This window comes from Nocardioides eburneus (assembly GCF_040838215.1).
Classification (GTDB): Bacteria; Actinomycetota; Actinomycetes; order Propionibacteriales; family Nocardioidaceae; genus Nocardioides; species Nocardioides eburneus.
This window is the reverse complement of the sequence record NZ_JBFPJR010000013.1, coordinates 1-55,892: the sequence shown is the minus strand read 5'-3', so window position 1 is coordinate 55,892 and position 55,892 is coordinate 1. Positions and strand designations below refer to the sequence as shown.

The following is a 55,892-nucleotide window of genomic DNA, read 5'->3' as shown; positions in this document are numbered from 1 at the left end:
CGACGTCCGGGTCGGGCTCCGCGCCCGGTTCGGCGGCGGGATCGGTGCCTAGGCTGGAGCGGTGACCCCGAAGCTGGTCGCGACCGACCTCGACGGCACCCTCGTCCGGGCCGACGGCTCGGTCTCCGACTACACCCGCTCCGTCCTCGCCGCCCTCGAGGCCCGCGGCGTGCCGGTCATCTTCGTGACCGGCCGCCCGCTGCGCTGGACGGAGGTCGTCTTCGAGCACGTCGGCAGCCTCGGGCTCGCGATCGTCTCCAACGGCGCGCTCGTGTGGGACGTCGCGGCCGAGACGCCGCGGCTCGAGCGGGCGATCTCGGCCGACCTCGCGCTCCGGGTCTGCGAGGTGATCCGGGAGGCGGTCCCGGGCTCGGCGTTCGCGGTCGAGACGATCCACGGGTTCGCGATGGAGCCGCACTACGTGCGCCACCAGCTCGACGGCGAGGCGCGCCGTGCGCCCATCGAGGAGCTGGTCGACGAGCCGCTGCTCAAGCTGCTCGCGCGTCACGAGGAGCTGCCTGCGGAGGACTACTGGGCGCAGGTCGAGAAGGCCACCGGTGATCTCGTCACCGTGACGTGGTCCTCGACGACCGCCCTGCTCGAGATCAGCGCACCCGGGGTCACGAAGGCCTCGACCCTCGCGCTGGTCTGCGACGAGCTCGGCGTCGCGGCCCAGGACGTCATCGCCTTCGGCGACATGCCCAACGACCTCCCGATGCTCACCTGGGCCGGCACCTCCTACGCCATGGCCGACGCGCACCCGAGCGTCGTCGCCTGCGCCACCCACCTCGCCCCCAGCCACGAGGACGACGGCGTGGCGCGGGTGCTGGCTGGAGTGTTCGCGCTGTGACTGGTTCCATGGGCGCCATGCGTCGCCACCTCACCGCCCTGCCCGCGGCCGGGCTCGCCGGGCTCGCCGGTCTCGTGGGAGTCGCCCTGCCCGTCGCGGTCAGCAGCCCGTCGTACGCCGCCGGCTGCCCGGCCTTCCGCCTGGCCGACGCGCAGGACGCCGCCGCCGTCTTCGACGGCCGCGTCACCGGCCCGGCGACGCCGGTGCGCCCCGGCGGCGCGATCACCTACCCGGTGACGGTGCAGAGCTCCTACTCCGGCAGCGCGCGCGGCGCCATCACCCTCCGACTGCCGGCCGGCCCCTGCCAGACGCGGGCGCTCAAGACCGGCGAGGACTACATCTTCTTCGCCTCCCGGACCGGCGGTCGCTGGACCACGGCGGCGGCCACCCGCTCCGTGCTGCCCTACAAGGAGACGCTCAACCAGCGGCTCCACGCGCTGCTCGACAAGCCCGCGCCGCCGGAGGTCACCTTCGGCGAGCCGCTCGCCGGTCCGCCCAGCTCGTTCACGCGCGTGGCCGCCCCCGGTGGCGCGATGATCATCGTCGGGCTGCTCGGCTACGTCGTCGTACGACGCCTGGGCCGCCGCGCCGCCTGAGCCCTGCCCGCGCCCCTACGGGCCGGCCGGTTCCGCCACGGGTCGAGGACCTCGTGCATCATCCTCACCTCCGTAATTGACTCAAAAGTAAGTTACTTCAGGGTCAGATCACATCGCTAGACTCCGGAGCATGCCAAGCGCCACCTCCGCGATCCAGAGTCGAGCCGGCACCAAGGGGGTGCCCCGCGCCGACCGTGAGGCCCAGATCGTCCGCGCCGCCTGCGAGGTCTTCGGGACCGAGGGGTACGCCGGCACCTCGGTCGCCGTGGTCGCCGCGCGCGCCGGGATCTCGAAGCCGTTGGTCTATCAGTACTTCGGCTCCAAGGAGGGCCTCTTCTCCGCCTGCCTCCACCACGGCGGCCAGCTCCTCGCCGACGAGATGGAGCGGATCGCGGCGGGGGACGTCGTCGGCCTGGAGCGCGCGCTGCGGACGCTCGACGCGATGTTCCGGCTGCTCGAGCCGCAGCCCTGGCTGTGGCGGCTGTTCTTCGACCGCAGCGCCCCGCGCGAGGGCGCGATCGCGGGCGAGATCGCCGGCTACTCCGCGCGCATCACCATGCTCGCGAGCGAGGGGGTCGGCGAGCTGCTCCACCTGCAGGGTGACGACGACCCACTCGACGTCGACGCGATGACCCGGGCGTGGATGAGCATCTTCGACGCGCTGGTGACCTGGTGGCTCGACCATCCGGAGGTGACGCCGACGCAGATGACCGAGCGCTGCGTCCGGCTCTTCACCGCCGTCATGAGCGCCGACGCCCCGGAGCTCTCCGCATGACCGCCCGTTCGTCGTCCGGAAGCATCGGCCGGGAGATCCAGGGCGCGATCTACCGCGCCGGGCTCCTCGGGCGTCGGCCGGTCGTGCCGACGAACCCCGACGCGCTCGCCGAGGCGGCGCGTCGCCGGATGACGAAGGAGACCTGGGCGTACGTCGCCGGCGGAGCCGGCCAGCAGCGGACCGTTGCCGCCAACACCGCGGCGTTCGGGCGCCACCGGCTGGTCCCGCGGATGCTGGTCGACGTCGAGCAGCGCGACCTGACGGTCGGGCTGATGGGCCGTCGGCTGCCCTCGCCCGTGCTGCTCGCCCCGATCGGCGTGCTCGAGATGGCCCACCCCGACGCTGATCGGGCGGTCGCCGCCGCTGCCCGCGCCACCGGAACGCCGATGGTCATCTCGACGCAGGGCTCGGTGCCCATGGAGGAGACGGCGCGGGCGCTCGGCGACACCCCGCGGCTGCACCAGCTCTACTGGAGCCGCGACGACGACGTCGTACGCTCCTTCGTCGCGCGCGCCGAGAAGCTCGGCGCCGACGCGATCGTGGTCACCCTCGACACCCACCTGCTCGGTTGGCGGACCGCCGACCTCGACCTCGGCTACCTCCCGTTCGCGCGGGCCGAGGGCATCGCGCAGTACACCTCCGACCCCGCCTTCCGTGCCCTCGCCGAGGGGCGTACGCCGGGCGGCGAGTCGCTCCGCCCGCGTCTGCGGGAGCTGCCGGCCGCGCTGCGCACGCTCGCCGCGATCGCGCGGCACCATCCCGGTCGGTTCCTCGACAACCTGCGCTCACCGCAGCCGCGTGCCGCGGTCGAGACGTTCCTCGACGTCTTCTCGCGCTCCGACCTGACCTGGGACGACCTGGCCCGGCTGCGCGAGATGACCACACTGCCGATCCTGCTCAAGGGGATCTTGGACCCGCGGGACGCCGCGCTCGCGCTCGACCACGGCGTCGACGGGCTCGTCGTCTCCAACCACGGCGGGCGTCAGGTCGACGGCGCGATCGCCTCCCTCGACGCGCTCCCCGGTGTCGTCGAGACGGTGGCCGGTCGCGTCCCGGTCCTCTTCGACTCCGGCATCCGCAGCGGTGCCGACGTCGCCATCGCGCTCGCCCTCGGTGCCGACGCGGTCCTGCTCGGGCGGCCCTACGTCTATGGGCTCGCGCTGGCGGGTGCCGACGGCGTCCGGGCCGTCCTCGAGCACGTCGTCGCCGAGCTCGACCTCACCCTCGGGCTGCTCGGCGTGCGGTCCGTCGGCGACCTCGGGCCCGATCACCTCGCGGGGTGAGCCATGTGACCCTGAGAGTGCGCTCCTGCGCACCCTCAGCATCACACGGCACAATCACCGACCGTGGCGGGCTACCAGGGACGACGACGGGCCGTGCGACCGAGCCGGGCGCACGGGCACACGCACGGGCACGCTCATGACCACGACGCCCCCGAGCTCGACATCGCGCGGGGGCCGCGGCTGACCGTGATCGGCCTCCTCGCGGTGGTCGCCGTGGCCGTGGTCGTGGGCCTCGTCGTGCTCTGGCCGGACCAGGGCAGGGTCGACAAGGTCGCCCACTCGCTCGACTTCGCCGCGCCGGGGTCGACCTTCCCGCACGCCACCGTGATCCGGACGAACGACTGTCCGTCCGGTCAGCACACCGACGGCTGCGGCACGTTGACCGTCAAGGTCGACGGTGGCGGGCGGGCGCGGGTGCCGGTCGGCCCCGACGTCCTCGGCTCCGGACTCGGACCGGGGGACCGCGTGCAGCTGCAGCAGACGCCGGCGAGCGACGGTCGGCCGGCGTCGTACTCCTACTTCAAGACCGACCGCGGGTCGGCGCTCTGGCTCATCGCCGGCCTGTTCGCCGTCGTGGTGCTGGCCGTGGCCCGCCTCCGCGGGCTCCTCGCCATGGTCGGCCTCGGGGTCGGGCTGGTGGTGATCGGCGGCTGGATGCTGCCCGGCCTGCTGAGCGGCCACTCGCCGGTGCTCGTCGGGCTGGTGGGCTCCGCCGCCATCCTGTACGTCGTCCTCTACCTCGCCCACGGGGTCTCGCTGCGGACGAGCGCGGCGCTGCTCGGCACGCTCGGCGGCCTGCTCGTCACCGCGCTCCTGGGCGTCGTCTCGGTGACGATGACCCACCTGACCGGCGTCGCCGACGAGGGCGCGGGCGTCCTGACCTCGGTCGCCGGCGAGCTGAGCTTCCAGGGCCTGATGACCTGCACGATCGTCATCGCGGGCCTGGGCATCCTCAACGACGTGACGATCACGCAGGCGAGCGCGGTCTGGGAGCTGCGGGCCGCCGGGCCGGAGCAGACCCGCTGGCAGTTGTGGGCGAGCGCGATGCGGATCGGCCGCGACCACATCGCCTCGACGATCTACACGATCGTCTTCGCCTACGCCGGCACCGCGCTGATGACCCTGCTCGTCATCGAGCTCTACGACCGGCCGCTCGTGGACCTGCTCGGCACCGAGCAGATCGCCGAGGAGGTCGTCCGCTCCCTGGTGAGCGCGATCGGCCTCGTCCTCGCCGTCCCGCTCACCACCGTCGTCGCCGCGCTCACCGTCCCCGGTCCGCGCTGAGTCAGGTGGTCGCGTCGGTCCCGAGCACCAGGGTCGCCGCCGACATGAACATCCCGCCGTTCCCGAGGACCACGGAGATCTGGGGATCGGGCACCTGGGCGGCCGCCTCGCCGCGGAGCTGTCGCACCGATTCGCAGATCGCGAACATGCCGTACATCCCCGTATGGGTGTAGGAGAGCCCGCCGCCGTTGGTGTTGAGCGGCAGGCTTCCCCCGGGCGAGGTGTGGCCGTCGGCGATGAACGCGCCTGCCTCGCCGCGCTTCACGAACCCGAGATCCTCCAGGCCGTAGAGCGGAAGGTGGGCGAAGGCGTCGTAGATCATCAGGTGGTCGACGTCGTCGACGTTGATCCCGGCCTCCTCGAAGGCCGCCTGCCCGGAGAGCCGGAAGCCTTGGGAGCTGGTGAGGTCGGCCATCTGGGACACGATCGGGGCATCGCTCGCCTCGCCGGCACCGAGGAGGTGGACGGGTCGGTGCCGCTGCGGCAGGTCGCGCGCCCGGTCAGCGGAGGTGACGATCAGCGCGCCGCCGCCGTCGGTGACGAGGCAGCATTCCAGGAGGTGGAACGGATAGGCGATCATCGGCGACGCGAACACGTCGTCCACCGTGATCTCCTCCCGGAACATCGCCCGCGGGTTGCGCGCCGCCCAGCGGCGTTGCGCGACCGGCACCTCGGCCAGCTGCTCCTGCGTCGTACCGGTCTCGTGGAGGTAACGCAGCGCGGGGACCGTGAGCGTCGTGGGCGGACCCATGACGCCGTACGGCGCCTCGAACTGGCCCATGAGGGAGGCCGGGTCGCGGGCGTACGCCGGCGCTCCGACGCGCGAACGGCCCGACTCGCCGTGGGTGATGAGAACGGTGGTGCAGAGCCCGGCCGCGATGGCCGCCGCGGCGTGCCGCACATGGAAGAGGAACGAGGTGCCGCCGACGCTGGTCGTGTCGAGCCAGCGCGGCGTGATGCCGAGCGCATGCGCGACGGTCAGCGGACCGGGGGCCGAGACGCCGGCGACGCCGTCGATGTCATGGATGGTGAGGCCCGCGTCGGCGAGCGCGTTGCGTGCCGCCTCGAGATGGAGCATGAGCGTCGAATGGGTGGGCAGCTTTCCGACGGCGTCGGTCTCGGCGGCGCCGACGATGACCGCGCCCGGCCTGCGCCTCGCGCTCATGCGGCCCCCTCCGTCAGAAGAACGACAGAGTACGGACGCGGCCGCATGAGATTTTCGATGGTCGCTCGCTGACGCTCGCTCATGCGGCCCCCTCCGTCAGAAGAACGACAGAGTACGGACGCGGCCGCACGAGATTTTCGATGGTCGCTCGCTGACGCTCGCTCATGCCGGCTCCTGCGCGGGGGCGAACACCGGTACGCAGACCTCGCCCCGGTCCTCGAAGCGCACCTGCAGCGGCAGGTCCAGCGGAAGACGCTCGGGCGTCGGCTCGACGTCGACGATGTTCGTCATCATGCGCGGGCCCTCGGCCAGCTCGACGATGGCGATGACGTAGGGCGCGGTGAACCCGGGGGCGGCGCGCTCACTGATGACGTACGACGCGAGTCTCGCTCGCCCGGAGGCGGTGAACCACTCCACGGCGCCCGAGCCGCAGTGCGGGCACGCCGGTCGCGGGTAGAAGTAGGGCCGCGTGCAGGCGAGGCAGCGCTGGAGGCGGAGCACGCCGGCGCGGGCGCCGTCCCAGAACGGCTGGGTGTCGGGGGTCGGGACGGGGACGGCCTTGGCGGGTGCGTTCATGGGCGCTCCTGGCTAGTGCTGGTGGACGGGCGCGACCGGTGCGCCGATGAGATGGTCGAGCGCGGCGCGTACGGCGTGCTCGGCCGCGGGCCGGCGCAGGTCGTCCACGCCGGGGTAGATCGTGTCGGTGAGTGGCCCGATCTCGGTCACTCCGGCCTCGACGAGTCGTGCGACCTCGTCGAGACGCCGGTGGCGCACCTCGACAACGCGGTCGATCACCGCGGTGGCGTCGGGCAGTGGCGGGCCGTGACCGGGCAGGAGCGTCACCGGCTCCTCACGGGACAGCGCGCGAAGCCGGTCGGCGGAGGTGAGGAAGTCGGCGAGGCTGCCGAAGAGCGCGGACGCGCGACGACCGAGGATCGTGTCACCGGTGAGGACGCTCCGTTCGCGAGGCAGCCAGAACGAGACCGAGTCCGCACTGTGCCCCGGGGTGTGGAGGACCTCGACGTCGAGTCCCTCGACCCGGATGCGGTCGCCGTCGGCGAGGACCACGTCGGCGATCGCGGCGTCGTACGCGTAGACCGGTGCACCGGTCGCCCGACGGAGCTCGGGCGCGCCCGGTGCGTGGTCGTCGTGGTTGTGGGTCACGAGGATGCCGGCGACCGTCCAGCCCCGGGAGCGGGCGGTCGTCAGGATGGCGTCGAGGTGGCGGGGCTCCTGAGTGCCCGGGTCGACGACGAGGCAGCCGCTCCGGCCCGGGATCCCGAGCAACCAGCTGTTGGTGCCCTCATAGGTCCATGCGGTCGCGTTGGGTGCAAGCAGGTGCACCGCGCTGCGGGTGACGACGGCCGGCAGGCTCGGCGCCCGGGGCGGCCAGGGCACATCGATCGGCACAGGATCCTCCTCTGGGTTCTAGAATGTGGTTCTAACATGGAAGGCCGCTGACTGCCAACGGTTTCGCCTGGCCCGCCGCGTGGACGTGGAGGCGTAGGCTGAGCGACCGGTCTTCGCGAGACGGCGACCACAGGCACGGGAAGGGGGACGGTGTGGACGGCAACGAGCTGGCCGCCGGCGTCACGGTGGACGCTGCCGACCTGCCCGCCCGCGCCCCGCGCCGCTGGTCGCGGACGGTGAAGACCCGCGCCTCCATCCTCGCCGCGGCGCGCGAGGTCTTCCTCGAGCACGGCTTCGCCGAGGCCAATGTCAGCGATGTGGTCGACCGGTCGGGCTTGAGCGTCGGCAGCATCTACCACCATTTCGGCGGCAAGGCCGAGCTCTACGTCGCGCTGTGGGAGGACCACGAGGAGGCGCTCCACGACGCGTCCAGTCGGGCGATCCAGGCGGAGCGCGCCGCAGGCGAGCAGGATCCGCTGCAGCTCTTCATCGCCGGCGCGCGGGCCTATCTCGAGCGAGCATGGTTCGACCATGCGATGGCCCGGGTCTTCCTCAGCGGCGACAGTCCGCCCGGCTTCGAGGCGCTGCGCCGTGCCCGCGGCCAGGACTGGATCCGGGAGAACGCCCAGCTACTGCGCGCGGCCGACGAGCCGGTGGCCCGGGTTCTCGTGCTCGTCCTGACCTCGATCGTCGGCGACGGGGCGCGCGAGGTCTGCGGCCTGGACTCGCGCAGCGAGGCCGAGCAGATCATCGAGGCGACCCTGGGGTTCATCCACAAGGTCGCCAGCTGACCCACCCCTCCGGGTCGCCACGCTGAGCCGGCGCGGTGCGGGGCATCGGCATGCCCGATGTGATCCTTGACACACATCGAGTCGGCTCCTACTTTGTAGAACGTTCTAGAACGCCCTCGGTCGAATCCCACTGCCGGACCACCCGGAGGAGCTATGGCACTCGACGTGCTCTGGAAGCGCGACCTGGCGCGGTATCCCGCGCCTGCGCACCGCTGGCTGCTGCTCATCGTGACGACGCTCATCACCGTCGCCCTCTACTACGACTTCTACGTCCTCGGCTCGGCGAGCACGCTCGTCATCACGGAGTTCCACTGGAGCCTGGACAAGTACATCTACCTCGGCGCCATCGCCTCGCTCATCGGCGCCGTGAGCGCGTTCGCCGGAGGTCTCGGGGACCGCCTCGGCCGGGCCAACCTGCTGATCCTGAGCAGCGCGTTGAGCGTCGTGTGCGCCTTCTTGATGGCGCACGCGCACGACGGCAACTACTTCATCGCGCTCTACTGCCTGCTCGGGCTCTTCGAGGGTTTCGCCCTGGTGATGAGCGCGACGCTGATGCGTGACTTCTCGCCTCGCGTCGGCCGCGGCGTGGCGATGGCGATGTGGACGATCGGTCCGGTCGGCGGCAGCTACATCGCCTCCAAGGTGGCCGGTCACATGCTGGCCGGCGGCCATGGCTGGCGCGACCTCTACACCGTCGCGGCGGTCAGTGCGCTGGTGGTGTGGGCCGTCTCCGCCGTACTCCTGCGGGACCTGGCGCCCCAGCTGCGCAACGAGATCGTCGTCGAGGCGGACAGGAACGAGCTCGAGGTGTCCACGGGGTCGGGTACGCCGTCAGGCCGGCTCACGCTGGCCGACCGCTTCCCCGTGCGGCTCGTCATCCCCTGCCTGGGCGTCTCGCTCTACCTGCTCATCTACTACGCCGCGGTGTCGCTCTTCCCGCTCTACCTGGAGTCGATGTTCGGGTTCACGCTGTCGACGGCCAACGACATGATGTCGCTGTTCTGGCTGGTCAACGTGCTCGCGGCGCTGATGTGGGGCGGTCTCTCCGACTGGCTGCGCGTCCGGAAGCCCTTCATCGCCGCCGGTGCCGTGATGATGTTCGCAGCCACCCTGGTGTTCACGCTGGTTCTCGGGCACCACGTCAGCCAGGCCGCGATGACCGTCATCCTCGTCGTGATGGGAGCCGTCGTCGCGTGTGGCTTCTCGCCGTGGCTGGCGGCCATCAGCGAGACGGCGGAGGACATCGACCCGAGCCGGGTGGCCGCCGGGATGGCGATCTTCGGCACCGTCCAGCGGCTCGTCCTCATGGTCGTCTCCGCGGTGATGCCGCATGTGGTCGGCACCGAGAGCGGGTGGCGGACGTGGTGGGTCGTCAGCCTGATCGGCATCGTCGTCTATCTGCCGACCATCCCGCTCCTCTCGGGTCGTTGGAAGGCCCGGCAGGTCGCCACGTCCACCGTCGAGGCCGACCTGGGCGGCCTCGTCCCCGGGCCACGCACGGGCGAGGCCGCGACCGAGACCGCGCCGACCGGGGAGTTGGCATGACGGACCTGCGCGGCAGGGTCGCGGTGGTCACCGGCTCGGCGCGCGGGATCGGGGCGGCGACGGCCCGACGGCTCGCGGCCGACGGCGCGGTCGTCGCCGTCGTCGACCTCGACGAGGCGCAGACCAAGGAGACCGTCGACGCGATCGTCGAGGGCGGAGGGAACGCGCTCGGGGTCGGGTGCGACGTCTCGGACGAGGCCGCGGTGCAGGCGGCGGCGGAGCGCATCGTCACCGAGGCGGGCTCGCTCGACATCCTGGTCAACAACGCCGGCCTGATCCGCGACAACCTGCTCTTCAAGATGTCGCTCGCGGACTGGGAGGCGGTCATGGGCGTCCACCTGCGGGGGAGCTTCCTGTGGGCCCGCGAGGCGCAGAAGACGATGGTGGCCAACCGCTGGGGCAAGATCGTCAACCTCTCCAGCACCTCGGCGCTCGGCAACCGGGGCCAGGCCAACTACTCCTCGGCGAAGGCCGGTCTGCAGGGTTTCACCAAGGCCCTCGCCATCGAGCTCGGACCGTTCAACATCAACGTCAACGCGGTCGCGCCGGGCTTCATCGAGACCGACATGACGAAGGCGACCGCTGCTCGCGTCGGCGTCGACTTCGAGGCCATGAAGCACAACGCGGAGCAGCAGATCCCGCTGCGTCGTACCGGACGGCCCGAGGACATCGCCGGCGTCGTCTCGGTGCTCTGCAGCGAGGACACGTCGTACGTCACCGGTCAGGTCGTCTACGTCGCCGGTGGCCCGCGCGCCTGACCCCACCCGAAAGGACCTCACCGTGATCGACTTCTCCCTCTCCGACGAGGAGCGCGACATCCGCGACACCGTCCGGGCCTTCATCCGGCGGGAGGTGATGCCGCTCGAGGACCAGGTCCTCCGCAACGAGCGGGCCGGTCTGCCGGGGCTCGAGGATGGCCAGCTCAAGGAGCTTCAGCAGAAGGCCAAGGCCTCCGGCCTGTGGGGGATCAACACCCCTGAGGAGTACGGCGGGGCGGACCTCGGCCCGGTGATGTCGGCGATCACCGCCATGGAGACCGGCAGGACGTTCGTGCCGTTCCGCTTCGGCGGCACGGCCGACAACATCCTCTACGCCGGGACCGACGCGCAGAAGCAGGAGTACCTCATCCCGACGATCAACGGCGAGCGGCGCAGCTGCTTCGCCATCACCGAGCCCGGTGCCGGCTCGGACGCGCGCAACATCCGCACTCGCGCCGTACGCGACGGCGACGACTGGCTCATCACCGGCGAGAAGATCTTCATCACGAACGGCAACGAGGCCGACTTCGTCATGGTCTTCGCGGTGACCGATCCCGAGAAGGGTGCGGACGGCGGGGTCACCTGTTTCCTCGTCGACCGCGACATGGGCTGGAAGTCCGAGCCGATCCCGACGATGGGGGAGTGGGGACCGGCCTCGCTGGTCTTCGAGAACGTCCGCGTGCCCTCGCGCAACATCCTCGGCGAGGAGGGCAACGGATTCGGTCTGGCCATGCAGTGGATCGGCAACGGCCGGTTCATGATCCCGGCGGGCGCGATCGGCGCGGCGGAGCGACTCCTGGAGATGGCCGTCGAGCACGCCAAGAACCGGGTCTCGATGGGGCATCCCATCGCCGACTACCAGGCCATCCAGTGGCAGATCGCCGACTCTCACGTCGAGATCGAGGCGGTCAAGCTCCTCACCCTGCGTGCTGCGTGGCAGCTGCAGCAGGGTCAGGACAACCGGCATGCCTCCTCGATCGCCAAGCTGTCGGGAGGACTGATGGCCAACCAGGTCGTCGACCGGGTCCTGCAGATCCACGGCGGCATGGGCTACACCAAGGAGCTGCCCGTCGAGCGCTGGTACCGCGAGCTCCGGCTCCTGAGGATCTTCGAGGGGACCGACGAGATCCAGCGGCGCACCATCGCGCGCAACCTGCTCAAGGGCCACGCGAGGCTCGGGGAGATCGGGTGACCGCGCAACAGGTCGAGGCGCTCTTCAACCCGCGCGCCATCGCGCTCATCGGAGCGACCGAGAAGTCGAAGTGGTCCTCGAGCACCTATCTCAACCTGCTCACCCACGGCTTCACGGGGCCGGTCCACCTCGTCAACCCGAGGGGCGGCGTGGTCCACGGTCAACAGGCGTACGCCGCGATCGCGGACCTCCCCGACGGCGTCGACCTCGCCTTCGTGATGGTGCCGACCGACGCGGTCCTCGACGTGCTGGAGAAGGTCGCGGACCGGGGCATCGGCTCCGCCGTCGTCCTGACGTCGGGATTCGGCGAGGTCGGCCCCGACGGCGCCCGGCTCGAGGCGGAGGTCGTGGCCTTGGCACGCCGGCGCGGCCTCATGATCCTCGGCCCGAACGGCAACGGCTTCATCAACGCGGCGCGCCGCATCACGCCGTACGGGCTCGCGATCCCGAGCCCGCTGCTCGGCGGACCGGTCGGTGTCGTGCTCCAGAGCGGGGCCTTGGCCAGCGCGGTCCTGGGCTTCGCCCAGGCGCGCAACATCGGCATCAGTCTCCTGGTGTCGATGGGCAACGAGGCGATGATGTCGATGACGGACGTGATGCGCTATCTCATCCGTGATCCCGACACGTTGGTCATCACGCTCTTCGTCGAGTCGATCCGGCATCCCGAGGAGTTCCTCGCCGCGGCGCGGGAGGCCCTGCTCGCCGGGAAACCCGTCGTCGCCCTGAAGGTGGGCCGCAGCCAGAAGGGGGAGACGGTCGCCAAGGCCCACACCGGCTCGCTCGTCGGCGACGACCGTGTGGTCGACGCCGTCTTCAAGCAGTACGGCGTGATCCGGGTCGACTGCCTCGAGGACCTCATCATGACCGCGGGCCTGTTGGCCGAGACCGGTCCTCTGCCTGGCAACCGGCTCGGCTTCGTGACGCCGTCGGGAGGGGCGTGCGAGATCGCGGCCGACCGCGCGGAGGACGAGGGGCTGGAGATCCCGGACTTCGCGCCGACGACCGTGGAGCGGCTGCGCCAGGTGGTACCCGCCTTCGCGACCGTGCAGAATCCGCTCGACGTCACCGGCTACATCCTCGTCAACACCGGTCTGCTGCGCGATGCGCTCACGGTCGTCGACGACGACCCCGGGGTCGACGTGATCGTGCTCGCCACCGAGCTTCCCCGCGACGAGCCGCCGGACCCCGCACTCGTGCTGGAGATGGCCCGCGGGACCGCCGAGGCGATCCGGGCATGCCGCAAGCCGGTCGTGGTCATGGGCAACACGCTGGTCGACGTCACCCCGTTCGGGCGGAGGGTCGCGTCGGAGGTCGGCTTCCCGGGGGTGCTCGGCGGCATCCACCACGCCATGTCGGCCCTCGGTCGCGCGGTGACCTGGTCGGCGTACGCACGTGCCGCCGAGGAGGTCGTCACGCCGCCCCCGGCCGTGCTGCCGCTCGAGGTCGAGGGCGGCCGTGGCACGTGGGCCGAGCACGAGGCGGCCGGCTTCCTCGCCGCGCACGGCGTGCCCGTCGTACCCCAGGAGCTGGTGACCTCGCCCGACGAGGCCGTCGAGGTGGCGGCTCGGCTCGGCTTCCCGGTCGTGCTCAAGCTTGCCGCGGACGTCGCGCACAAGAGCGACATCGGCGGCGTACGCCTCGGACTCGCCACCGAGGACGCCGTCCGGGAGGCGTACGCCGCCGTGGTGGCCGCGGGGGAGGGTGCCGGCGCGATGGTGCAGGGTGCGACCGTGCAGCCGATGCGGGAGAGCGGCGTCGAGCTCCTGGTCGGGATCGTCCGCGACCCGGTCTGGGGACCGGTGCTGGCCGTCGGGCTGGGTGGTGTCTGGGTCGAGGTGCTGCGCGACACCGCGCTGCGCGTCCTGCCGGTGGGCCGCACGGAGGTGCTCGCCGCGCTACGGGAGCTGCGGGGCGCGCAGCTGTTCGCAGGTGCCCGCGGCACCGAGAAGGTCGATCTCGACGCCGTCGCCGACGCGATCGTGGCGGTGGCCGACCTGGCGGGCCGACTCGGCGACCGACTGGAGTCCCTCGAGATCAACCCGCTCCTCGTCCGCGGCTCCCAGGTCGAGGCGCTCGACGCCCTCATCAGCTGGAGGTAGCCATGCCGATGAATCTCGACGCGGTCGGCTCGTCGATCGGTCCGACGACGGTCGCGTGGTCCGCCGACGACGCACTGCTCTACGCCCTCGGCGTCGGTGCAGGGCAGGACGACCCGCTCGCAGAGCTTGCCTACACGACCGAGAACACCGCGGGCGTGGAGCAGCGCGTGCTGCCGACGTTCGGCGCGATCCTCACGCAGTTCCGGCCGCCCGCCGATGGCTCGGCGCGGCCACGGATCTCGTTCGGCTCCTTCGACCCGGCCTTCCTGGTCCATGCCGAGCAGTCGGTCGCGCTCGCCCGGCCGCTTCCGGCGGCGGGGACCATGGACGTGACGACCCGGCTCGCCGGCATCTATGACAAGGGGTCGGGGGCGCTGGTGGTGACAGAGGCGTTCGGCCGGCTGCCGGACGACCCGGAGGACGCACCGACGGTGGTCAGCCGCTCGGCCGTGTTCATCCGCGGGGAGGGTGGCTTCGGGGTCAAGGGCCCGAGCGATCCCTGGCGCCTGCCGGAACGCGAGCCCGACCTCGTCCTCCACGCCAGCACCCGTCCGGACCAGGCGCTGCTCTATCGGCTCTCGGGGGACCACAACCCGCTGCACACCGACCCGGCGTTCGCCGGCCGGGCGGGGTTCGACCGGCCGATCCTGCACGGCATGTGCACGTACGGCGTCGTCGCCCGCCGGCTACTGACGGAGCTGGCCGGCGGCGACCCGGCGCGGTTCGGCTCGCTCCGCGGTCGGTTCAGTGCGCCGGTCCTGCCGGGGGACGCGCTGCTCATCGAGGTGTGGGGTGACGGACCCGAGCACCGCTTCCGGGTGGTGAGGACCGACGGCCGGCTGGTCCTCGACCGGGGCGCTTTCGTCACGCGCTGAACGCCAGGGACATGGGCATGACACCGCCGGCCAGGCCGGCGGGGTCGCGCGGGTGGTGCACCTGTACTGCCACCTGTCTCCCGGGGAGGGCACCGGGCTGGTCGCGGTGGACAACCTGCAGACCGTGGTACCGCTGGAGCGGGTCGAGCCCAGCCCCCACGGAGCCCTCTACCTCCGACACCACGGCGGCACCACCACCACCACCACCATCACCACCGCCGACACCGGCTGAGAGACCAGGTGACGCGCTGCGCGCTGAGCGCTGCGCGCTGAGCGCTGCGCGACGCTCGCCCGGCTACGCAGGCGCGGCCGCTCGCAGCTTCGCGAGCAGCGGCCCGGCGGCCTCGTCGAGGAACCGCTGCTGACCCTCGTCGCCGATCTGGACGAGCGCGACGTCGGTGAAGCCCGCGTGCCAGTAGGCCGACACCGCCTCGACGATCTTGTCGAGGTCGGGACCGCACGGGATCGCGGCGGCAACGTCGTCGGGACGGACGAACTGGGTCGCCGCCGAGAAGCCCGCGGTCGTCGGCAGGTCGGCGTTGACGTCCCAGCCGCCACCGAACCAGCGGAACTGCGCATGGGCCCGCGCGACGGCGGCCTCCTCGTCGGGGTCCCAGCAGATCGGGATCTGGCCGATGGCCCGGCCGCCGTCCGCCTCGGTCGGACCGATCTTGGTCGTGCCGGCGGAGGCGTTCCACAGGTCGACGAGGTCCGGGTCCGGCTCGACCGCGATGAGGTCGTCGGCCAGGGGTGCGAGGTCCCCGACCGCGCGCTCGCCGGCCACGGCGACACCGATCCGGACGGGCTCCTCGGGCAGGTCCCAGACCCGCGCGGAGTCGACCGCGAAGTGCTCCCCGCGGAAGGTGACCAGGTCGCCCTCGTGAAGCGCACGGATGATCTCGATCGCCTCCATGAGCATCTCGTGGCGACTCTGGAGGGCGGGCCAGCCCTCGCCGATGGTGTGCTCGTTGAGGTTCTCGCCGCTGCCGAGCCCGAGCGTGAACCTGTTGTCGGAGAGCAGTCCGAGCGTGGCAGCCTTCTGCGCGACGACGGCCGGGTGGTAACGCATCGTCGGGCAGGTCACGTAGGTCATCAGCCCGACCCGCTCCGTCGCCTGCGCGACCGCGCCCAGCGTGGCCCAGGCGTACGGCGAGTGCCCCTGCTCGGTCAGCCACGGCGAGTAGTGGTCGCTCGACACCTCGAAGTCGAAGCCGGCGCGCTCGGCGGCCACCGCGTAGGAGACGAGCTCGCGCGGACCGCTCTGCTCGGTCATCAGGGTGTAGCCGAAGTTCGTCATGACGCGCCGGTACCCGTTGGCGTGCGGCGTAACGTGACACGCATGACCCCTGCAGAGCTGCTGAAGGACGCCTTCGGGCGCATTCTCGAGAGCGGTACGGCGGTCGTCGACGGCCTCACCGAGGAACAGCTGACCTACCGGGTCGGCCCCGACGCCAACACCATCGCGTGGCTGGTGTGGCACCTCGCCCGCGTGCAGGACGACCATGTCGCGGACGTGGCCGAGACGGAGCAGGTGTGGACCGCCCAAGGCTTCGAGGAAAGGTTCGGCCTGCCGTTCGACAGGCGCGCGACCGGCTACGGCATGACCACCGACGAGGTGGGCCGGGTCGTCGCGAGCGCCGAGCTGCTGACGGCGTACCTCACCGCGACCCACGAGGCGACCGTCGCCTACCTCGACACCCTGACCGAGGCGGACCTGGACAAGGTCGTCGACACTCGCTGGGATCCGCCGGTCACGCTCGGTGTCCGGCTCGTGAGCGTCGTCAACGACGACACCCAACACGTCGGCCAGGCGGCCTACGTGCGCGGCCTGGTGTAGGCCGCCGGGCGGCGTCAGGCGCTCGTGGTGGCGCCCTCGGTCTCGACGCTCAGCCGCGAGACCCGGTAGCGCACGAACGACGGCACCGCGATGGCGCACACGACCATGCCTGCGACGACGAGGACACCGCCGCCGGTCGTCGTGGCCGCGGTGCCGGCCAGCGCGGCGGCACCACCGTGCAGGACGTCGGCGATGCGGGGGCCGCCCGCCACGACGACGGTGAAGACGCCCTGCAGGCGTCCACGGACGCTGTCGTCGGCGGCCGTCTGGAGGATCGCGCTGCGGATCGCGGCCGAGGCCACGTCGCCGGCACCGGCGATCACCATGAAGAGCAGGCCGAGGGCGAGCATGAACCCGGTGAGGTGGCCGGCGAGGAAGACGGTCAGGCCGAAGCCCGTGATGCCGAGCCCCCAGACGGTGATGCACCACAGCACGACCCGGCCCTGCGCCTCGACGCGTGAGATCCAGCCGCTGAAGACGCCGCCGATCACCGAGCCGGCGGGGATCGCCGCGAAGAGCAGGGCGAAGGCGATGCCGCCGTCCTCGGGCCCGTGGAAGCTGACGTGCGCGATCTCGGGGAAGAGCGCGCGCGGCATGCCGAAGATCATCGCGATGAGGTCGACGACGAACGACATCAGCAGCACCGGCTGGTGGCGCAGGTAGGCGAACCCCTCGAAGACCGACTTCAGGCCCGGGGTGCCGACCTGCGCCCCCTCGACGGGCAGCCTGGGGAGGAGGACGACGGCGTACAACGTCGCGAACAGCGTCACGGTGTCGATCGCGTAGAGCCAGGTGTAGCCCGTGACCGGGATCAGCACGCCGGCGACGAGCGGGCCCGCGATGGCGCCGGCCTGGAAGACGGTCATCGACAGCGAGTTGGCCGCCGGCAGGAGGTGGGCGGGGAGCAGCTTCGGCAGGATCGCGGAGCGGGTCGGCTGGTTGATCGCGAAGAACGCCTGCTGCACGGCGAAGAGGCACAGCAGTACCCAGACGTTGGAGCCGAGCAGGGACTGCGCGAAGAAGAGGCCGCTCGAGACGATGAGGCCGACGGTGCTGATCACCATGAGGAGCCGTCGGTCGAGGTGGTCGGCCAGCGCGCCGCCGTACAGACCGAAGACGACGAGCGGGACGAGCCCGAAGACTCCGGTGAGTCCGACGTACGCCGACGAGCCGGTGTCGGCGTAGATCTGGGCGGGAACCGCCACGACCGTCAGCTGGGCGCCGATCATGGTGATGATCTGGGCGATCCACAGGCGACGGAAGTGGGAGTTCTGCAGCGGCCGGGTATCGGCGACGATGCTGCGGAGGGCTCCGGACACACTCACGACTGCTGTTGCTCCTCTAGGGCACTCGGCGGTGGGGCCCTGATCTTGGTTACCCAGCCTAACGAATTGTCCCGCCCATGGCGGGCGGAAGAAAAATTCGTGAGGCTGTCGTATCGACGCGACCGCGTTCGTGGAGTCATCGAGAGGCGGCCGCAGGGGCTGCCGCAGCGACACGGAGGAGCCATGGCTGAATACCTCATCGCCTTCAACGACGAGTGGGTGCCCGAACACACGCTGGACCAGCTGCGCGAGAAGAGCAGACGTAGCCGGGCCGTGATCGAGGAGATGGTCGCCGCCGGCGTCTTCGTCTACACGAACGGCGGCATCGATGCCTCGACCGCCCTGTTCAGCGTCGAGTCCGTGGACGGGCAGCCGGTCTTCACCGACGGGCCCTACGTCGAGACCAAGGAGCACCTCGGTGGCTTCTGTGTCGTGGACGTGCCCGATGAGGCCGCGGCGCGCTACTGGGCGGGCCGGCTGGCGGTCGCGCTGGAGTGGCCGCAGGAGGTGCACCCGTTCTCCGCCCGCTTCGAGATCCCGGAGCGGTTCCTCCAGGCCGGGCCCGAGGCCTGAGCCCTGACGAGGCCAAGACTGACGAAACCGAAGGAGACAGACATGCCCAGATACATGTTGTCCGTGTGGGAGCCGGCCGAGCGTGCGCGCTTCGGCGGCTACGCCGGCAAGGAGGAGATGCTCCAGGCGTTCGCCGACACCGGAGCGTTCAACGAGAAGCTCGAGCGCGAGGGCTACTTCGTCTTCGCCGACGGGCTCGAGCAGGCGACCACGGCCACCGTCGTCGACGGCCTGGGTGACGAGGTGGTGATCAGCGACGGGCCGTACGCCGAGTCGAAGGAGTTCATCGGTGGCTTCTGGGTCATCGAGGCTCCCGACCTCGACGTCGCGCTCCGCCTCGCGGCCGAGGGGTCGAAGGCCTGTCGGGGCAAGGTCGAGGTGCGGCCCTTCCAGACCGAGGAGTCCTTCAAGGCCCTGCTCGAGTCGTGACCGACGCCGTCGTCGAGGAGGCGATCACCCGGGCCCACCGGGAGGCGTGGGCCCGGTTGGTCGGCGCGTTGGCCCGCCGCTTCGGCGACCTCGACATCGCCGAGGAGAGCGCGGCCGAGGCCTTCGCCGTCGCCGTCGAGCGCTGGCCGGCGGACGGCGTCCCGGCCAACCCGCCGGCCTGGCTCACCATGACCGCCAACCGCAAGGCGATCGACCGGATCCGGCGCGAGAGCAAGCGCGATGACAAGCAGCGGGAGGCCCAGATGCTGTCGGACCACCCCGCGGACCCCCTCGGCGTCGTCGACGACGACCGGCTGCGGCTGATCTTCACCTGCTGCCACCCGGCGCTCGCGCCGCAGGCGCGGGTCGCTCTCACGCTCCGCCTGGTCGCCGGGCTGACCGTCCCGGAGATCGCGCACGCGTTCCTCGTCCGGGAGACGACGATGGCGCAGCGCATCACCCGCGCGAAGGGGAAGATCAAGGCCGCCCGCATCCCGTTCCGGGTGCCGACGCAGGCGGACCTGCGCGACCGGCTCGGCGCCGTGCTCGCGGTCGTCTACCTGGTGTTCAACGAGGGCTACCTCGCCTCGGGCCGTGACCAGGACCCGGTGCGCGTCGAGCTCACCGACGAGGCGATCCGTCTGGGTCGCCTGCTCCGCACGCTGCTTCCCGACGAGGGTGAGGTGACGGGGCTGCTCGCCCTCATGCTGCTCACCGACGCCCGGCGTCGCGCCCGGGTCTCGGTCACCGGTGAGCTGGTCACGCTCGCCGCGCAGGACCGCGGTGCTTGGGACCGCGCTCTCATCGCCGAGGGTCACGCCCTCGTGCGGGAGCGGCTGGCCGCGGTGGCACGCGGGGGCGAGCGGCCGGGTCGCTACCAGATCCTGGCCGCGATCAACGCCGTCCACACCGACGCGTTCGACGCCCGCGACACCGACTGGTCCCAGGTCGTCGCGCTCTATGACCAGCTCGTCGTGGTCGACCCGTCGCCGGTCGTCCGGCTCAACCGGGCCATCGCGGTCGCCGAGCTGGACGGGCCCGAGGTGGGCCTGGTCCTCGTCGACCGGCTCGGCGACGCCTTGGCGGACTACCACGCCTTCCACGCCACCCGCGCGGACCTGCTGCGGCGGCTGGGCCGCTCGGCACAGTCGCGGGCGGCGTACGACCGGGCGATCGAGCTCGCCGGCAATGCGGCCGAGCGGGCCTACCTCGCCCGCCGGCGCGATCAACTCGCGCGCTGAGCCTGGGCCACCCGTGGCAGTCTGTGCCCATGCCCCAGCCTGCCCCGCTGACCCTGCCCGATGCCGCCTCCGCCGAGGCCTGGATCCAGGAGCGCACGCGCGCGACGCTGGCCGACGTCCGGGCGGCGGCCGAGTCGCTCACGAGCACGGCGCAGGACCCCGCCGGCGTGGACGCGCTCGGAGTGCTGCGGGCCTGGGACGACGCGATGCTCGCGCTCGGCAGTCTCGCCGGGATGGCGTCGCTGCTGGCCAACGTCCACCCGCTCGAGGCGGTGCGCACGACCTGCGAGGACACCGAGGCCGCGGTCGACCGGCTGCGCACCGAGCTGAGCCAGGACGCCGAGCTGTACGCCGTCTTCGCCGGTCTTCCCACCGCGGAGACCGAGCGCCTCGACCCGCTGGCCGCCCGCTTCCTCGCCAAGACGCTCCAGGACTTCCGGCGGGCCGGCGTCGACCGCGACGAGGCGACCCGTGCGCGGCTGGCGCAGATCAACGAGCGCCTCACCGAGCTCGACCAGGAGTTCGCCCGGGTCATCCGCGACGACGTGCGCACCGTCCGGGTCGAGCCCGAGCGGCTGGCCGGGATGCCGGCCGACTGGCTCGAGGCCCACCCCGCCGGTGACGACGGGCTGGTCACGGTCACGACCGACTACCCCGACGCGCTCCCGGCCCGGATGTTCGTCCACGACGCCGACGTACGCCACCGGGTCACCGTCGCCTCGCTCGAGCGCGGGTGGCCCCACAACGAGCCGGTGCTGCGCGAGATGTTCGCGCTCCGCCACGAGCTGGCGACGCTGGTGGGCTACCCCGACTGGGCCTCCTACGACGCCGAGGTGAAGATGATCGGCTCGGGGGAGGCGATCCCGGCGTTCATCGACAAGATCGCGGCCGCGGCCGAGGCGCCGATGAAGCGCGACCTCGACGTGCTGCTCACCCGCTACCGCCAGGACGTGCCGGGCGCCGCCGCGATCACGGCCGCCGACTCGCTCTACTACGAGGAGCTGGTCCGCAAGGAGCAGCTCGACGTCGACTCCCAGCTGGTGCGCACCTACTTCGACTTCCCGAAGGTGCGCCAGGGGCTCCTCGACGTCACCGGCCGCCTCTTCGGCGTCGACTATGAGCCGGTCACCGACGCGCAGACCTGGCACGAGGACGTCGCGGTGTACGACGTCGTGCGCGGCGAGGGCGAGGCACGGCGGCGGCTTGGTCGGATCTACCTCGACCTCCACCCCCGCGAGGGCAAATACAAGCACGCCGCGCAGTTCGACCTCGCGACCGGCGTCAAGGACAAGCAGCTCGCCGAGGGTGTCCTGGTGTGCAACTTCTCGCGTGGCCTCATGGAGCACGACCATGTCGTGACGCTCTTCCACGAGTTCGGCCACCTGGTCCACCACGTGCTCGGCGGCCAGGGCGAGTGGGCGCGCTTCTCCGGGGTCGCGACCGAGTGGGACTTCGTCGAGGCGCCGTCGCAGATGCTCGAGGAGTGGGCCTGGGACGCCGACGTCCTGCGGACCTTCGCCACGAACGCCGAAGGCGAGCCGATCCCGGTCGAGCTGGTCGAGCGGATGCGCGCGGCCGACGACTTCGGCAAGGGCTACCTGGCGCGCACGCAGATGTTCTACGCCGCGGTGTCCTACTGGTTCCACACCGAGCGGCCCGAGGACCTCACCGCGCGGATGGTCGAGTTGCAGGCTGCGTACTCGCCGTGGCCCTACCTCGAGGACACCCACTTCTTCGCCGCCTTCAACCATCTGGGCGGCTACACCTCGGCCTACTACACCTACATGTGGTCCCTCGTGATTGCGAAGGACCTCTTCAGCGCGTTCAACGCCGACGACCTCTTCGACCCGGAGATCGCCGGGCGATACCGCGACACGATCCTCGCCCGCGGAGGCGAGAAGGACGCCGCGGATCTGGTCGCGGACTTCCTCGGCCGGCCGTTCACGTTCGAGGCGTACGCCGCCTGGCTGGCCTCGTGACACCGGCCTGACCTGGCTCCTGGCGTCGCGGGCTTGTGCCAAGACTGCGCTTCACGTACGATCACGATATATCGCGAACGGTCGCGATAGAGTGATCAAAAGGAGAGATCGTGCGACAGCAACGATTCGACAGGTTCGACAACGACGACAAGGGCGGCCGTGCGGGCCGTCGACAGGGATGGCGCCACCACCCGGGTGGACCGTGGGGCGGCGGCCCGGGCGGGCCGTGGGCCGAGTGGGGCCGCGAGTTCGGGGGCCGAGGAGGCCGGCGCGGCGGTCCGCGCGTCCGCCGCGGCGACGTGCGCCACGCGATCCTCGACGTCCTCGCCCGGGCGGCCGAGGGCGGCGAGCCGATCAACGGCTACCAGGTGATCCAGCAGATCGCGGAGCGCAGCGACAACGCGTGGCGCCCCAGCCCCGGGTCGGTCTACCCGACCATCCAGCAGCTCGAGGACGAGGGCCTCGTCGAGTCCGACGAGGAGCACGGCCGCCGGGCGATCCGGCTCACCGAGCGCGGCCGGCGCTACGTCGCCGACCACGCCGACGAGCTGGCCGCGGTCTGGCAGCCGTTCGACCGTCCGGCCGAGGGTGGTCGCGGTGACGACCCGCTGAAGGCGGAGATCGCCCAGGCGCTGCCCGCGATCTGGCAGGTCGCGACGAGCGGCACTCCGGCTCAGCGGCAGGCCGCCGCCGGCGTACTCGCCCAGACGCGGAAGCGGCTCTACGGGATCCTGGCCGGCTCGGACGCGGACGAGGACGGCGACGGGGGCGGCGCGTCGGAGGGCTGAATCCGACCCCCGGTCGCGACAATTCAAGGATCCGTGACTATTGTCACGCCGCTTGTCCGGATTCGTCGTCTCGACTCGGAGGTTCGTCCATGCCAGCCCGAAGTACCGGCCTATGGGCCGTCGTCGGGGTGCTCCTCGTCCTGGCAGCAGTGCCCCCACTGCTGGTGCCGGTGTACGCCAAGGAGACCCCGACCCTGTGGGGGTTCCCGTTCTTCTTCTGGTTCCAGTTCGTCCTGGTCCTGTGGGCCGCGCTCATGACGAGCGGCGCCTACTTCATCGCCAAGGAGGCGTTCCGGCGTGACCGGGCCGCCCGTGGCCAGCGTGGGGAGGGGCCCCGATGAACGGCGTGGCGTTCGGCGTCTTCCTCTTCCTCTTCCTCATCGTCACGGTGATGGGCTTCGCGGCCGCCCGGTGGCGGCGCGCGAAGTCCATGGGCAGTCTCGACGAGTGGGGCCTGGGCGGCCGCGGGTTCGGGACGTTCATCGCCTGGTTCCTCATCGGTGGCGACATCTACACGGCCTACACCTTCATCGCCGTGCCGGCGACCCTCTTCGCGGGCTCGGCCACCGGCTTCTTCGCGGTTCCCTACACGATCGTCATCTACCCGATGGTCTTCGCCTTCCTGCCGCGGCTGTGGTCGGTGAGCCACCGGCACGGCTTCGTGACGCCGGCGGACTTCGTCGAGGGCCGGTACGGCAGCAAGGGGCTCGGCCTCGCGATCGCCGTGACCGGCATCGTCGCGACGATGCCCTACATCGCGCTGCAGCTCGTCGGCATGCAGGTGGTCCTCGACGTCATGGGCCTGAAGTCCAGCAGTGACAACTGGTTCATGAAGGACCTGCCGCTCTTCGTCGCGTTCGTCATCCTCGCCGCCTACACCTACTCCTCGGGTCTGCGGGCGCCGGCGCTGATCGCGTTCGTCAAGGACACGCTGATCTACATCGTGATCATCGTGGCGGTCATCTACATCCCCCACCAGCTCGGCGGCTGGGGCCACATCTTCGACGTCGTCAAGAGCGGCTTCAACGACTTCAACACCCAGAACGCCGACGCGATCGCGTCCAAGGCCGCGTCGCCGAAGGCGACCTACCCGGCGACCGGCGTCGGCCAGTGGGCCTACGGCTCGCTCGCGCTCGGCTCCGCGATGGCGCTCTTCATGTATCCGCACTCGGTCACCGGTGTGCTCTCCACGAAGAACCGCAACGTCATCCGGCGCAACGCCAGCCTCCTGCCGGCGTACTCCTTCCTGCTCGGTCTGCTCGCCCTCCTCGGCTTCGTCGCGGTGGCGGCGGCCGTGAAGGTCGGCAACCCGCCGAACGCGCAGCTCGCGATCCCGCAGCTGATGGAGGACCAGTTCCCGTCGTGGTTCGCCGGCGTGGCGTACGCCGCGATCGTCATCGGCGCGCTCGTCCCGGCGGCGATCATGTCCATCGCGGCGGCCAACCTCTTCACCCGCAACATCTACAAGGCGTTCTTCCGCCCGGCGGCGGAGCCGGCCGAAGAGGCGAAGGTCGCCAAGCTGGTGTCGCTGGTGGTGAAGGTCGGCGCGCTGGTCTTCGTGCTCGCGATGAGCAAGACCTTCGCGATCAACCTGCAGCTGCTCGGTGGCGTCTGGATCCTGCAGACATTCCCGGCGATCGTCGCGGGTCTCTACACCCGCTGGTTCCACCGGTGGGCGTTGCTGGCCGGCTGGGCGGCGGCGATGGTCTACGGCACGTGGGTCGCCTATGACACGCCGTCGCCGACGCAGGCGCACTTCGGCGGCTCGGTGCACAACTTCCCGGGCACGCAGACGGGGATCTACATCGCCGTCACGGCGTTCATCCTCAACGTGCTCGTCGCCGTCGTGCTGACGCTGGTCTTCAAGGCGCTCAAGGTCCCGGACGGCGTCGACCGCACCAAGCGCGCGGACTACGTCGCCGACCTCGGTGACGAGGACGTCGAGGCTCAGCTCACGCCGGACACGGCCATCCACTGACCCCAGTGCAGCGAACAGCCCCGCGCTCGATGAGCGCGGGGCTGTGTCGTTGCCGGGGGGTCAAGCCTCGTTGAGGACCCGGTTGGCGACGCCGAAGGCCGTGTTGGCCGCGGGGACGCCGACGTAGACCGCCGTCTGGAGGAGGACCTCGACGATCTCCTCCTTGGTGAGCCCGTTGCGCAGCGCGGCGCGCAGGTGGAACTCGAGCTCCTCGAAGTGACGGCCGGCGACGAGCGCGGTGAGCACGCCCACCGACCGGCTGCGCCGGTCGAGTCCGGGGCGCGTCCAGATGCCGCCCCAGGCGTAGCGGGTGATGAAGTCCTGGAAGTCCGCGGTGACGTCGGTGATCTTCGCGCCCGCCCGGTCGACGTGCTCGGCGCCGAGCACCTCGCGGCGCACCGTCATGCCGGCGTCATAGGCCGATCCGGTGACGGCCGCGGTGCCAGACGTGGCGGTGCCGCGGGTGACGGAGGCCGCTGCCCCGACGTGCGCCGCGACCAGGCTCGCGACGGCCCGCGGGGCCTCCGCCGGGGCAAGGTGGCCGACGCCGTCGAGCTCGACGAACCGGCCGTTCGCGACACCGTCGGCGATCGCGCGCAGTGACGCGGGCGGGGTGGCGACGTCGTGGACGCCGGCGATCGTGAGCACCGGGGCGGTCACCTCGGCGAGCCGGTCGCGGACGTCGTACGACGCCAGCGCCTCGGACACGAGCGCATAGCTCTCCATGTCGGTGTCGCGGAGCGCGTTGAGCAGCGCACCGCCCTCCTCGGGCGACCGCTCGAGGAAGCCGGGGCCGAACCAGCGCTGGGCCGAGCTGGCCACCATGACCGGGGTCCCCGACGCGCGGACCGTGGCCGCGCGGTCGTGCCAGCTCTCGGCCTCGCCGATCTTCGCGCCGGTGCAGCAGAGCACCGCGGCGCTGACCCGGCCGGGCGCATCGAGCAGGAGGTGGAGACCGGTCGCCCCGCCGACGGAGTCGCCGGCGTAGGCGAACGTGGCTCCCTCCTCACCGCGCTCGGCGAGGATCTTGTCGACGGTCACGAGGACCCCGGCGGCGAGCTCGGCGACCGTGAACGGCTCAGTCGTCGGGAGGCCGCGGCCGTGGCCGGGCAGCTCCCAGCCGACGACGTGGAACCGGTCGCCGAGCAGCGCGGCGGTCTCGCCCCACAGCGTCGTCACGGAGGTGCCGAGCGACGGCCCGACGACCAGCAGCGGCCGGGTCGCGTCACCGGCGAGCTGGACCGCGGTGATGGTGGGGATGGTCACGAGAGCTCCTTCTGGGCATGGGCCGCGCGCTCGAGAGCGGCGTCCACCAGGGTGTCGGACAGCCCGAGGTAGTCGGGCGCGGGAGGCTGGCCGATCAGGCCGGCCATGGTCTGCTGCTCGGCGCGCAGGGACTCCTCGTCGGCGCCGACGCGCATCCGCTCGACGTCGACGCGCAGGCCCGCGAGCAGCTCGGCGGCCTGGGACGCCGCGACGACGCTGCGCCGGGCGAGCAGGCGCAGCGGGTCCCACTCGGCGTGCCAGGAACCGACCGGCCGCTCGTCGGTATAGGAACCCGCCGCGACGTGCAGCGTGGCGGCCTCCGCGGGCGCCCAGCGGGCGTGCCGGACAAGCAGGACGGAGAGGACGGGGTTGCTCTTGTGAGGCATCGTCGAGGAGCCGCCGCGCCCCGCGACCGCCGGCTCGGCGAGTTCGCCGATCTCGGGCCGCGCGAGCAGGGCGACGTCGCCCGCGATGCGGCCCCAGACGTCCGCGAGCCCGACGAGGGCGTCGGCGGTCTGGGTCAGGGCGCCGCGGTTGGGGTGCCAGGGGTTGGCGCCACCGTCGAGGCCGAGCGCCTGCGTCAGGTGGCGTACGACGGCCAGGGCGGTCGCCTGCGGGTCGGGCGTCACCCGGGCAAGCTCGACGACCGCGGAGAGGGTGCCCGCCGCCCCGCCGGCGTACGACGGCAGCGACTCGCGGCAACGGCGCAGCTGCGCGTCGGCGAGGAGCAGCCCGTCGAGCCAGCCGGCGGCCTTGAGGCCGAAGGTGATCGGGACGGCGTGCTGGGTGAGGGTGCGCCCGGCCATCGCGGTGGCGCGGTGGTCGTCGGCGAGGCGCGCCAGCGCGCGCGCCTGGGCGGCGACGTCATCGGTGACGCGGTCGAGGCAGTCGCGCAGGCAGAGCACGAGCGCGGTGTCGACGGTGTCCTGGCTGGTGAGGCCGCGGTGGAGCCAGGTCGCCGGCTCCCCCTCGCCGAGCCGCGACCGGAGCAGCCGAAGGAGGCCGATGACGGGGTTCCCCCCGCCCTCGGCCCCCTCGGCGAGCTGCGTGACGTCGGCCGGGCCGACGAGCCCGGCCAGTGCGGCGCGGGCGCCGGCGGGAGCGATCCCGCCGGCGACCAGGGCGTCGAGCCACGCTTCCTCGACCCGCACCATGGCGGCGAGGACGGCGGCATCGGAGAAGAGATCGCCGGCGCGCTCGTCGCCCGGCCACAAGAGGTTCATCGAGGCAGGTCTATCACCGGTGGTGGAGGAAGACGGTCTCCTGCTCGCCCTGCAGGTGGACGTCGAACCGCAGCCCGGTCGGCTCGGCCGTCGCCAGGAGCGTCGCGCGCTCCTCGTCGGAGAGCGAGGTGAGCAGCGGGTCACCGGCGTTGGCCGGGTGGTCCGGCAGGTAGATCCGGGTGAAGAGCTTGTCGAGCAGCCCGCGGGCGAAGACGGCGACCGCGAAGAACGGCGCCTTGCCCTCGGCCGTCGGCCCGGGAACCACGGTGGAGAACGTGTAGTGGCCGGTGAGGTCGGTCGCGGCCCGGCCCCAGCCCGTGAACGTCCAGCCGTCGCGGTGGAGGGAGCCCTCCTGCTGCACGATCGTGCCCTCGGCGTCGGCCTGCCAGATCTCGATCATGGCGTCCGGCACCGGCTGGCCCTGGCCGTCGCGCACCCACCCGTGGAGGCGGATCGCGTCGGCGCGGCCGGCGGGCACGAGGGTGGAGTCGCCGTCGTACGGCAGTGCCTGGCCGAAGAACGGCCCGACGGTCTGGCCGGGGGTCGGGAGCAGCGTCGTCATCGGTTGTCCTCCTGCTCGGTCCAGGTCCGCGCGGGACCGGTCAGGACGATGTCCCAGTTGTAGCCCATGCTGTACTCCGGCGCGGTCAGGTCGTGGTCGTACGTCGCGACCAGCGCGTCCCGGGCCTTCTGGTCCGTGATCGACTGGTAGATCGGGTCGAGTGCGAAGAGCGGGTCGCCCGGGAAGTACATCTGCGTCACGAGGCGCTGGGTGAACGCGCGCCCGAAGACGGAGAAGTGGATGTGCGCCGGGCGCCAGGCGTTCACGTGGTTGCCCCACGGGTAGGGGCCCGGCTTGATCGTCTGGAAGTGGTAGGAGCCGTCGGCGCCGGTGATGCAGCGGCCGACACCGACGAAGTTCGGGTCGAGCGGCGCCGGGTGCTGCTCGTGCTTGTGGACGTAGCGGCCCGCGGCGTTCGCCTGCCAGATCTCGACGAGCTGGCCGACGACGGGACGACCGTCGCCGTCGACGATGCGGCCGGAGACGGTGATGCGCTCCCCGAGCGGCTCACCGGCGTAGGTCGAGTTCGTCCCGGCATGGGCGCCGATGGTGAGGTTCGCCTCGAGCGGGTCGACCTCGGAGTGGCCGAAGCACGGCGTCCAGAGCTCGATCTCCTCCGGGTCGGCGTGGCGCGGGTCCTTGGTGGGGTGGCGCAGAATGCTGGAGCGGTAGGGGGCGTAGCCCAGCAGCGGCTGGTTGACGGGCTCGCCGGCCTGCTCCACGGACTGGCTGATCTCCGCGATCTCGGCGGAGATCTCCGCCTGGGTCGTGGCGGCCGCGTCCGAGGAGGGGACGGCGCCCTGCTCGGCCTCGAGGGCCTGGTCTGTGGTCGTGGTCACAGCTCGACGGTAGGTGCGCCCCCAAGGTCGTGCCACACTGGGATTCCGCTCAGCGGAAGCGCCCCGCAAACCTCTCGTACGACGGAAGGATCCAGGCTCGCATGGCCGGAAACACCGCCGACCCCGGCCGCTCGGTGACCTCGCGGATCCTGGCCATCATCGGCGCCTTCGACGGCGCCCACCGTCGGCTCACGCTCACCGAGCTCGCCGAGCGGGCGGGGCTCGCCCGCCCGACCGCCCACCGGCTCGTCGGCGAGCTCACCGAGTGGGGGGCCCTGCACCGCAACGAGGACGGGACGTACGTCGTCGGGCGCCGCCTCTGGGACGTCGGTCTGCTCGCGCCGGTCGCCAGCGACCTGCGCTCGGTGGCGGTGCCGTTCCTGCACGACATCTATGGCGCGACCCTCGCGACCGTCCACCTCGCGGTCCGCGAGGACGACCACGTGCTCTACCTCGAGACGCTGCGCGGCAGCCGCTCCGTCCCGATCGTCTCCTCGGTCGGCTCGCGCTTGCCCTTCCACTCGACCGGCGTCGGCAAGGTGCTGCTGGCGCATGCGCCCGACGACGTCCGCCACCGGGTGCTGTCGGCGCCGCTCCAGCGCTTCACGCGCTACACGATCACCTCGCCGCAGCGCCTGGCGCGCCAGCTCACCCGGGTGCTCGAGGACGGGTACGCGACCACGGGGGAGGAGATGACCCCCGGGGCCTGCTCCGTCGGCGTGCCCATCACGACGTCGGGCGGCGTGGTCGGCGCGCTCGGCATCGTCGTCGCCGACCTCCGGCGCTCGCGTGGCCGGCTGGTCGCCGCCCTCGAGGTGGCGGCTCAGGGGGTCGCCCGCGGGCTGGGGTGAGCCACGGCGCGGTGGGGGCTGCGGAAATGACCGACGGGGCCACCGGACGTGCGGTGACCCCGTCGGGGTGTGCTCGCTCGGTCGAGCGTCGCGGCTCAGACGTTCTTGATCGCCGAGACGTCGAACTCGAGCTTGATCTTCTCGGAGATGAGGACGCCACCGGTCTCGAGGGCGGCGTTGAAGGTCAGGCCCCAGTCGGACCGGTTGATGCTGGTCGCACCCTCGAAGCCGACGCGGGTGTTGCCGAACGGGTCCTGCGCCGAACCGGTGACCTCGAAGGGAACCGTGACCGGCTTGGTGACGCCCTTGATGCTCAGGTCGCCGGTGATGTTCCAGGTCTCGCCGTCGAATTCGACCGCGGTCGACTCGAAGGTGATGTAGGGGTGGGCGGCGTTCTCGAAGAAGTCGCCGGAGAGCAGGTGGCCGTCACGGTCGGCGTTGCCGGTGTCGATCGAGGCGGAGTCGATCTTGAGCGAGACCTTCGAGTTGGCCGGCGTGGCGGTGTCGATGTGGGCGGTGCCCTCGAACTGCTTGAACGCGCCGCGGACGGTCGTCACCATCGCGTGCCGGGCGCTGAAGCCGAGCCGGGTGTGGCTGGTGTCGAGGGTGTAGTCGCCCGAGATGTCATCCACGACCTGGGTCGGGGCGTCGAAGGTCTCGGCGGCGGTCTCGGTCTTGCGGCTGAAGATGCCCATGACTGTGTGCTCCTGGTGTGCCTGGGAGATTGTGGTTGAAACTGCAACTATCCTAACAGACCACCCCGAGTGTTCATTCCCGGCGACGGGGGGTCTTTCTTCCGAACGTACGACGAAGCCGCCGCTCCCGGAAGGGGCGGCGGCTTCGGGGCCTGGGTCGATCTGGGGTTCAGGCAGCGTGGTGAGCGGTCACGGGCGCGGTGCCGGCAGGCACCCAGCGGGCCTCCAGGCGCTCACGGCCACGAGCGTCGACGACCGGAACCCAGCGAAGCTCGAGCGGCTTCGGCTCGGTGGACACCTTCATCGGACACCTCCTGTTCACTTTCTGTTCACCAAACTTAGCGCGCCTCCACCTGGATGTCCAACATCGGCCTGACTCGAGGCAGTTTGCCCCACCTGGACGGACGTTTTGGGCGCCCAGTGCCGGTCGATGCCCCACTCGTCGCGTGCGGGGTCACCGTGCACGGGTGTTCGGGCCGCCGCCAGCCTCCTGCCGCGCATCCAGCCGACGGCGTACGCGAAATCTGCCCGATTTCGGGCAAGAAGTTGGCGTTCGGCGGTCGCGGCATGCACTCTCGTTCACCATGGAGCCCGAACGCGCCCTCGTCGACCACCTGGTCGCCACGACGGGGCTGACCCCGAGCGAGGCCGCCCGGGTGATCGAGGACGTCGTGGCGTTCCATGCCGAGCCGGTGGAGGAGTTCGTGCTCCGGCGGCACGCCCAACTGAAGACGTACGGCGCGAAGAACCCCGAGATCTTCGCGCGCATCGCCGCCGAGCTGGAGACCCGCGTGGTCGCCGCCCCGCGGCTCAGCGAGCGGCAGCTGCGCCGGCTCGTCTACGGATGACCGGCAGGAGAGGGAGAGACACAACATGTGCGGAATCGTCGGCTACATCGGCGGCCAGCAAGCGGCCCCGGTGCTCACCGAGGGCCTCGGAAGGCTGGAGCACCGCGGCTATGACTCGGCGGGCGTCGCCGTCCTCGGCTCGAGGCTGCAGGTGACGAAGCGTGCCGGCCGGGTGCGCGATCTCGTCGAGGCGCTGCCGAAGCGGCTCGCGGGGAAGGTCGGGATCGGTCACACCCGGTGGGCGACCCACGGCCCGGCGACCGACGTCAACGCGCACCCCCACACGGACGCGAGCGGGACCGTCGCCGTGGTGCACAACGGCATCGTCGACAACGCCGCCGCCCTGCGCGAGCGGCTCGCCGACGCCGGCGTCGAGCTCGCCAGCGACACCGACACGGAGGTCTTCGCCCACCTCGTCGCGGCGTCCTCCGCCGACACGCTCGAGGGCAAGGTCGTCGAGGCGCTCGCCCAGGTGGAAGGCACCTACGGTCTCGCGGTCGTCCACGCCGACTTCCCGGACCGGATCGTCGTCGCACGCAACGGCAGCCCGCTCATCATCGGCGTGGGGGAGAAGGAGATGTACCTCGCCTCCGACCTCGCCGCGCTCGTCCGCCACACCACGACTGTCGCCCACCTCGACGATGGCGAGCTGGCCACGATCACCGCCGGCGGGTTCACGACGTTCCGCCAGGACCTCACCCGGACCGCCACCGAGGCGCACGAGGTCGACGTCGACCCCTCCGCCTACGAGTACGGCGAGCTCGCGGGCGAGCCGCGGATGTACACCGAGATCCTCGAGCAGCCGTCCTCGGTCGAGCGCACCCTGCGCGGGCGCCTCGACGAGCGCTTCGGCACCGCCCACCTGGGCGGGCTCAACCTCGAGCCACGGGAGCTGCGCGCCATCCGCCGGGTGAAGATCCTGGGCTGTGGCTCGGCCTACTACGTCGGCCAGATGGGCGCGTCCCTCGTCGAGGAGCTGGCCCGGATCCCGGCCGACGCGGAGGCGGCCAGCGAGTTCCGCTACCGCAACCCGATCATCGAGCCCGACACGCTCTACGTGGCGGTGTCGCAGTCCGGCGAGACGATCGATACCCTCCTCGCCGTCGAGGAGATCAAGCGGAAGGGCGGCCGGGTCATCGGCCTGGTCAACGTCGTCGGCTCCGCCATCGCGCGCGCCTGCGACGGCGGCATCTACCTCCACGCGGGCCCCGAGATCGCGGTCGCGTCGACGAAGGCCCTCACGACGATGTACGTCGGCTTCGCCCTCCTCGCCCTCCAGCTCGGCCGGGTCCGCGACCTCTCCATCGCGGACGGCAAGCGCCTCATCGCCGGACTCCAGCGGCTGCCCGCCCAGATCGAGGAGATCCTCAAGGACGAGGACCGGCTCGAGGAGGTCGCGGGCGCCCTCGCGCAGGCCGAGAGCATGTTCTTCATCGGCCGGGTGCGCGGCTTCCCGGTCGCGCGCGAGGGCGCCCAGAAGCTGAAGGAGATCAGCTACCGCCACGCCGAGGCCTACCAGACCTCGGAGCTCAAGCACGGCCCGCTGGCGCTCATCTCGCCCGAGGTGCCGACGGTGGCGATCGTCCCCGACGACGAGCTCACCGACCGCAACGTGGCGGCGCTCCACGAGATCTCGGCCCGCCGTGGCCCGCTCGTCGTCGTCACCCACCCCGAGGTCGACCTCGGCGACCTGGAGGCCGCGCGGGTCGACGTACCCAAGAACGAGGTCGAGCTCGACCCCATCCTCCTCACCATCCCGCTGCAGCTCATCGCGTTCCACGCCGCCAAGGTGCTCGGCCACGACGTCGACAAGCCGCGCAACCTCGCCAAGTCGGTCACCGTCGAGTGACCCGGCCTACGGTGAGGCGGTGGCGATGCGGCTGAGCGGGATCAACCTCCATCCCGTGAAGAGCACGGCCATCCGGCCGGTGGCGCAGGCGTACGTCGGCGCGGCCGGGCTCGTGGGGGACCGCGAGTGGATGGTGGTGGACGCCGTCGGTGACGTCGTGACGGCGCGCGAGCTGCCACGGATGTTCCACGTCGTGGCCGACAACGCCGCGACGGGCGGGCCGGACGGGCTGCGCCTGTCCGCGCCGCGGCTCGGGCTGGACCCGGTCGAGGTCACAGTGCCGGAGGAGGGGCTCGTCGAGGTGCGGGTGCACGGCAACGGTCCGCTGCCAGCACGGTCGGCCGGCCCCGAGGCGGACGCCTGGATCCGGAAGGCCCTCGGCCTCGAGGGCGTGCGGCTGGTGTGGTGCGCCGACCCCTCGGCGCGCACGCTGAAGCCCTCGCTCGCGCGGCCGACCGACCACGCGGCGTTCCAGGACGGGAGCCCGGTCAGCCTCGCGTCCACCGCCTCGATGGCGCGGCTCAACGGCTGGATGGAGGAGGAGCGGCCGATCAGCCGGTTCCGGGCCAACCTCGTGGTGGAGGGCATCGAGGAGGCGTTCGCCGAGGACGGGTGGCAGCGGGTCCGCGTCGGCAGAGCGGTGCTCCGGGTCGCCGGCCCCATCGACCGCTGTGTCATGACGACGATCGACCCCGAGACGCTCACGAAGGGCAAGGATCCGATCCGGACGCTCGCCGTCCACCGCCGGTGGGGTGGGAAGACGTGGTTCGCGGTCCATCTCATGGTCGAGGAGCAGGGACCGGTCGCGGTCGGGGACGAGCTCACCGTCGAGTGAGCCCGCCCCACCGCGGCTCAGCGGCTCAGTGCTCGTGCACGATGACGCCGCGGATGTTGGCGCCGTTGAGGAGATCGTCGTACCCCTCGTTGACCTGGTCGAGGCGGTAGGTCCGCGTGACCAGCTCGTCGAGCTTGAGGTCGCCGTTCTGGTAGAGCCCCAGGATCTTCGGGATGTCGTAGGTCGGGTTGCAGTCCCCGAAGAGCGACCCGACGACCTTCTTGCGGAAGAGGGTCATCACGGCGCCGGGCAGCTGCACGGAGAGGTCGTCGAGCCTGTTGAGCCCGGTCAGGACGATGGTGCCGCCCTTGCCGATGGTGGTGAACGCGTCGCCGATGATGTCGGCGGTGACGAGCCCGGCGGTGAGGATCGCCGAGTCGGCCATCTGGCCGCGGGTGAGGTCGGTGATGGCCTCGATCGCGTCGGCGGCGCGCTCGAACGCGTGCGTGGCGCCGAGCTCGAGCGCCTTCTCCCGCTTGTTGGCGAGCGGGTCGATGGCCACGACGTGCTTGGCGCCGGCGTACTTCGCCCCTTGGACGGCGTTGATGCCGATGCCGCCGATGCCGAAGATCGCGACCGTGTCGCCGGGCTGCACGTCGGCGGAGTTGACCGCCGAGCCCCAGCCGGTCGGCACCCCGCACCCGACGAGCACGGCCTTGTCCAGCGGCAGGCTCTCGTCGACGGCGACGCAGCTGTTCTGGTGGATGACGCCGTACTGGCTGAACGTCCCGAGCATGCACATCGCGCCGTACTGGCCCTTCGGGCCGGTGATCGGGAAGCGTTCGCCGGGAAGGTAGCCGTCGAGGATCGTCGCGCCCATGTCGCAGATGGACTGGCGGCCGGTGGCGCAGTAGCGACAGGTGCCGCAGTTGGGGATGAAGGAGCAGACGACGTGGTCGCCCGGCTTCACCCGGGTCACGCCGGGGCCGACCTCCTCGATGATCCCCGCGCCCTCGTGGCCGAGGACGAGCGGCAGCCGGCCGACCATGTCGCCGTGGGCGATGTGCACGTCGGAGTGGCACAGGCCGGCGTAGAGATAGCGGATCAGGACCTCGCCCTCGCCGGGCTTGTCGAGCTCGAGCTCCTCGATCTCGATGGGCTTCCCGGGTTCGTAGACCACGGCGGCTTGCGTCTTCATGGGTCACTCCTAGGTGGACGGGCTCGACGACGTTGTGAGCGCCGTCACCGTAGGGCGACGAAGGTTGCCGAATGGTTGCGTGCGCGTGCGCGTGACGGGGCCCACCGCAGCGAGGAATCCCGGTGTGATACACCGACCGACTACCGTTGTCGGGTGAGTACCGACGCTTCCCCCGCCACCCCCGACACCGACGAGACGCCCGTGGGGCCGACGTTCGACGACCTGGGCCTGGCCGCCGGCGTACTCGATGCCGTGAAGGAGATGGGCTACGAGAGCCCGTCCGCGATCCAGGCCGCCACGATCCCGCTGCTCCTCGAGGGGCGCGACGTCGTGGGCCTCGCCCAGACCGGCACCGGCAAGACCGCGGCGTTCGCGCTGCCGGTCCTCTCCAACCTCGACGTGCTGCAGAGCGGCAGCCCGCAGGCGCTCGTCCTCGCCCCGACCCGCGAGCTCGCGCTCCAGGTCTGCGAGGCGTTCGAGCGCTACGCGTCCAAGATGCCCGGCGTCAAGGTCCTCCCGGTGTACGGCGGCCAGGGCTACGGGCCCCAGCTGACCGCGCTGCGCCGCGGGGTGCACGTCGTCGTCGGCACGCCGGGCCGGATCATGGACCACCTCGAGAAGGGCACGCTCGACCTCTCCCAGCTCCGCTTCCTCGTGCTCGACGAGGCCGACGAGATGCTCAACATGGGCTTCGCGGAGGACGTCGAGACGATCCTCGCGGAGACCCCGGAGGAGAAGCAGGTCGCGCTCTTCTCGGCGACGATGCCGGCGCAGATCCGCCGGCTGTCGAAGAGGTACCTCCGCGACCCGGAGGAGATCCAGGTCAAGGGCAAGACCCAGACCGCGGCCAACATCACCCAGCGCTACCTGATGGTGTCCTACCCGCAGAAGGTGGACGCCCTCACCCGCATCCTCGAGGTCGAGAACTTCGAGGGCATGATCGTCTTCGTCCGCACGAAGAACGAGACCGAGACGCTCGCCGAGAAGCTCCGCGCACGCGGATTCTCCGCCGCCGCGATCAACGGCGACGTCCCGCAGAACGTCCGCGAGCGGACCGTCAACCAGCTCAAGGACGCCAGCCTCGACATCCTGGTCGCGACCGACGTCGCGGCCCGCGGTCTCGACGTCGAGCGGATCAGCCACGTCGTCAACTACGACCTGCCCACCGACGTCGAGGCCTACGTCCACCGCATCGGCCGCACCGGCCGCGCCGGTCGCAGCGGCGACGCCATCTCCTTCGTGACGCCGCGCGAGCGCTACCTGCTGCGCGCCATCGAGAAGCACACCCGCAGCACGCCCGCGCAGATGCAGCTGCCGAGCGTCGACGAGGTCAACGCGACCCGTCTCTCCCGCTTCGACGACGGCATCACGGCCGCTCTCTCCGAGACCGAGCGGGTCGGCTTCTTCCGCGATGTCGTGAAGCACTACGTCGAGGAGTACGACGTCCCCGAGGTCGACGTCGCCGCCGCGCTCGCCGTCGTGCTGCAGGGTGACGAGCCGCTGCTGCTCGAGCCCGAGCCGGAGCGGCCCGTGCGCGAGGAGCGTCCCCGCCGCGACCGCGGCGAGCGGGACCGCGGCCCGCGCGAGTCGGGGCGGTCGCGACAGACGGGGCAGCCGCTGGCGACGTACAAGATCTCGGTCGGCAAGCGTCACCGCGTCGAGCCGCGCCAGATCGTCGGCGCCATCGCCAACGAGGGCGGCCTGCGCCGGGCCGACTTCGGCAACATCACCATCCGGCCGGACTTCTCGCTCGTGGAGCTTCCCGCCGATCTCGCCCCCGAGACGTGGAAGTCGCTCGAGACCACGCGCATCTCCGGCAAGCTCATCGAGCTGCGGCTCGACGAGGGCGGGCCCGGGCGTCGGTCGGGCGGCCCGCGGAGGGAGTACGGCGACCGCCGTGACGACCGCCGTGACGACCGCCGCGGCGACCGTCGTGAGCGGGAGGACCACGGGAGCGACGAGCGCGCGCGCAAGCCGCGTCACAAGGGCCCGCGCTCCTGAGTGTCGGCCGGCCGTGGGGTCGTCGCCCGACGGCTGTCGGCGTGGGCTGGTAGAACCGTCCCCATGCGTCTTCGCCCTCTCGGAAGCCTCACGCTGGCCGCGCTCCTGCCGTTCGCGGCGCTGACCGCCTGCGGCGGGGACGACGATCCGAAGCCGGAGGTCACGGCGCTCACCGACGCGTTCGCCTCCGGTGACTTCGGTGACGTCGACTTCGCCGGTTCGACGACGCCCGGCCAGGTCGGGACCGACTACGAGCGCCTCACGAAGGGGCTCGTCGACGGGCTCGGCGGCGCCAAGCCGACGGTCACCGCCAGCGCGCCCAGCGTGACGGGCACGAGCGCCGAGTCGACGCTGACCTGGACGTGGCCGGTCCCGGCGAAGGCGTGGCGCTACACCTCGCTCGTCGAGCTGCGCAAGAAGGACGGCCGGTGGCGGGTCGTCTGGGCGCCGTCGGCGGTCTCCCCGGAGTTGAAGGACGACGACGGCCGGCTCGACGCGGTGAGCCTCGCGGCGACGCGGGCCGACATCGTCGGCACGAACGGCGCCCATCTCGTCAGCCAGCGGCCGGTGGTCAGCTACGGCATCGACAAGACCCAGGTCCCCGCCGCCCGCGCCGGACAGTCGGCGAAGGCGCTCGCGGCGCTGCTCGACATCGACGCGGCGTCCTACGCGAAGCGGGTGAAGGCGTCGGGCCCCAAGGCGTTCGTCGAGGCGATCACCTACCGCCGCGGCGAGGCGCCGGCGGCGGCCGCGAGGATCGGCGGGATCAAGGGTGCGGTGGCGATCCAGACGTCGCGCTCGCTGGGGCTGACGAAGGAGTTCGCCGCGCCGATCCTCGGCACCGTCGGCGACGTCACCGCGGAGATGGTGAAGGAGCACCCCGACCGCTACCACGCCGGCGACGTCGCCGGGCTGAGCGGACTCGAGGCGAGGTATGACGAGCAGCTGCGCGGCGTCCCGGGCACCCGGGTCGACCTCGTCGGGGCCGACGGCAAGGTCAGCAAGGAGCTCTTCCAGGCCGACCCGCAGGACGGCAAGCCGTTGCGGGTGACGCTGGACGACCGGCTGCAGAAGCTCGCCGAGAGCCTGCTCGCCGGGGTCGAGCCGGCCAGCGCCCTCGTCGCGATCCGGCCCAGCACCGGCGCGATCCTCGCCGCCGCCAACGGCCCCGGCAACAACGGGGTCAACCTCGCCACCTATGGCCAGGCGCCGCCGGGGTCGACCTTCAAGACCATCGACACGCTCGCGCTCCTGCGCCAGGGGCTGACACCCACCTCGAGGGTCGACTGCCCGCCGACGATCACTGTTGACGGCAAGAGGTTCGGCAACGACTCGTGGTACCCCGCCTCCGCCACCGGCTCGGTGCCGCTCAAGACCGCGATCGCGCAGTCGTGCAACACCGCGATGATCGGACAGCGGTCCCGGATCAGCCACGACGACGTGGTCGCGGCGGCCGCGTCGCTGGGTTTCGGTGTCGACCACGACACCGGCTTCTCGTCGTACTTCGGACAGATCCCGGCGCCCGCCTCGGACACGGAGGAGGCTGCGGACCTGATCGGTCAGGGCAAGGTGCTGGCCTCCCCGATGGTGATGGCCACGGTCATGGCGTCGATCGCGGCCGGGAAGACGGTCGTCCCGACCTTGGTCCCGGGCCAGGGTGACACGAAGGTCCCCGACGGCACCAAGCCGTTGACGGCGTCCGAGACCGAGCATCTCCGCGCCATCTTCCGAACCGTCGTCACCGAGGGCACGGGCCGCGGCCTGCTCGACGTCCCCGGCAAGCCCGTGCTGGCCAAGACGGGTACGGCGGAGTTCGACCGGGACGGCAAGCGACTGACCCACACCTGGATGATCGCGGCCCAGGGTGACCTCGCCGTCGCGGTCTACGTGGACGAGGGGGAGACCGGCTCGAGCACGGCCGGCCCGATCGTCGAGGGCTTCCTTCGCGGGAGGTAGTCCCCAGCACAGGGAGCGTGGTCCCTCGCCCCTGGAGGGGGGTTCCAGGAGCGAGGGCAGACGCCCGCTGCATGGGGTCAGCAGGCCCCTGGTCAGCGTCAGGAGTGCTCCCTCCACGCAGACGGCTCATCCTGCCTCACCGATCGCCGTGATGTCGACGGAACGCCGATGTTTTCCCGTCCGTGGTTGGCTGGTCCCATGAGTGCTCTGGACATGCTGGCCCCCGAGCAGCGGGGTCTCTTCATTGGTGGCAGCTGGCGGGAGGCCGAGGGCGGCGACGAGTTCGCCGTCTACGACCCCGCCGACGGGTCGGTCCTCACCCGGGTGGCCGACGGCAGCGTCGGCGACGCCGTCGAGGCCCTCGACGCCGCGGTGGCGGCGCAGCACGACTGGGCGCGGACGCCGCCACGGCAGCGTGCCGAGATCCTGCGGAGCGCGTTCGAGCTGATCAGCGCTCGGGCCGACGACTTCGCCGCGCTGATGAGCCTCGAGATGGGCAAGACGGTCGCCGAGGCGAAGGGCGAGGTCAGCTACGGCAACGAGTTCTTCCGCTGGTTCTCGGAGGAGGCCGTGCGGATCCACGGACGGTGGATGAACAACCCGATGGGCGGGAGCCGGCTCCTCACCCTCAAGAAGCCGGTCGGGCCGTGCTTCTTCGTGACGCCGTGGAACTTCCCGCTCGCCATGGGCACGCGCAAGATCGGGCCCGCGATCGCGGCCGGCTGCACGATGGTGGTCAAGCCGGCCCACCAGACGCCGTTGACCATGCTCGCCCTGGCGGCCGTCCTCGCCGAGGCCGGACTGCCCGCCGGCGTGCTCAACGTCGTGCCGTCCACGCGCGCCAAGGAGATGTCGCAGGCCCTGCAGGCCGACGACCGGCTGCGGAAGGTCAGCTTCACCGGGTCGACCGCCGTGGGCCGCACGCTGGTCAAGCAGTCGGCCGACCAGCTGCAGCGGGTCAGCATGGAGCTGGGTGGCAACGCTCCGTTCCTCGTCTTCGAGGACGCCGACGTCGACGCGGCGGTCGAGGGCGCGATGATCGCGAAGATGCGCAACATGGGCGAGGCGTGCACGGCGGCCAATCGCTTCCTCGTCCACGAGACGGTCGCGGAGGAGTTCGGCGCCAAGCTCGCCGACAAGATGGCCGCGCTCCGGGTCGGGCGCGGTCAGGACGACGGTGTCGACGTCGGCCCCCTCATCGACGAGAAGGCCGTCGAGTCGGTCGGCCAGCTGGTCACCGACGCCGTGCACGACGGGGCGAAGGTGCTCACCGGCGGTGGGGCCCCCGAGAGCACGGGCTACTTCTACACCCCGACGGTCCTCCTGGGCGTCCACCCCGACTCGACGATCAACGCCGAGGAGATCTTCGGTCCGGTCGCGCCGATCACGACCTTCACCACCGAGGAGGAGGCGGTCGACCGCGCCAACGCGACCGAGTACGGCTTGGCTTCCTACGTCTACACCCGCGATCTGGACCGCACCATCCGGCTGGCCGAGTCGCTGGAGTACGGCATGGTCGGGGTCAACACCGGCCTGCTCTCCAACCCGGCCGCGCCGTTCGGTGGCGTGAAGGCCAGCGGCTTCGGCCGTGAGGGCGGCTTCGAGGGGATCGAGGAATACCTCGAGACCACCTACGTCGCCATCCCCACCAGCAGCTGACGTCATCAGCGAACGCGCCCGGCGACGATCGATCGTCGCCGGGCGCGTTCGCAGCGGGGCGGTCAGGCGCCGTCGGCCTCGGCGGCGTGGCTGCCGGCCACGGCGGGCGGGATCGCGTCGCTGCCGACGCCCATCCCGTCGGCCGCCTTCTGCACGGTGCGGTGGATGAGCGACTCCAGGTCGAGACCGGTGGTGGTCTTGAGCATGGTGAGCGTCTGGGCGACGTTGTCGGTGACCTGCTTGGGCAGGGCGCCGGCGCCGTCGGTGGAGAGGACCGTGAGCCGGTCGATCGCGGCGATCGGTGCGGCGACCTCCTTGGCGATGTGGGGCAGGACCTCGATGAGCATCTGCAGCACGGCGGCGTCGTTGTAGGACGCGAACGCCGTGGCGCGCTTGTTCATCGCCTCGGCCTCCGCCTCGCCCATGGCCAGGGTCGCGGCCGCGCTCGCCTCACCCTCGGCCCGGGTGGCCTCCGCGCCGGCCAGACGGAGCGACTTCTGCGCGTCACCGCGCTTCGCGCCCTCGATGGCCTCGGCCTCGGCGAGCGCCGCACGCCGCGCCTTCTCGGCCTCACCGCTGAGCCGGGCCTGCTCCGCATCCGCCTCGGCGGCAGCGATCGTGGCGGCCTTGCGCGCCTCGGCGGCGGCGATGTCGGCGTTGCGCCGCGCCTCCGCCTCCTGCTCGACGCGGTAGCGCTCCGCGTCGGCCGGCTTGCGAACCTCGGTCTCGAGCTTGCGCTCGGTCAGCGCCGCCTGGCGTACGGCGACCTTCTCCTGCTCGGTCAGGATGACCTGCTGCCGATCGGCGTCGGCGAGCGGGCCGGCCGCCGCGGCGTTCGCGGCCGCCGCGTCGGTCTCGGCCTTGATCTCGGCCTGCTTGAGGGCGAGCGCCCGCTGCGCGATGGCGATCTCCTCCTCGGCCTTGATCCGGGCCTGCTCGGCCGCCTGTCGGGATGCGGCCTCGGCGATGGAGGCGGCCTGCTGGATGCGGGCGGCCTCGGGGCGGCCGAGGTCGGCGAGGTAGGTGCCGTCGTCGGTGACGTCCTGGATCTGGAAGGTGTCGAGGATCAGGCCCTGGCCGGTGAGGGAGTTCTCCGACTCGTCGGCGACGCGCTGCGCGAAGGCGGCCCGGTCACGGATGATCTGCTCGACGGTGAGGCCGCCGACGATCGAGCGGAGGGCGCCGGCGAGCACCTCCTGGGTGAACGGCTCGATGTCCTGCTGCTGCGACAGGAAGCGCTGGGCGGCCAGCCGGATCTGGTCGGCGTTGCCGCCCACCTTGACGATCGCGACGCCCTCGAGGTTGAGCTTGATGCCCTGGCCCGACACCGCCCCGCGGATCTGCACGGAGATCCGGCGGCTGGAGAGGTCCATCGTGGCGAGCTTCTGGACGAACGGGATCACGAAGACACCGCCGCCCAGGACGACCTTCTGGCCCGACAGGTCGGTCGTCAGCGCCCCGGTCTCGGGGTTGAGGACCGCCTTGCCTTTGCGGCCGGTCACGATGAACGCCTGGTTGGGGCCGGCCACCTTGTAGCGGCTGGTGACCAGCAGGACGATGAGGATCAGCAGGACGACGAGGCCGACGATCGGCCCGAGAAGGGACATGGCGTTCTCCTAGTGGCGGGTCAGGGCAGCTCGCGCCAGACCGGCGCGACGGTGACGGCGGTGGGTGACAGGACGCCGGTCACGTGGACCGGGGTGCCGGGCTCGACCGGCTGCTCGGCGCGGGCGTTGTACTGCGTCGTGTGACCGCCGAGGACGACCCGCACGATGCCGAAGCCCTCGGCGGGGATCGCCGTGACGACGGTGGCGTCGAGGCCGACCGCGTCGCGGGGCGAGGGCGCTTCGTCGCTGCGACCGGTGCGCAGCAGCCGGGTCAGCCACATCGCGAACCAGCCGAACGCGAGACCGGCGACGAGGCCCACGCCGACGGCCAGGGGCCGGGGCCCCGCCGCGCCCTCGACGATGGCGCCGCCGAACCCGAAGGCCGAGACGAACCCCCCGATCGCGGCGCTCGAGAACCAGTCGCCGGTGAGCCACTCGAGGCTGTGGAAGAGCCCGTCGACGACACCGTCGAGGAGGTCCCCGACGACGAGGGAGACCAGCAGCAGGGCCAGGCCGATCACGCCGATGACCAGGAAAGCCGTCACGTCACGCTCCAGTTGTCACGCCCGGTCTGGGGTGCCGGGTCCCCGCATCGTGCCACCCACGGGCGCCGGCCAAACCCCGATTCCGCAGAACAGGCGCCGCGCGCGGCATGATCGCGTCATGGAGCTCTACGGCGCGGTCGCCGACGACTACCTCGACTTCGCGTCGTACGCCGACGGCGACTCGCCGACGTTCGCCGACTGGGCCCGTGGGGTGGCGGCCGACCCGCAGGTCGTCGCCTGGATCGCCGGGCTCCCGCCGATCAAGCAGCAGCCGAACCTCGTCTTCGCGGCCGCCCGCTGGCACGGCGTCCCCGCGCCCGGACCGTATGCCGCCCTCCGCGAGGCGCTGCTCCGCGACGACGGGCGGCTCCGCGCCACCATCCTCGCGCGCTCGACGCAGACGAACGAGGTCGGCCGGCTCGCCACACTCGTGCCTGCGTTCGGCCTGCTGGAGGGCCCGCTGGCGCTCCTCGAGGTCGGTGCCTCGGCGGGACTCACCCTCTACCCCGACCGCTGGGGCTACGCCTGGCTCACCGCAGACGGCCCGGTGACGCTGGGCAGTGAGTCACCGCGGCTCAGCTGCGAGGTTCAGGGACCGGCGCCGCTCCCGATCCGGCTGCCCGAGGTCGCCTGGCGCGGCGGGATCGACCTGAACCCGCTCGACGTCACCGACGACGATGCGATGGCGTGGCTGACGACCCTCGTCTGGCCCGAGCACGACGACCGCCGCGCACGGCTGCAGCAGGCGATCGAGGTGGCGCGCACCGACCCGCCGACCATCGCGCGCGGTGACCTGCTCGAGCGGCTGCCCGACCTCGTGGAGCAGGCGGCGTCGTACGCCCCGGATGCGACGTTGGTCGTCTTCCACAGTGCCGTCATCGCCTACCTCGAGGACGCCGACCGGCGCCGGTTCGCCCGGACGATGGCCGGGCTGGTGGAGTCCGGTCGGTGCCACTGGGTCAGCAACGAGGGGCCGCGAGTGCTGCCCGAGGTGACCGGGACGACCGCCGTCCCGCCGGGGCGGTTCGTGCTCGGCCTCGACGGGCGCCCGCTGGCCGTGACCCACGGTCACGGCCGCAGCATGGTCTGGGTGGAGCCGGTGGCGGACGTCAGCTCGCGCGCGGCGCGATGAGTCCCGCGAGTCCGGCGCGCGAGGCGATGCCGAGCTTGCGGTAGACCCGGGAGAGGTGCCACTCGACGCCCTTGACGGTGACGAGGAGCTTCTCGGCGATCTGACGGTTGGTGAGGCCGCCGGCGGCGAGGCGGGCGACGCGGCGCTCCGCCGGGGTGAGCAGCGCGAGCGTCTCGTCCTCGAGCGGGCGGGCCGACTCGCCGGCGACCTCGAGCAGCCGCGTGACCCGGGTGTGGAGCGGCCAGAGGCCCTCGCGGCCGGCGTACATCTCGGCGGCGCGGAGCAGGGTGACCGCCTCGGCCAGGTCGCGCTGGCCGGGAGCGAGCAGCAGGTGGGCGGCGAGATCGGCATCGATCTGGGCACGCAGCCGGTCGTCGCCGGTCGTGTTCGCGACGAGCCGCGCGCGGCGGAGGACGTCGACCGGGTGGGCAGCGGGCTCGGTGATCGCGAGCGTCCGTAGTCCCACCGCGTGGGCGTGCGGGTCTGCGCTGGCCGACGTGCGGTCGACCTGTTCGCGGGCCAGGTCGGCGCCGTCCGCACGCCGGCCGGTGCGCACCATCGCGAGGGCGGCGCCGGTGCGCCAGGGCCGGAAGGTGTCGTCCCCGCCCGCGTCACCCGCGGCGAGGAAGTGGCGCAGCGCCTCGGCGTGGTCGCCGGCGGCCTCACACAGCTGCCCGAGCCCGAGATGCGCTGCCGTGCGCGTCTGAGGGCCGGCGCCGTCCTCCGCCAGCGGAGTCAGCGTCTCGGCGGCGGCCTGCGCCGCGCTCAGGTCACCGAGCGCGAGCCGCGCCTCGACCAGCATCGCGGCGCCCAGGGCGCGTCCGGCGTACGCCGTATCGCCGGCCGGGCCGTCGTGGGGCTCGTCAACGCCTCCATCGAGGAGGGCGGTGAGCTGGCCCGCGGCGGTGCGGATCTCTCCGGCGCGCAGCGAGGTCCAGGCAGCGAGCAGTGGGCCGTCGTTCCCGAGCGCGACCGTGGGTGAGGCGAGGGTCGGCATGCCTACACGGTAAGAAACGGAGTCGGTCGTCCGGGGCGTTTTCGTCGAAGACCCCCCGAGTGGACCAGTCAGGCGAACGTCCAGAGCAGCAGCTGGGTCGGGACGCCCGCCGCCACGGTGACCGGCGCGGTCTCCTCGGTGATCTCGAAGGCGTCGCCCGCGGCCAGCGGCTCGGCCAGCGAGCTGCGCGCCAGCGCGCCCGAGGCGACGAAGAGGTGACGCAGTCGCCCGTCGGGGAGGGTGACCTGGTCGCCCGCCGCCAGGTCGGCGACCCAGAGCACCGCGTCGGTGCGCGGGCGGAGCACCTGGGTGAACGCGCCGGCGTCGAGGTCGGCCCGACGAACGTCGTACGCCGGCGGGCGGCTCTCGCCGGTCTCCTCGGCAAGCCAGACCTGGATGAACCGGGTCTGCGGCTCGGCGGCGTGCTCGGCGTGCTCGACGCCGCTGCCGGCGCAGAGGTGGCCCACCTCGCCGGGGCGCAGCACCGTGGTGGCGCCGGTCGAGTCGCGGTGCTCGACGGCGCCGGAGACGACCCACGAGACGATCTCGAGCCGCTCGTGGTGGTGGGTGTCGAAGCCCTGTCCGGCGGCGAGCAGGTGCTCGTCGTGGCAGACCATCGGTCCGAACCCGGTCCGGTCCGGGTCGTAGTGGCTCCCGAACGAGAAGGAGTGCCACGTGATGCGACCGACACTACGGTCGGCGAATCGTTTGGTTCCCCGACGGATCTCCACACTCACGTCCATGATTGTGCCTGTGGTCATCCCTCAGCTTCCTCCCGGCTTCCAGTTCGGGACGTCCGCCTCGGCCTACCTCGTCGAGGGCGCGACCGCCGAGGACGGCCGCGGCTCGTGCATCTGGGACGTCTTCAGCCGGCGCGAGGGGGTGATCCACGACGGCAGCAACGCCGACCGGGCCGCCGACCACTACCACCGGGTCGACGAGGACGTCGCGCTGCTCCAGCGCCTGGGCGCCGGGGTCTATCGGTTCTCGGTGTCCTGGCCGCGCATCCAGCCCCACGGTCGGGGGACCGTGAACGCTCGCGGGCTCGACTTCTACGACCGGCTCGTGGACCGCCTGCTCGAGGCCGGCATCTCACCGGCGGCGACGCTCTACTCCGGCGACCTGCCGCAGACGCTCGAGGACGACGGCGGCTGGCTCAACCGCGCCACCGTCGAGGCGTTCGCGGAGTACGCCGCGATCGTGGCCGACCGGCTCGCCGACCGGGTCACCCAGTGGGTGCCGGTGCAGGATCCGAACGTCGCCGCCTTCCTCGGCTACGGCGTGGGGGAGTGGGCCCCCGGCCGGCAGCTGGGGTTCGCCGCCATCCCGGCCATCCACCACCTGCTGGTCGCCCACGGCCGGGGAGCGATCGCGCTGCGGGAGGCCGGCGCGACCGATGTCGGGTGCGCGACCCACCACAGCCCGATCTGGCCGATGTCGGACGACCCGGCCGACGTGGGTGCGGCGAAGCTGGTCGACACGGCCTGGAACGCCGTCCCGCTCGAGGCGATGCTGCTCGGCCGCTATCCCACCGACCTCGCCGCGCTCTTCGACGAGGTCGTCGAGCCGGGCGACCTGGCGACGATCCGGCAGCCGCTGGACTTCTACGGGATCAACTTCTTCGCTCCCCAGCGCGTCGGGGCCGCCGAGGAGGGGGCCGAGATCCCGATCCGGGTCGTGCCGCTCCTCGGCCACCCCGCGACGGACGTCGGCTGGGCGGTCGTCCCGGCGGCGCTGCGCGAGTGGCTCGTCATCACCCGGGCGCGCTACCGCGCCGCCCTGCCGCCGTTCGTCGTGACGCAGTGCGGGGCGGCCTACGACATCCCGCTCGTCGAGGGCGTCGTCGACGACCAGATCCGCATCGACTTCCTCACCGCTCACCTCGAAGCCGTCTCGGCCGCGATCAAGCGGGGAGTCGACGTGCGCGGCTTCTACGCCTACACGCTGCTCGACGGCTGGGACTGGGACGAGGGCTACACCTCGAAGTACGGCCTCGTCCATGTCGATCTGGAGACCTTCGTGCGGACGCCGAAGCGGTCGTTCCAGTGGTACGCCGACGTGATCGCCGCCCAGGGCCAGCAGGTCTGACCGGGGGGCGCCGGGTCAGTCGCTCGCGAGTCGGGCGCCGGTCGCCGCGATCGCGTCGGCGTCGCCCGGCGTCGGCACCCACGGCAGCGTGAGGCCGTCGCGGCCGGCGTACCGCGGGATGACGTGGAGATGGAAGTGGAACACCGTCTGCCAGGCGGCCTCTCCGCAGCTGTTGATCAGGTTGACGCCGTCCGCGTCGAGCGTCGCCATGATCCGCTGTGCCAGCCGCTGACCGGTCTGAGCGACCGCGGCGAGATCCTCGGCGGGGATCTCGAGGAGGTTCTTCGCGTGGGCCTTGGGGACGACGAGCAGGTGCCCGTCGCTCGCCGGCGCGATATCCATGAACGCGAAGGTCTTGTCGTCCTCATAGACCTTGGTGCTCGGGATCGTGCCCGCCACGATCCCGCAGAAGGGGCAGTCGCTCTCGGTGCTCATGGCCCGAGGCTATCGGCCGCCCAGCGAACGGGCGACGAGCGCCTGAGGTGACGCGAGCACGCGACGAAATGACGGCAGCCGGACCGGTCGAGGAAGTCGACCGGCCCGGCGGGCGCTCAGGACGCGGCTCAGACCGCCGGCAGCGCCGGGACCTCGGTGCCGGAGACGGACTGCACCACTCGGATGACCTGGGTGGAGTAGCCGAACTCGTTGTCGTACCAGAGGTAGAGGATCGCGTTGTCGCCGTTCACGATCGCGGCGTTGCCGTCGACGATGACCGCCGAGCGCGAGCCGATGAAGTCGGTCGAGACGGCGTCCTTGGCGGTGGTGAAGTCGATGGCCCGCTTGAGGGGACCACGCAGCGACACCTCGCGGAGGTATGCCAGGACCTCTTCCTTGGTCGTCTCCCGCTTGAGCCGCAGGTTGAGGACCGCGATGGAGACGTCCGGGGTGGGGACGCGGATGGCGTTGCCGGAGATGAAGGCCTCGAGGTCGGGCAGCGCCTTCTTGATCGCGGACGCCGCGCCCGTCTCGGTGATCACCATGTTGAGCGTCGCGGCTCGGCCGCGACGGTCGGCCTTGTGGTAGTTGTCCGCGAGGTTCTGGTCGTTGGTGAAGGAGTGCACCGTCTCGACGTGGCCCGAGACGATGCCGAACTCGTCCTCCATCGCCTTGACCGGGGGAACGATCGCGTTGGTGGTGCACGACGCGCACGACAGCACACGCTCGGCGGGATCGACCGAGTCCTGGTTGACGCCGTGGACGATGTTGGGCACGTCGCCCTTGCCGGGGGCGGTCAGGACGACCTTGTCGATCCCGGGGCGCAGGTGCTGCGACAGGCCGGCGCGGTCGCGCCACTTGCCGGTGTTGTCGATGAGGATCGCGTGGTCGATGCCGTAGGTCCGGTAGTCGATCTCGTCGGGGCTGTTGGCGTAGATGAACTGGATCTCGTTGCCGTTGGCGGTGATCGTGTTGGCCGCCTCGTCGACCACGATCGAGCCCTGGAAGGCGCCGTGGATCGAGTCGCGGCGCAGCAGCGAGGCGCGCTTGGTGACGTCGTTGTCGCCGCCCTTGCGGACGACCACGGCGCGCAGCCGGAGACCGGAGTTGGACTCCGCCTTCTCGATGAGCAGACGGGCGACGAGGCGGCCGATGCGGCCGAAGCCGTAGAGCACGACGTCGCGCGGGCCGGCCGGCTCGATCTTGTTGTCACCGAGGACCGGGGCGAGCTGCTCGGCGACGTACTCCTCGAGGGAGAGGTCGCGGTCGTCGGCGTTGAAGCCGACCAGGAGCATGCCGATGTCGACCCGGCTCGGGCCGGGGTCGGCGGCGACGACGGCCTTGAGCACCGGCAGCGTGTCGGCGACGGAGAGCTCCTCGCCCTCGACCTGGCGGGCAGCGCGGTGGGCCTTGAGGATCGAGACGGTCGACTTGTTGACCAGCGTCTTGGAGTGGACGGTGATCGTGACCCCCTTGTCGCGGTGGAGGCGCCCGATGATCGGGATCATCGCCTCCGCGTCCCTCTCGCGAGCCTGCCAGCGGTCGAACGAGTCGTTCTGGGTCACAGTTGTAGGTCCTTCTCAGAGTCGACGGCGCGACGATGCTAAGCCGCACGGCTCCCCGGCTCACCTTGAACGTTCCAGCACCTGTGACCCATCCCACGTCAGCGACGACCGTGACAGCGGCCCTGTCATGATCGGCCCATGACGGTTGAGCTGGGACAGGGGACGGGTCCGCTGCGCGGGATCAAGGTCATCGAGCTGGCGGGCATCGGCCCCGGCCCGCATGCGTGCACCATCCTGGCGGACCTCGGCGCCGACATCATCCGGATCGAGCGGCCGGGTGGCCAGATGCTGGGCGGCGGCAGTCACGACCTGCTCACGCGTGGCCGTCCCTCGGTGGCGCTCGACCTCAAGCAGCCGGCCGCAGTGGAGACCGTCCTCCGGCTGGCGGAGGACGCCGACGTCTTCGTCGAGGGGATGCGCCCGGGCGTGACCGAGCGACTCGGCCTGGGGCCCGACGTGCTGCTGGCGCGCAACCCGCGGCTCGTCTACGGTCGCATGACCGGCTGGGGCCAGGACGGCCCGCTCGCCCACGCCGCCGGGCACGACCTGACCTACATCGCGACGACCGGCGTCCTCCACGGCCTCGGCCAGGACCCCGCTCGGCCGCATTTCCCGATCAATCTGGTCGGTGACTTCGGCGGTGGCTCCACCTACCTCGTCATCGGGATCCTGTCCGCACTGCTCGAGGCGCGGACGAGCGGGCAGGGCCAGGTGGTCGACGCCGCCATCGTCGACGGCACTGCCCATCTTGCGGTGATGCTCTCCGGCATGGCCGCCGCGGGCCTCCATCACGAGCGTCGCGGCACCAACCTGCTGGACGGGGGCGTGCCGTTCTACGACGTCTACGAGACCAAGGACGGCCGCCACGTCGCGATCGGGGCACTCGAGCCGCAGTTCTTCGCCGAGCTCGTCACGCTCCTCGGCGTGGAGGACCGCTGCCCGGGCCAGGCCGAGATGGGTCGGTACGACGAGATGCGAGCCCTCTTCACCGAGGTGATCGCGACCCGGACGATGGCGGAATGGGCCGAGCTGGCGGAGGGCACCGACGCCTGCCTGGCGCCCGTCCTGACGCCGACCGAGGCGCGCAGCCACCCGCACCTCGTCGCGCGCGAGGCCACGGTCGAGGTCGACGGAGTCCCGCAGCCGACGCCGGCGCCCCGCTTCAGCCGCACCCGCCCGACGCTGACCACCCCGCCCGCGGCGAAGGCGGGGCAGCAGACGCGGGAGGCGCTGCTGGCGTGGGGTGTCGACGACGTCGACGTACTCCTCGAGAACGGCGCCGCCGTCCAGGCCTGAGCAACGACGATCTCGTGGGACAAGGTTCCCGGATATCCCTACCCGCGGGTAGGTTGTGCCCATGAGCACTGAGCACGTCGACGGTCACGTGGATGTCCTGATCATCGGAGCCGGCCTGTCCGGCATCGGCGCGGCGGCGCAGCTGCGCGCGCACCTGCCCGGCAAGAGCGTGGCGGTGCTCGAGAGCCGTGAGGCCAGCGGCGGCACGTGGGACCTCTTCCGCTATCCCGGGATCCGCTCCGACTCCGACATGTTCACCTTCGGCTACAAGTGGCGCCCGTGGCCCAGCGACCGGTCGCTGGCTGAGGGCCACATGATCCTCGACTACCTCCGCACGGTGGCGAAGGAGTACGCCGTCGACGAGCTCATCCGCTACCAGCACAAGGTCACCGCGGCCGCCTGGGACAGCGCGAGCAAGACCTGGTCGGTCACCGCGGAGACGCCCGAGGGGGAGACGACGCTGACCGCCGGATTCCTGTGGAACTGCTCGGGCTACTACGACTACGACCAGGGCCACCAGCCGGAGTTCCCGGGGCTCGCCGACTACGAGGGCACGTTCGTCCACCCGCAGCACTGGCCCGAGGATCTCGACTACGCCGGCAAGAAGGTCGTCGTGATCGGCTCCGGCGCCACCGCGGTGACGCTCGTGCCGGCGATGGCGCTCGGTGACGACGGCACGACGGTCGAGCACATCACGATGTTGCAGCGCACGCCGACCTACATCCTGAGCCGGCCGGCCCGCGACCCGCTGGCCCGCGCGCTCGCCGGGACCCTCGGCCGGCTGCCCGGCATCGTGCCGTTCAAGGGCGCCCGCACGAAGGCCGGCTTCGACGCGGTCCGCTGGGCCAACATCATGACCCTCGTCGGGTCCTACCAGCTCTCCCGGCGAGCGCCCGCGGCGATCAAGAAGCTGGTCCGCGACAACAACCTCAAGCAGCTGACCGCGCGTCCGGGCGGGAAGGGCTTCACGCCCGAGGAGGCGGCGGCGATCGTCGACGAGCACTTCACGCCGCCGTACGCCCCCTGGGACCAGCGTCTGTGCGTCGTCCCCGACGGCGACTTCTTCAGGGCCATGCGCGAGGGCAGGGCCGGCGTCGTCACCGACCGGATCAAGACCTTCACCGCGAAGGGCATCGAGCTCGAGTCGGGCGAGACGCTCGAGGCCGACATCGTCGTCAGCGCGACCGGCCTGTCGATCAAGCTCTTCGGAGGGATCGACTTCTCCGTCGACGGCGTGCCGACGCCGCTCAACGAGACGATGTCCTACAAGGCGCTCATGTTGTCCGGCATCCCGAACTTCGCCTACACCATCGGCTACACCAACGCGTCGTGGACGCTCAAGGCCGACCTCGTCAGCGACTGGGTGGTCCGGCTGCTGGCGCACATGGACGAGAAGGGGTACGCCGAGGTCGTGGTCAACCGCGACCCGACCGTCGGCGAGCGGCCGTTCATGGACCTCGCCTCCGGCTACATCCAGCGAGCCCTCGACCGGATGCCGAAGCAGGGCGACCGGGCGCCGTGGCGGCTGAAGCAGAACTATCTGACCGACCTGCGGGTGCTCGCCGGCGATCTCGTGGACGAGGCGGTCAGCTTCCGCTGATCGGGGGCGCCGCCGCCTGCGCCGAGACGTTGTGGACTTGCGGGGATCTTCGTCCCACGAACTCTTGTAAGTGGGACATTGGTCCCGTTAATGTCGAGTTCAACGACCTGTCAACGACGAGAGGTGGCCGACATGGTGGCGATGAAGGCCGAGCGGCACGAGGGCGCGCACGTCCCCCAAGGGCGCCAGGGCTACCGCGAGACGCTGCGGACGCTCTCCGACGCTTCGGTGGAGCAGCACTTCGACGCATTCAAGGACATCGCCTGGGACAGTCCGGAGTTCGCGGTCATCGCCGATGACGATCGCTGGATCCTGAGCGACGCCGACCCCATCGGCGGCCATGAGTGGTACCGATCGCTGCCGCGCGAGAAGCAGATCGCGGTGGGGATGTATCGCATGGCCCAGGTCTGCAAGACCGGCGTCCACTTCGAGCAGCTGCTCATCAGCGGCCTGATGTTCTATCTCCTCGACGCGGAGAACGGGAACCCGGAGTTCCGCTACGCCACGCACGAGGCGACCGAGGAGACCCACCACAACCAGATGTTCCAGGAGCTGGTCAACCGGGTCTGCCCGGAGACGACGGGTGCTCCGAAGTGGCTCACCACGACGATCCCGCTGATCGCCGTGATCTCGCGGTTCTTCCCCGAGCTGTTCTTCCTGGTCATCCTCGCCGGCGAGGAGCCCATCGACCACCTGCAGAAGGACATCCTCCGCCACACCCGGTCCGGCCACCCGCTGATGGAACGGATCATGCAGATCCACGTGGCCGAGGAGGCGCGCCACATCGGCTTCGCCCACACCTACCTCACCGAGCACGTTCCACACCTCGATGTCGTCCGCAAGACGGTGCTGGCGCTCTCGTTCCCGGTCATCCTGCGCCTCGGTTGCGACGCGATCATCAAGCCGTCACGCCCGGCCCAGCGCGACATGGGCATCCCGCCCGAGATCGCGAAGGAGCTGTGGTGGGACTCCCCGGCGTCCCGCAAGTCGCTGCGCGACCTCTTCTCCGACGTCCGGATGCTGGCCGACGACCTCGGCCTGCGCGGCCGGATCCCGCGGCTGGTCTGGAAGGCGATGGGCATCGACGGCCGCCCGGCGCGCTTCCGATCCGAGCCGACGAACGCCGCCGCCTGACTCCTGGGGGCGGAGCGTTAGGCTCCGCCTCATGGACGGGCGCGCGGTTCGCTGGCAGCAGCACAACGACGAGCGGCGTCGCCGCATCGTCGAGGCTGCCATCGTGCTCATCGAGGAGGAGGGCCCCCAGGTCAGCCTCCAGGCGATCGGTGAGCGCGCGGGCCTGAGTCGCTCGGTCGTCTACCGCCACTTCGCCGACCGGCGCGAGCTCGACGTCGCCGTCCAGACCCACATCCTCGAGGGGCTGTGGAGCCGGCTGCTGCCGAGCGTGGAGCTGCGCGGGACGGTGCGCGAGACGATCGAGGGCGCAATCTGCGTCTACGTCGGCTGGGCGGTCGCCCATCCCCGTCTCCACCAGCTCGCCGACTACGACACCGCCACCGACGGCCAAGGACCGCTCCAGGAGGGGATCGACATGATCGCCGCGCGGATCGGGGAGGTCGTCCTGGGTGCCTTCGAGCTGGCCGGCGCGGAGGTGTCGGAGGCGGACAGGGCGGCCGCCGACCCGCTCATCTACGGCCTGGTCGGGATGATCTTCGGGACCGTGCGCCGCTGGGTCCACCTCGGCGAGCAGATCCCTGACGCCGACCATCTCGTCGGGCTGCTGACCGACTCGGTCGTCGTGCTCATCCAAAGCCGTGCCCGTTCCTACGGCCTCGAGCTCGATCCCGACGTGCCGGTCGAGCAGCTCGTCGCGGTGGGCTGACCGACACGAGGTCGGCTGCTACGTTCGCTCCACGGTGACACAGGTCACACGAACGAGGAGGCGGACGATGGTCAACGTGACGTCGCTGGTGTGGCGACATGCCGACAGCGCCCCGCACCGGGTGGCGGTCATGTCGCCCACCCAGAGGCTCGGCTACGGAGCGCTGCGGGAGGTCAACGCGTACGTCGCCGCCGCCGTGCGCGCCGCCGGCCTCGTGCCCCTCGACCGGGTCGTGCTCGTCGCGCCGAGCATCCCGGAGTTCCCGGCGGTCTACTACGGGCTCCACGCCGCGGGCGTCACCGTCGTCACGATGAACACGATGTCGACGCCGCACGAGATCGGCTACGTGCTCGACGACGCCGAGGTCTCGCTGGTGATCGCCTGGCAGGGGTGTGCGGAGGCGGCCGAGGTCGCGGCGCGCGAGCGCGAGATCGCGTGCTGGCGGATCCTCCCGGGCGGTCGGCTGGCGGGAGCGCCGGACACGGCGTCGTACGACTCGCTCGTGGTGCACGACCACGCCCCGGACGACACCGCCGTCATCCTCTACACCTCGGGCACCACGGGGCGCCCGAAGGGCGCGGAGCTCACCGCGGCCAACCTCGTGGCGACCTGCGATTCGTTCGTGCCGGTGCTCGACATCACCACCGACGACCGGTTCGGCACGGGCCTGCCGCTCTTCCACGTCTTCGGGCAGTGCGTCTGCATGAACACCACGCTGGTCAACGGCGCGAGCTTCGGGATCATCTCGCCGTTCGACCCGGCGGCGATGATCGAGATGATCACCCGCGAGCGGCTGACCACCGTCTCGGGGGTCCCGACGATGTGGAACGCCATGCTCCACGTACCGGGCTACGGCCCCGACGACTTCCGTGCGCTGCGGTTGGCGTCCTCGGGCGGTGCGTCGATGCCGGTCGAGGTCATGCGGGCCTTCCAAGAGCGGTTCGACTGCGCGATCCTCGAGGGCTACGGACTCACCGAGACCTGTGGCGCCACCAGCTTCAACGACCTGCACCGACCGGCGAAGCCCGGCACCGTCGGGCCCGCGCTGCCCGGGACGTCGATCGAGATCCGTGACCCGGATGGCGCGCCGGCGCCGGTGGGACAGGTCGGCGAGGTGTTCCTCAAGGGGCCGACGGTGATGAAGGGCTACTGGAACCGCCCCGACGCGACCGCGGCGGACCTGAGGGACGGCTGGCTGCGCACCGGCGACCTCGGCGCCCTCGATGAGGACGGCTACCTCAGCATCGTCGACCGGGTGAAGGACCTCGTCATCCGCGGCGGCTACAACGTCTACCCGCGTGAGGTCGAGGAGGTGCTCTATGCACACCCCGACGTCGTGGAGGCCGCCGTGGTCGGCGTCCCGGACGCTCACTACGGCGAGGAGGTCGCCGCCGTCGTCGTGCTCACGCCGGGCTCCACGGCCACCGCGGAGAGCCTCCGGGCGTGGGCCAAGGAGCGTCTCTCGGCCTACAAGGTGCCGCGGCTCTACCAGTTCGTCGACGCGCTCCCGAAGGGGTCCACCGGGAAGATCCTCAAGCGCGCGATCGACCGGGGCACTCTGACGCGCGAGCCCACCGAGCAGCCCGCGACCACCACCTCCAGGAGCGTGCGATGACCACCGTGCCGACCGCCAACGGAACGATCGACTCCGGCGAGCTGGGTCGCGTGCTCGTCCACGAGCACGTGTTCGTCCTGGGGGAGGAGTACCGCCAGAACTACCAGGACTGGGACGAGGAGGCGATGGTCGCGAAGGCCGTCACCGACCTCGCCGAGCTCAAGAGCCTCGGGATCGACACGATCTGGGACCCGACCGTGCTCGGTCTGGGGCGCTACATCCCGCGGATCCAGCGGATCGCCCAGGAGCTCGAGCGCCGCGGGGTCGAGCTCCACATCGTGGTCGCGACCGGCCTCTACACCTACAACGAGATCCCGTTCCAGTTCCACTACAGCGGTCCGGGGCTGCTCTTCGACGTACCCGAGCCGCTCACCGAGTTGTTCGTGAAGGACCTCACGGAGGGGATCGCCGACACCGGCGTACGCGCGGCGTTCCTCAAGTGCGCCATCGAGACGCAGGGTCTCACCCCCGGCGTCGAACGGGTCATGCGGGCGGTCGGGCAGGCGCACGTGCGGACCGGTGCGCCGATCACCGTCCACACCAGTCCGCACAACGAGGGCGGGCTGATCGCCCAGCAGGTGCTGCGGGAGGAGGGCGTCGACCTGACGAAGGTGGTCATCGGCCACTCCGGTGACACCACCGACCTCGCCTACCTCACCAAGCTGGCCGACGCCGGC

The 55,892-nt window shown here is 71.4% G+C and carries 54 protein-coding genes (1 of these 54 running past the window's edge); 36 read left to right on the top strand and 18 right to left on the bottom strand.

The window, feature by feature from the left end:
- The 6 genes from AB3X52_RS09390 to AB3X52_RS09365 all read left to right on the top strand — a co-directional run.
- On the top strand, window positions 1-65 hold the final stretch of the coding sequence (locus AB3X52_RS09390) for a GNAT family N-acetyltransferase (protein WP_367993589.1). The gene continues 502 nt to the left of window position 1, outside the view; 65 of the gene's 567 nt are visible here — the last part of the coding sequence; its start codon lies off the left edge, out of view; the stop codon is at window positions 63-65.
- Window positions 62-850 (top strand): Cof-type HAD-IIB family hydrolase, encoded by a 789-nt coding sequence (locus AB3X52_RS09385; RefSeq protein WP_367993587.1) that lies wholly within the window; start codon window positions 62-64, stop codon window positions 848-850. The genes AB3X52_RS09390 and AB3X52_RS09385 overlap by 4 nt, the downstream gene beginning before the upstream one ends.
- A 17-nt stretch (window positions 851-867) precedes the next feature.
- On the top strand, window positions 868-1,446 hold the full coding sequence (locus AB3X52_RS09380) for a hypothetical protein (protein WP_367993586.1): 579 nt from the start codon (window positions 868-870) through the stop codon (window positions 1,444-1,446).
- 130 nt (window positions 1,447-1,576) lie between these two features.
- A complete protein-coding gene (locus AB3X52_RS09375) occupies window positions 1,577-2,221 on the top strand; it encodes a TetR/AcrR family transcriptional regulator (RefSeq protein ID WP_367993584.1) in 645 nt (214 codons plus the stop codon).
- Entirely contained in the window at window positions 2,218-3,504 is a 1,287-nt protein-coding gene (locus tag AB3X52_RS09370) for an alpha-hydroxy-acid oxidizing protein (protein ID WP_367993582.1), read from the top strand. The genes AB3X52_RS09375 and AB3X52_RS09370 overlap by 4 nt, the downstream gene beginning before the upstream one ends.
- 63 nt (window positions 3,505-3,567) lie before the next feature.
- Window positions 3,568-4,788 (top strand): YibE/F family protein, encoded by a 1,221-nt coding sequence (locus AB3X52_RS09365; protein WP_367993580.1) that lies wholly within the window; start codon window positions 3,568-3,570, stop codon window positions 4,786-4,788.
- Between the two features lies 1 nt (window position 4,789).
- On the opposite strand, the gene AB3X52_RS09360 is transcribed toward AB3X52_RS09365, so the two are convergent.
- The 3 genes from AB3X52_RS09360 to AB3X52_RS09350 form a co-directional block, all read right to left on the bottom strand.
- Window positions 4,790-5,953: a thiolase C-terminal domain-containing protein gene (locus tag AB3X52_RS09360; protein WP_367993578.1), complete on the bottom strand. Its 1,164-nt coding sequence runs from the start codon at window positions 5,951-5,953 to the stop codon at window positions 4,790-4,792.
- A 162-nt stretch (window positions 5,954-6,115) separates the two neighbouring features.
- Window positions 6,116-6,529, bottom strand: a complete 414-nt coding sequence (locus AB3X52_RS09355) for a Zn-ribbon domain-containing OB-fold protein (protein ID WP_367993576.1) — start codon at window positions 6,527-6,529, stop codon at window positions 6,116-6,118.
- Window positions 6,530-6,541: 12 nt separating this feature from the next.
- Window positions 6,542-7,363, bottom strand: coding sequence for an MBL fold metallo-hydrolase (locus AB3X52_RS09350; RefSeq protein ID WP_367993574.1), 822 nt, complete (start codon window positions 7,361-7,363; stop codon window positions 6,542-6,544).
- 152 nt (window positions 7,364-7,515) lie between these two features.
- On the opposite strand from AB3X52_RS09350, the gene AB3X52_RS09345 reads away from it, so the two are divergent.
- From AB3X52_RS09345 to AB3X52_RS09315, 7 genes are all read left to right on the top strand, one after another.
- Window positions 7,516-8,154: a TetR/AcrR family transcriptional regulator gene (locus AB3X52_RS09345; RefSeq protein ID WP_367993573.1), complete on the top strand. Its 639-nt coding sequence runs from the start codon at window positions 7,516-7,518 to the stop codon at window positions 8,152-8,154.
- 153 nt (window positions 8,155-8,307) lie between these two features.
- The gene (locus tag AB3X52_RS09340; protein WP_367993571.1) at window positions 8,308-9,699 is read left to right on the top strand and encodes an MFS transporter; all 1,392 of its coding nucleotides are present in this window, start codon (window positions 8,308-8,310) and stop codon (window positions 9,697-9,699) included.
- Complete coding sequence (fabG, locus tag AB3X52_RS09335; RefSeq protein WP_367993569.1) at window positions 9,696-10,457, top strand: 3-oxoacyl-ACP reductase FabG; 762 nt, start codon at window positions 9,696-9,698, stop codon at window positions 10,455-10,457. Before AB3X52_RS09340 ends, fabG begins: the two co-directional genes overlap by 4 nt.
- A gap of 22 nt (window positions 10,458-10,479) precedes the next feature.
- Window positions 10,480-11,649: an acyl-CoA dehydrogenase family protein gene (locus AB3X52_RS09330; protein ID WP_367993567.1), complete on the top strand. Its 1,170-nt coding sequence runs from the start codon at window positions 10,480-10,482 to the stop codon at window positions 11,647-11,649.
- The gene (locus AB3X52_RS09325; RefSeq protein ID WP_367993565.1) at window positions 11,646-13,748 is read left to right on the top strand and encodes an acetate--CoA ligase family protein; all 2,103 of its coding nucleotides are present in this window, start codon (window positions 11,646-11,648) and stop codon (window positions 13,746-13,748) included. Before AB3X52_RS09330 ends, AB3X52_RS09325 begins: the two co-directional genes overlap by 4 nt.
- Window positions 13,749-13,750: 2 nt before the next feature.
- Window positions 13,751-14,623 carry a MaoC/PaaZ C-terminal domain-containing protein gene (locus tag AB3X52_RS09320; RefSeq protein ID WP_367993563.1) on the top strand — a complete coding sequence of 291 codons (873 nt, stop codon included), beginning with the start codon at window positions 13,751-13,753 and terminating at the stop codon, window positions 14,621-14,623.
- A 52-nt stretch (window positions 14,624-14,675) separates the two neighbouring features.
- Window positions 14,676-14,855 (top strand): hypothetical protein, encoded by a 180-nt coding sequence (locus tag AB3X52_RS09315; protein ID WP_367993561.1) that lies wholly within the window; start codon window positions 14,676-14,678, stop codon window positions 14,853-14,855.
- A gap of 63 nt (window positions 14,856-14,918) precedes the next feature.
- Here the strand turns inward: AB3X52_RS09315 and AB3X52_RS09310 are convergent, their stop codons facing one another.
- Window positions 14,919-15,920 (bottom strand): LLM class F420-dependent oxidoreductase, encoded by a 1,002-nt coding sequence (locus tag AB3X52_RS09310; RefSeq protein ID WP_367993559.1) that lies wholly within the window; start codon window positions 15,918-15,920, stop codon window positions 14,919-14,921.
- 42 nt (window positions 15,921-15,962) lie between these two features.
- Between AB3X52_RS09310 and AB3X52_RS09305 the strand changes: the two genes are divergently transcribed.
- Window positions 15,963-16,460, top strand: a complete 498-nt coding sequence (locus AB3X52_RS09305; RefSeq protein WP_367993557.1) for a mycothiol transferase — start codon at window positions 15,963-15,965, stop codon at window positions 16,458-16,460.
- Between the two features lie 14 nt (window positions 16,461-16,474).
- On the opposite strand, the gene AB3X52_RS09300 is transcribed toward AB3X52_RS09305, so the two are convergent.
- Entirely contained in the window at window positions 16,475-17,785 is a 1,311-nt protein-coding gene (locus AB3X52_RS09300; RefSeq protein ID WP_367993555.1) for an MFS transporter, read from the bottom strand.
- Window positions 17,786-17,968: 183 nt separating this feature from the next.
- Between AB3X52_RS09300 and AB3X52_RS09295 the strand changes: the two genes are divergently transcribed.
- From AB3X52_RS09295 to mctP, 7 genes are all read left to right on the top strand, one after another.
- Complete coding sequence (locus tag AB3X52_RS09295) at window positions 17,969-18,358, top strand: YciI family protein (protein ID WP_367993553.1); 390 nt, start codon at window positions 17,969-17,971, stop codon at window positions 18,356-18,358.
- A 42-nt stretch (window positions 18,359-18,400) separates the two neighbouring features.
- Window positions 18,401-18,787, top strand: a complete 387-nt coding sequence (locus AB3X52_RS09290) for a YciI family protein (protein WP_367993551.1) — start codon at window positions 18,401-18,403, stop codon at window positions 18,785-18,787.
- Complete coding sequence (locus AB3X52_RS09285; protein ID WP_367993549.1) at window positions 18,784-20,028, top strand: RNA polymerase sigma factor; 1,245 nt, start codon at window positions 18,784-18,786, stop codon at window positions 20,026-20,028. The genes AB3X52_RS09290 and AB3X52_RS09285 overlap by 4 nt, the downstream gene beginning before the upstream one ends.
- Before the next feature lie 29 nt (window positions 20,029-20,057).
- The gene (locus AB3X52_RS09280) at window positions 20,058-22,007 is read left to right on the top strand and encodes a M3 family metallopeptidase (RefSeq protein ID WP_367993547.1); all 1,950 of its coding nucleotides are present in this window, start codon (window positions 20,058-20,060) and stop codon (window positions 22,005-22,007) included.
- A 110-nt stretch (window positions 22,008-22,117) separates the two neighbouring features.
- Window positions 22,118-22,795 (top strand): PadR family transcriptional regulator, encoded by a 678-nt coding sequence (locus AB3X52_RS09275; RefSeq protein WP_367993545.1) that lies wholly within the window; start codon window positions 22,118-22,120, stop codon window positions 22,793-22,795.
- Window positions 22,796-22,884: 89 nt separating this feature from the next.
- Window positions 22,885-23,136 carry a DUF3311 domain-containing protein gene (locus AB3X52_RS09270; RefSeq protein ID WP_367993543.1) on the top strand — a complete coding sequence of 84 codons (252 nt, stop codon included), beginning with the start codon at window positions 22,885-22,887 and terminating at the stop codon, window positions 23,134-23,136.
- Complete coding sequence (mctP, locus tag AB3X52_RS09265; RefSeq protein WP_367993541.1) at window positions 23,133-24,773, top strand: monocarboxylate uptake permease MctP; 1,641 nt, start codon at window positions 23,133-23,135, stop codon at window positions 24,771-24,773. The genes AB3X52_RS09270 and mctP overlap by 4 nt, the downstream gene beginning before the upstream one ends.
- A gap of 60 nt (window positions 24,774-24,833) precedes the next feature.
- Here mctP and pcaDC read toward each other — a convergent pair whose 3' ends face one another.
- From pcaDC to pcaH, 4 genes are read right to left on the bottom strand one after another with little or no spacing between them, the layout of a single operon-like run.
- On the bottom strand, window positions 24,834-26,039 hold the full coding sequence (gene pcaDC, locus AB3X52_RS09260) for a bifunctional 3-oxoadipate enol-lactonase/4-carboxymuconolactone decarboxylase PcaDC (RefSeq protein ID WP_367993539.1): 1,206 nt from the start codon (window positions 26,037-26,039) through the stop codon (window positions 24,834-24,836).
- On the bottom strand, window positions 26,036-27,262 hold the full coding sequence (locus AB3X52_RS09255) for a lyase family protein (protein WP_367993537.1): 1,227 nt from the start codon (window positions 27,260-27,262) through the stop codon (window positions 26,036-26,038). The genes pcaDC and AB3X52_RS09255 overlap by 4 nt, the downstream gene beginning before the upstream one ends.
- Window positions 27,263-27,275: 13 nt before the next feature.
- A complete protein-coding gene (gene pcaG / locus AB3X52_RS09250) occupies window positions 27,276-27,824 on the bottom strand; it encodes a protocatechuate 3,4-dioxygenase subunit alpha (RefSeq protein ID WP_367993535.1) in 549 nt (182 codons plus the stop codon).
- Entirely contained in the window at window positions 27,821-28,663 is an 843-nt protein-coding gene (gene pcaH, locus AB3X52_RS09245) for a protocatechuate 3,4-dioxygenase subunit beta (RefSeq protein ID WP_367993533.1), read from the bottom strand. The genes pcaG and pcaH overlap by 4 nt, the downstream gene beginning before the upstream one ends.
- Before the next feature lie 101 nt (window positions 28,664-28,764).
- Between pcaH and AB3X52_RS09240 the strand changes: the two genes are divergently transcribed.
- A complete protein-coding gene (locus AB3X52_RS09240) occupies window positions 28,765-29,514 on the top strand; it encodes an IclR family transcriptional regulator (protein WP_367993531.1) in 750 nt (249 codons plus the stop codon).
- Between the two features lie 95 nt (window positions 29,515-29,609).
- On the opposite strand, the gene AB3X52_RS09235 is transcribed toward AB3X52_RS09240, so the two are convergent.
- Both AB3X52_RS09235 and AB3X52_RS09230 read right to left on the bottom strand, forming a co-directional pair.
- Window positions 29,610-30,209: a YceI family protein gene (locus AB3X52_RS09235; RefSeq protein ID WP_367993529.1), complete on the bottom strand. Its 600-nt coding sequence runs from the start codon at window positions 30,207-30,209 to the stop codon at window positions 29,610-29,612.
- A 169-nt stretch (window positions 30,210-30,378) separates the two neighbouring features.
- Window positions 30,379-30,513: a hypothetical protein gene (locus AB3X52_RS09230; RefSeq protein ID WP_367993527.1), complete on the bottom strand. Its 135-nt coding sequence runs from the start codon at window positions 30,511-30,513 to the stop codon at window positions 30,379-30,381.
- Between the two features lie 280 nt (window positions 30,514-30,793).
- Between AB3X52_RS09230 and AB3X52_RS09225 the strand changes: the two genes are divergently transcribed.
- Genes AB3X52_RS09225 through AB3X52_RS09215 form a run of 3 tightly spaced genes read left to right on the top strand, consistent with a single transcriptional unit; the run spans window position 30,794 to window position 33,741 of the window.
- On the top strand, window positions 30,794-31,057 hold the full coding sequence (locus AB3X52_RS09225; RefSeq protein WP_367993525.1) for a hypothetical protein: 264 nt from the start codon (window positions 30,794-30,796) through the stop codon (window positions 31,055-31,057).
- 25 nt (window positions 31,058-31,082) lie between these two features.
- The gene (gene glmS, locus AB3X52_RS09220; protein ID WP_367993523.1) at window positions 31,083-32,906 is read left to right on the top strand and encodes a glutamine--fructose-6-phosphate transaminase (isomerizing); all 1,824 of its coding nucleotides are present in this window, start codon (window positions 31,083-31,085) and stop codon (window positions 32,904-32,906) included.
- Between the two features lie 25 nt (window positions 32,907-32,931).
- Entirely contained in the window at window positions 32,932-33,741 is an 810-nt protein-coding gene (locus tag AB3X52_RS09215) for an MOSC domain-containing protein (protein WP_367993688.1), read from the top strand.
- A 25-nt stretch (window positions 33,742-33,766) separates the two neighbouring features.
- Here AB3X52_RS09215 and AB3X52_RS09210 read toward each other — a convergent pair whose 3' ends face one another.
- The gene (locus AB3X52_RS09210) at window positions 33,767-34,879 is read right to left on the bottom strand and encodes an NDMA-dependent alcohol dehydrogenase (protein ID WP_367993521.1); all 1,113 of its coding nucleotides are present in this window, start codon (window positions 34,877-34,879) and stop codon (window positions 33,767-33,769) included.
- 153 nt (window positions 34,880-35,032) lie between these two features.
- Here AB3X52_RS09210 and AB3X52_RS09205 point away from each other — a divergent pair, with 153 nt between their 5' ends.
- The 3 genes from AB3X52_RS09205 to AB3X52_RS09195 all read left to right on the top strand — a co-directional run bounded on the left by AB3X52_RS09205 (window position 35,033) and on the right by AB3X52_RS09195 (window position 40,495).
- Window positions 35,033-36,880 carry a DEAD/DEAH box helicase gene (locus AB3X52_RS09205; protein ID WP_367993519.1) on the top strand — a complete coding sequence of 616 codons (1,848 nt, stop codon included), beginning with the start codon at window positions 35,033-35,035 and terminating at the stop codon, window positions 36,878-36,880.
- A 63-nt stretch (window positions 36,881-36,943) separates the two neighbouring features.
- Complete coding sequence (locus AB3X52_RS09200; protein ID WP_367993517.1) at window positions 36,944-38,836, top strand: penicillin-binding transpeptidase domain-containing protein; 1,893 nt, start codon at window positions 36,944-36,946, stop codon at window positions 38,834-38,836.
- A gap of 198 nt (window positions 38,837-39,034) precedes the next feature.
- Window positions 39,035-40,495: an NAD-dependent succinate-semialdehyde dehydrogenase gene (locus tag AB3X52_RS09195; RefSeq protein ID WP_367993515.1), complete on the top strand. Its 1,461-nt coding sequence runs from the start codon at window positions 39,035-39,037 to the stop codon at window positions 40,493-40,495.
- A gap of 62 nt (window positions 40,496-40,557) precedes the next feature.
- On the opposite strand, the gene AB3X52_RS09190 is transcribed toward AB3X52_RS09195, so the two are convergent.
- Both AB3X52_RS09190 and AB3X52_RS09185 read right to left on the bottom strand, forming a co-directional pair.
- On the bottom strand, window positions 40,558-42,102 hold the full coding sequence (locus AB3X52_RS09190; protein WP_367993513.1) for a flotillin family protein: 1,545 nt from the start codon (window positions 42,100-42,102) through the stop codon (window positions 40,558-40,560).
- 20 nt (window positions 42,103-42,122) lie between these two features.
- The gene (locus AB3X52_RS09185) at window positions 42,123-42,647 is read right to left on the bottom strand and encodes an NfeD family protein (RefSeq protein ID WP_367993511.1); all 525 of its coding nucleotides are present in this window, start codon (window positions 42,645-42,647) and stop codon (window positions 42,123-42,125) included.
- A 118-nt stretch (window positions 42,648-42,765) separates the two neighbouring features.
- Between AB3X52_RS09185 and AB3X52_RS09180 the strand changes: the two genes are divergently transcribed.
- A complete protein-coding gene (locus tag AB3X52_RS09180; protein ID WP_367993509.1) occupies window positions 42,766-43,779 on the top strand; it encodes a DUF2332 domain-containing protein in 1,014 nt (337 codons plus the stop codon).
- Here AB3X52_RS09180 and AB3X52_RS09175 read toward each other — a convergent pair.
- Window positions 43,757-44,776: a helix-turn-helix transcriptional regulator gene (locus AB3X52_RS09175; RefSeq protein WP_367993507.1), complete on the bottom strand. Its 1,020-nt coding sequence runs from the start codon at window positions 44,774-44,776 to the stop codon at window positions 43,757-43,759. The genes AB3X52_RS09180 and AB3X52_RS09175 overlap by 23 nt on opposite strands.
- 68 nt (window positions 44,777-44,844) lie before the next feature.
- Entirely contained in the window at window positions 44,845-45,537 is a 693-nt protein-coding gene (locus AB3X52_RS09170) for a pirin family protein (RefSeq protein WP_367993505.1), read from the bottom strand.
- Here AB3X52_RS09170 and AB3X52_RS09165 point away from each other — a divergent pair.
- On the top strand, window positions 45,518-46,864 hold the full coding sequence (locus AB3X52_RS09165; RefSeq protein WP_367993504.1) for a GH1 family beta-glucosidase: 1,347 nt from the start codon (window positions 45,518-45,520) through the stop codon (window positions 46,862-46,864). The genes AB3X52_RS09170 and AB3X52_RS09165 overlap by 20 nt on opposite strands.
- A gap of 15 nt (window positions 46,865-46,879) precedes the next feature.
- Here AB3X52_RS09165 and AB3X52_RS09160 read toward each other — a convergent pair whose 3' ends face one another.
- Together AB3X52_RS09160 and AB3X52_RS09155 are read right to left on the bottom strand one after the other, a co-directional pair.
- The gene (locus AB3X52_RS09160; protein ID WP_367993502.1) at window positions 46,880-47,299 is read right to left on the bottom strand and encodes an HIT family protein; all 420 of its coding nucleotides are present in this window, start codon (window positions 47,297-47,299) and stop codon (window positions 46,880-46,882) included.
- A gap of 128 nt (window positions 47,300-47,427) precedes the next feature.
- On the bottom strand, window positions 47,428-48,864 hold the full coding sequence (locus tag AB3X52_RS09155) for a glyceraldehyde-3-phosphate dehydrogenase (protein ID WP_367993500.1): 1,437 nt from the start codon (window positions 48,862-48,864) through the stop codon (window positions 47,428-47,430).
- Window positions 48,865-49,002: 138 nt separating this feature from the next.
- On the opposite strand from AB3X52_RS09155, the gene AB3X52_RS09150 reads away from it, so the two are divergent.
- From AB3X52_RS09150 to AB3X52_RS09125, 6 genes are all read left to right on the top strand, one after another.
- A complete protein-coding gene (locus AB3X52_RS09150; protein ID WP_367993498.1) occupies window positions 49,003-50,160 on the top strand; it encodes a CaiB/BaiF CoA transferase family protein in 1,158 nt (385 codons plus the stop codon).
- Between the two features lie 61 nt (window positions 50,161-50,221).
- On the top strand, window positions 50,222-51,760 hold the full coding sequence (locus AB3X52_RS09145) for a flavin-containing monooxygenase (protein WP_367993496.1): 1,539 nt from the start codon (window positions 50,222-50,224) through the stop codon (window positions 51,758-51,760).
- Between the two features lie 132 nt (window positions 51,761-51,892).
- A complete protein-coding gene (locus tag AB3X52_RS09140; RefSeq protein ID WP_367993494.1) occupies window positions 51,893-52,894 on the top strand; it encodes an AurF N-oxygenase family protein in 1,002 nt (333 codons plus the stop codon).
- Window positions 52,895-52,925: 31 nt separating this feature from the next.
- On the top strand, window positions 52,926-53,600 hold the full coding sequence (locus AB3X52_RS09135) for a TetR/AcrR family transcriptional regulator (protein ID WP_367993492.1): 675 nt from the start codon (window positions 52,926-52,928) through the stop codon (window positions 53,598-53,600).
- Window positions 53,601-53,667: 67 nt separating this feature from the next.
- Window positions 53,668-55,215 (top strand): AMP-binding protein, encoded by a 1,548-nt coding sequence (locus AB3X52_RS09130; protein ID WP_367993491.1) that lies wholly within the window; start codon window positions 53,668-53,670, stop codon window positions 55,213-55,215.
- Window positions 55,212-55,892 (top strand): phosphotriesterase family protein (locus AB3X52_RS09125; RefSeq protein WP_367993489.1); only part of this gene is annotated, 681 nt, incomplete at its 3' end. The genes AB3X52_RS09130 and AB3X52_RS09125, both read left to right, overlap by 4 nt.

Bases quoted from the DNA above. Each gene is read 5' to 3' on its own strand.
- AB3X52_RS09380 (WP_367993586.1), top strand. From the start codon at position 868: ATGCGTCGCCACCTCACCGCCCTGCCCGCGGCCGGGCTCGCCGGGCTC.
- AB3X52_RS09375 (WP_367993584.1), top strand. From the start codon at position 1,577: ATGCCAAGCGCCACCTCCGCGATCCAGAGTCGAGCCGGCACCAAGGGG.
- AB3X52_RS09370 (WP_367993582.1), top strand. From the start codon at position 2,218: ATGACCGCCCGTTCGTCGTCCGGAAGCATCGGCCGGGAGATCCAGGGC.
- AB3X52_RS09360 (WP_367993578.1), bottom strand. From the start codon at position 5,953: ATGAGCGCGAGGCGCAGGCCGGGCGCGGTCATCGTCGGCGCCGCCGAG.
- AB3X52_RS09355 (WP_367993576.1), bottom strand. From the start codon at position 6,529: ATGAACGCACCCGCCAAGGCCGTCCCCGTCCCGACCCCCGACACCCAG.
- AB3X52_RS09340 (WP_367993571.1), top strand. From the start codon at position 8,308: ATGGCACTCGACGTGCTCTGGAAGCGCGACCTGGCGCGGTATCCCGCG.
- fabG (WP_367993569.1), top strand. From the start codon at position 9,696: ATGACGGACCTGCGCGGCAGGGTCGCGGTGGTCACCGGCTCGGCGCGC.
- AB3X52_RS09320 (WP_367993563.1), top strand. From the start codon at position 13,751: ATGCCGATGAATCTCGACGCGGTCGGCTCGTCGATCGGTCCGACGACG.
- AB3X52_RS09310 (WP_367993559.1), bottom strand. From the start codon at position 15,920: ATGACGAACTTCGGCTACACCCTGATGACCGAGCAGAGCGGTCCGCGC.
- AB3X52_RS09305 (WP_367993557.1), top strand. From the start codon at position 15,963: ATGACCCCTGCAGAGCTGCTGAAGGACGCCTTCGGGCGCATTCTCGAG.
- AB3X52_RS09295 (WP_367993553.1), top strand. From the start codon at position 17,969: ATGGCTGAATACCTCATCGCCTTCAACGACGAGTGGGTGCCCGAACAC.
- AB3X52_RS09290 (WP_367993551.1), top strand. From the start codon at position 18,401: ATGCCCAGATACATGTTGTCCGTGTGGGAGCCGGCCGAGCGTGCGCGC.
- AB3X52_RS09280 (WP_367993547.1), top strand. From the start codon at position 20,058: ATGCCCCAGCCTGCCCCGCTGACCCTGCCCGATGCCGCCTCCGCCGAG.
- AB3X52_RS09270 (WP_367993543.1), top strand. From the start codon at position 22,885: ATGCCAGCCCGAAGTACCGGCCTATGGGCCGTCGTCGGGGTGCTCCTC.
- mctP (WP_367993541.1), top strand. From the start codon at position 23,133: ATGAACGGCGTGGCGTTCGGCGTCTTCCTCTTCCTCTTCCTCATCGTC.
- AB3X52_RS09255 (WP_367993537.1), bottom strand. From the start codon at position 27,262: ATGAACCTCTTGTGGCCGGGCGACGAGCGCGCCGGCGATCTCTTCTCC.
- pcaG (WP_367993535.1), bottom strand. From the start codon at position 27,824: ATGACGACGCTGCTCCCGACCCCCGGCCAGACCGTCGGGCCGTTCTTC.
- AB3X52_RS09240 (WP_367993531.1), top strand. From the start codon at position 28,765: ATGGCCGGAAACACCGCCGACCCCGGCCGCTCGGTGACCTCGCGGATC.
- AB3X52_RS09235 (WP_367993529.1), bottom strand. From the start codon at position 30,209: ATGGGCATCTTCAGCCGCAAGACCGAGACCGCCGCCGAGACCTTCGAC.
- AB3X52_RS09230 (WP_367993527.1), bottom strand. From the start codon at position 30,513: ATGAAGGTGTCCACCGAGCCGAAGCCGCTCGAGCTTCGCTGGGTTCCG.
- AB3X52_RS09225 (WP_367993525.1), top strand. From the start codon at position 30,794: ATGGAGCCCGAACGCGCCCTCGTCGACCACCTGGTCGCCACGACGGGG.
- glmS (WP_367993523.1), top strand. From the start codon at position 31,083: ATGTGCGGAATCGTCGGCTACATCGGCGGCCAGCAAGCGGCCCCGGTG.
- AB3X52_RS09215 (WP_367993688.1), top strand. From the start codon at position 32,932: ATGCGGCTGAGCGGGATCAACCTCCATCCCGTGAAGAGCACGGCCATC.
- AB3X52_RS09210 (WP_367993521.1), bottom strand. From the start codon at position 34,879: ATGAAGACGCAAGCCGCCGTGGTCTACGAACCCGGGAAGCCCATCGAG.
- AB3X52_RS09200 (WP_367993517.1), top strand. From the start codon at position 36,944: ATGCGTCTTCGCCCTCTCGGAAGCCTCACGCTGGCCGCGCTCCTGCCG.
- AB3X52_RS09195 (WP_367993515.1), top strand. From the start codon at position 39,035: ATGAGTGCTCTGGACATGCTGGCCCCCGAGCAGCGGGGTCTCTTCATT.
- AB3X52_RS09190 (WP_367993513.1), bottom strand. From the start codon at position 42,102: ATGTCCCTTCTCGGGCCGATCGTCGGCCTCGTCGTCCTGCTGATCCTC.
- AB3X52_RS09180 (WP_367993509.1), top strand. From the start codon at position 42,766: ATGGAGCTCTACGGCGCGGTCGCCGACGACTACCTCGACTTCGCGTCG.
- AB3X52_RS09175 (WP_367993507.1), bottom strand. From the start codon at position 44,776: ATGCCGACCCTCGCCTCACCCACGGTCGCGCTCGGGAACGACGGCCCA.
- AB3X52_RS09165 (WP_367993504.1), top strand. From the start codon at position 45,518: ATGATTGTGCCTGTGGTCATCCCTCAGCTTCCTCCCGGCTTCCAGTTC.
- AB3X52_RS09170 (WP_367993505.1), bottom strand. From the start codon at position 45,537: ATGACCACAGGCACAATCATGGACGTGAGTGTGGAGATCCGTCGGGGA.
- AB3X52_RS09160 (WP_367993502.1), bottom strand. From the start codon at position 47,299: ATGAGCACCGAGAGCGACTGCCCCTTCTGCGGGATCGTGGCGGGCACG.
- AB3X52_RS09150 (WP_367993498.1), top strand. From the start codon at position 49,003: ATGACGGTTGAGCTGGGACAGGGGACGGGTCCGCTGCGCGGGATCAAG.
- AB3X52_RS09145 (WP_367993496.1), top strand. From the start codon at position 50,222: ATGAGCACTGAGCACGTCGACGGTCACGTGGATGTCCTGATCATCGGA.
- AB3X52_RS09140 (WP_367993494.1), top strand. From the start codon at position 51,893: ATGGTGGCGATGAAGGCCGAGCGGCACGAGGGCGCGCACGTCCCCCAA.
- AB3X52_RS09135 (WP_367993492.1), top strand. From the start codon at position 52,926: ATGGACGGGCGCGCGGTTCGCTGGCAGCAGCACAACGACGAGCGGCGT.
- AB3X52_RS09130 (WP_367993491.1), top strand. From the start codon at position 53,668: ATGGTCAACGTGACGTCGCTGGTGTGGCGACATGCCGACAGCGCCCCG.